The organism is Pseudomonas sp. A125 (genome assembly GCF_055409485.1).
The window spans coordinates 170,012-226,545 of record NZ_JBUZVP010000010.1 but is presented as its reverse complement, the minus strand read 5'-3'; the positions used below and the strand labels follow the sequence as shown (position 1 = coordinate 226,545).

The 56,534-nt window shown below is 54.8% G+C and carries 56 protein-coding genes and 2 pseudogenes; 46 read left to right on the top strand and 12 right to left on the bottom strand.

Features of this window, described 5'->3' with window-relative positions; all coding sequences use genetic code 11:
• Positions 1–312 precede the first annotated feature (312 nt).
• The 27 genes from rpmH to ACZRN6_RS16065 all read left to right on the top strand — a co-directional run bounded on the left by rpmH (position 313) and on the right by ACZRN6_RS16065 (position 29,585).
• Positions 313–447, top strand: coding sequence for a 50S ribosomal protein L34 (gene rpmH, locus ACZRN6_RS16195; RefSeq protein WP_003213577.1), 135 nt, complete (start codon positions 313–315; stop codon positions 445–447).
• 16 nt (positions 448–463) lie between these two features.
• On the top strand, positions 464–868 hold the full coding sequence (gene rnpA, locus ACZRN6_RS16190; RefSeq protein WP_053128141.1) for a ribonuclease P protein component: 405 nt from the start codon (positions 464–466) through the stop codon (positions 866–868).
• On the top strand, positions 861–1,106 hold the full coding sequence (yidD, locus tag ACZRN6_RS16185; RefSeq protein WP_003213574.1) for a membrane protein insertion efficiency factor YidD: 246 nt from the start codon (positions 861–863) through the stop codon (positions 1,104–1,106). The genes rnpA and yidD overlap by 8 nt, the downstream gene beginning before the upstream one ends.
• 2 nt (positions 1,107–1,108) lie before the next feature.
• A complete protein-coding gene (gene yidC, locus ACZRN6_RS16180; protein WP_322148567.1) occupies positions 1,109–2,791 on the top strand; it encodes a membrane protein insertase YidC in 1,683 nt (560 codons plus the stop codon).
• An 80-nt stretch (positions 2,792–2,871) separates the two neighbouring features.
• The gene (gene mnmE, locus ACZRN6_RS16175) at positions 2,872–4,242 is read left to right on the top strand and encodes a tRNA uridine-5-carboxymethylaminomethyl(34) synthesis GTPase MnmE (protein ID WP_322148566.1); all 1,371 of its coding nucleotides are present in this window, start codon (positions 2,872–2,874) and stop codon (positions 4,240–4,242) included.
• 553 nt (positions 4,243–4,795) lie between these two features.
• The gene (mnmG, locus tag ACZRN6_RS16170; RefSeq protein ID WP_464008379.1) at positions 4,796–6,688 is read left to right on the top strand and encodes a tRNA uridine-5-carboxymethylaminomethyl(34) synthesis enzyme MnmG; all 1,893 of its coding nucleotides are present in this window, start codon (positions 4,796–4,798) and stop codon (positions 6,686–6,688) included.
• Positions 6,685–7,329, top strand: coding sequence for a 16S rRNA (guanine(527)-N(7))-methyltransferase RsmG (gene rsmG, locus ACZRN6_RS16165; RefSeq protein WP_003213561.1), 645 nt, complete (start codon positions 6,685–6,687; stop codon positions 7,327–7,329). Before mnmG ends, rsmG begins: the two co-directional genes overlap by 4 nt.
• 18 nt (positions 7,330–7,347) lie before the next feature.
• On the top strand, positions 7,348–8,145 hold the full coding sequence (locus ACZRN6_RS16160; protein WP_071485337.1) for a ParA family protein: 798 nt from the start codon (positions 7,348–7,350) through the stop codon (positions 8,143–8,145).
• 9 nt (positions 8,146–8,154) lie between these two features.
• The gene (locus ACZRN6_RS16155; RefSeq protein WP_322148563.1) at positions 8,155–9,027 is read left to right on the top strand and encodes a ParB/RepB/Spo0J family partition protein; all 873 of its coding nucleotides are present in this window, start codon (positions 8,155–8,157) and stop codon (positions 9,025–9,027) included.
• A 148-nt stretch (positions 9,028–9,175) separates the two neighbouring features.
• On the top strand, positions 9,176–9,583 hold the full coding sequence (locus ACZRN6_RS16150) for a F0F1 ATP synthase subunit I (protein WP_322148561.1): 408 nt from the start codon (positions 9,176–9,178) through the stop codon (positions 9,581–9,583).
• A 16-nt stretch (positions 9,584–9,599) separates the two neighbouring features.
• Positions 9,600–10,469 carry a F0F1 ATP synthase subunit A gene (gene atpB, locus ACZRN6_RS16145; protein ID WP_322148560.1) on the top strand — a complete coding sequence of 290 codons (870 nt, stop codon included), beginning with the start codon at positions 9,600–9,602 and terminating at the stop codon, positions 10,467–10,469.
• A gap of 133 nt (positions 10,470–10,602) precedes the next feature.
• Positions 10,603–10,860 (top strand): F0F1 ATP synthase subunit C, encoded by a 258-nt coding sequence (atpE, locus tag ACZRN6_RS16140; RefSeq protein ID WP_002555987.1) that lies wholly within the window; start codon positions 10,603–10,605, stop codon positions 10,858–10,860.
• 56 nt (positions 10,861–10,916) lie between these two features.
• Positions 10,917–11,387, top strand: a complete 471-nt coding sequence (locus ACZRN6_RS16135) for a F0F1 ATP synthase subunit B (protein WP_008439543.1) — start codon at positions 10,917–10,919, stop codon at positions 11,385–11,387.
• A gap of 12 nt (positions 11,388–11,399) precedes the next feature.
• On the top strand, positions 11,400–11,936 hold the full coding sequence (locus ACZRN6_RS16130; RefSeq protein ID WP_003213551.1) for a F0F1 ATP synthase subunit delta: 537 nt from the start codon (positions 11,400–11,402) through the stop codon (positions 11,934–11,936).
• A 21-nt stretch (positions 11,937–11,957) separates the two neighbouring features.
• A complete protein-coding gene (gene atpA / locus ACZRN6_RS16125) occupies positions 11,958–13,502 on the top strand; it encodes a F0F1 ATP synthase subunit alpha (RefSeq protein ID WP_003213549.1) in 1,545 nt (514 codons plus the stop codon).
• Between the two features lie 50 nt (positions 13,503–13,552).
• Complete coding sequence (gene atpG, locus ACZRN6_RS16120; protein ID WP_076013260.1) at positions 13,553–14,413, top strand: F0F1 ATP synthase subunit gamma; 861 nt, start codon at positions 13,553–13,555, stop codon at positions 14,411–14,413.
• Positions 14,414–14,440: 27 nt separating this feature from the next.
• Positions 14,441–15,820 carry a F0F1 ATP synthase subunit beta gene (gene atpD, locus ACZRN6_RS16115; protein WP_076013259.1) on the top strand — a complete coding sequence of 460 codons (1,380 nt, stop codon included), beginning with the start codon at positions 14,441–14,443 and terminating at the stop codon, positions 15,818–15,820.
• 44 nt (positions 15,821–15,864) lie between these two features.
• On the top strand, positions 15,865–16,290 hold the full coding sequence (locus ACZRN6_RS16110) for a F0F1 ATP synthase subunit epsilon (protein ID WP_464008378.1): 426 nt from the start codon (positions 15,865–15,867) through the stop codon (positions 16,288–16,290).
• A 115-nt stretch (positions 16,291–16,405) separates the two neighbouring features.
• Entirely contained in the window at positions 16,406–17,773 is a 1,368-nt protein-coding gene (glmU, locus tag ACZRN6_RS16105; RefSeq protein WP_322148536.1) for a bifunctional UDP-N-acetylglucosamine diphosphorylase/glucosamine-1-phosphate N-acetyltransferase GlmU, read from the top strand.
• A 226-nt stretch (positions 17,774–17,999) separates the two neighbouring features.
• Positions 18,000–18,767 carry a DeoR/GlpR family DNA-binding transcription regulator gene (locus ACZRN6_RS16100; RefSeq protein ID WP_322148535.1) on the top strand — a complete coding sequence of 256 codons (768 nt, stop codon included), beginning with the start codon at positions 18,000–18,002 and terminating at the stop codon, positions 18,765–18,767.
• Positions 18,768–18,777: 10 nt separating this feature from the next.
• On the top strand, positions 18,778–20,610 hold the full coding sequence (gene glmS / locus ACZRN6_RS16095) for a glutamine--fructose-6-phosphate transaminase (isomerizing) (protein ID WP_464008377.1): 1,833 nt from the start codon (positions 18,778–18,780) through the stop codon (positions 20,608–20,610).
• Between the two features lie 283 nt (positions 20,611–20,893).
• On the top strand, positions 20,894–21,748 hold the full coding sequence (locus tag ACZRN6_RS16090) for a TnsA endonuclease N-terminal domain-containing protein (protein WP_045061250.1): 855 nt from the start codon (positions 20,894–20,896) through the stop codon (positions 21,746–21,748).
• A complete protein-coding gene (locus tag ACZRN6_RS16085; RefSeq protein WP_045061251.1) occupies positions 21,745–23,913 on the top strand; it encodes a Mu transposase C-terminal domain-containing protein in 2,169 nt (722 codons plus the stop codon). Before ACZRN6_RS16090 ends, ACZRN6_RS16085 begins: the two co-directional genes overlap by 4 nt.
• Entirely contained in the window at positions 23,910–25,370 is a 1,461-nt protein-coding gene (locus ACZRN6_RS16080) for an ATP-binding protein (protein WP_019816907.1), read from the top strand. The genes ACZRN6_RS16085 and ACZRN6_RS16080 overlap by 4 nt, the downstream gene beginning before the upstream one ends.
• Positions 25,371–25,387: 17 nt before the next feature.
• Positions 25,388–27,055: a TnsD family Tn7-like transposition protein gene (locus tag ACZRN6_RS16075; protein ID WP_082060923.1), complete on the top strand. Its 1,668-nt coding sequence runs from the start codon at positions 25,388–25,390 to the stop codon at positions 27,053–27,055.
• 378 nt (positions 27,056–27,433) lie between these two features.
• The gene (locus ACZRN6_RS16070; RefSeq protein ID WP_225568932.1) at positions 27,434–29,065 is read left to right on the top strand and encodes a TniQ family protein; all 1,632 of its coding nucleotides are present in this window, start codon (positions 27,434–27,436) and stop codon (positions 29,063–29,065) included.
• A 187-nt stretch (positions 29,066–29,252) separates the two neighbouring features.
• Entirely contained in the window at positions 29,253–29,585 is a 333-nt protein-coding gene (locus ACZRN6_RS16065; RefSeq protein ID WP_032872197.1) for a DUF2790 domain-containing protein, read from the top strand.
• Between the two features lie 303 nt (positions 29,586–29,888).
• Here ACZRN6_RS16065 and ACZRN6_RS16060 read toward each other — a convergent pair whose 3' ends face one another.
• The 6 genes and pseudogenes from ACZRN6_RS16060 to ACZRN6_RS16035 form a co-directional block, all read right to left on the bottom strand.
• Positions 29,889–30,356 (bottom strand): DUF411 domain-containing protein, encoded by a 468-nt coding sequence (locus tag ACZRN6_RS16060; RefSeq protein WP_032872163.1) that lies wholly within the window; start codon positions 30,354–30,356, stop codon positions 29,889–29,891.
• Positions 30,346–31,149: pseudogene (locus ACZRN6_RS16055) on the bottom strand (c-type cytochrome). The gene ACZRN6_RS16060 and the pseudogene ACZRN6_RS16055 overlap by 11 nt, the downstream one beginning before the upstream one ends.
• A 9-nt stretch (positions 31,150–31,158) precedes the next feature.
• A complete protein-coding gene (locus ACZRN6_RS16050; RefSeq protein ID WP_019816897.1) occupies positions 31,159–32,133 on the bottom strand; it encodes a copper resistance protein B in 975 nt (324 codons plus the stop codon).
• Positions 32,105–32,353, bottom strand: a complete 249-nt coding sequence (locus ACZRN6_RS16045; protein ID WP_131670796.1) for a hypothetical protein — start codon at positions 32,351–32,353, stop codon at positions 32,105–32,107. Before ACZRN6_RS16045 ends, ACZRN6_RS16050 begins: the two co-directional genes overlap by 29 nt.
• Before the next feature lie 12 nt (positions 32,354–32,365).
• Positions 32,366–34,342: a copper resistance system multicopper oxidase gene (locus tag ACZRN6_RS16040; RefSeq protein ID WP_019816896.1), complete on the bottom strand. Its 1,977-nt coding sequence runs from the start codon at positions 34,340–34,342 to the stop codon at positions 32,366–32,368.
• 177 nt (positions 34,343–34,519) lie between these two features.
• Positions 34,520–34,726, bottom strand: a complete 207-nt coding sequence (locus ACZRN6_RS16035) for a co-regulatory protein PtrA N-terminal domain-containing protein (RefSeq protein ID WP_019816895.1) — start codon at positions 34,724–34,726, stop codon at positions 34,520–34,522.
• Between the two features lie 383 nt (positions 34,727–35,109).
• Between ACZRN6_RS16035 and flgB the strand changes: the two genes are divergently transcribed.
• Positions 35,110–35,523 (top strand): flagellar basal body rod protein FlgB, encoded by a 414-nt coding sequence (gene flgB, locus ACZRN6_RS16030; RefSeq protein ID WP_019816894.1) that lies wholly within the window; start codon positions 35,110–35,112, stop codon positions 35,521–35,523.
• A 110-nt stretch (positions 35,524–35,633) separates the two neighbouring features.
• On the opposite strand, the gene ACZRN6_RS16025 is transcribed toward flgB, so the two are convergent.
• Positions 35,634–35,834 carry a heavy-metal-associated domain-containing protein gene (locus ACZRN6_RS16025; RefSeq protein WP_019816893.1) on the bottom strand — a complete coding sequence of 67 codons (201 nt, stop codon included), beginning with the start codon at positions 35,832–35,834 and terminating at the stop codon, positions 35,634–35,636.
• A 361-nt stretch (positions 35,835–36,195) separates the two neighbouring features.
• Here ACZRN6_RS16025 and ACZRN6_RS16020 point away from each other — a divergent pair, with 361 nt between their 5' ends.
• Genes ACZRN6_RS16020 through ACZRN6_RS16005 form a run of 4 tightly spaced genes read left to right on the top strand, consistent with a single transcriptional unit; the run spans position 36,196 to position 38,038 of the window.
• Positions 36,196–36,471, top strand: a complete 276-nt coding sequence (locus tag ACZRN6_RS16020; RefSeq protein ID WP_019816892.1) for a metal/formaldehyde-sensitive transcriptional repressor — start codon at positions 36,196–36,198, stop codon at positions 36,469–36,471.
• 20 nt (positions 36,472–36,491) lie between these two features.
• Positions 36,492–37,424, top strand: coding sequence for a CDF family Co(II)/Ni(II) efflux transporter DmeF (gene dmeF / locus ACZRN6_RS16015; RefSeq protein WP_019816891.1), 933 nt, complete (start codon positions 36,492–36,494; stop codon positions 37,422–37,424).
• A 39-nt stretch (positions 37,425–37,463) separates the two neighbouring features.
• Positions 37,464–37,835, top strand: coding sequence for a hypothetical protein (locus tag ACZRN6_RS16010; RefSeq protein ID WP_045061253.1), 372 nt, complete (start codon positions 37,464–37,466; stop codon positions 37,833–37,835).
• Between the two features lie 2 nt (positions 37,836–37,837).
• On the top strand, positions 37,838–38,038 hold the full coding sequence (locus ACZRN6_RS16005; protein WP_019816980.1) for a DUF1289 domain-containing protein: 201 nt from the start codon (positions 37,838–37,840) through the stop codon (positions 38,036–38,038).
• Between the two features lie 20 nt (positions 38,039–38,058).
• On the opposite strand, the gene ACZRN6_RS16000 is transcribed toward ACZRN6_RS16005, so the two are convergent.
• From ACZRN6_RS16000 to ACZRN6_RS15990, 3 genes are all read right to left on the bottom strand, one after another.
• The gene (locus tag ACZRN6_RS16000; RefSeq protein WP_024014913.1) at positions 38,059–40,416 is read right to left on the bottom strand and encodes a heavy metal translocating P-type ATPase; all 2,358 of its coding nucleotides are present in this window, start codon (positions 40,414–40,416) and stop codon (positions 38,059–38,061) included.
• A gap of 180 nt (positions 40,417–40,596) precedes the next feature.
• Complete coding sequence (locus tag ACZRN6_RS15995) at positions 40,597–41,130, bottom strand: cupredoxin domain-containing protein (protein ID WP_019816982.1); 534 nt, start codon at positions 41,128–41,130, stop codon at positions 40,597–40,599.
• 157 nt (positions 41,131–41,287) lie between these two features.
• On the bottom strand, positions 41,288–41,641 hold the full coding sequence (locus ACZRN6_RS15990) for a co-regulatory protein PtrA N-terminal domain-containing protein (RefSeq protein WP_024014911.1): 354 nt from the start codon (positions 41,639–41,641) through the stop codon (positions 41,288–41,290).
• A gap of 204 nt (positions 41,642–41,845) precedes the next feature.
• On the opposite strand from ACZRN6_RS15990, the gene ACZRN6_RS15985 reads away from it, so the two are divergent.
• The 5 genes and pseudogenes from ACZRN6_RS15985 to ACZRN6_RS15965 form a co-directional block, all read left to right on the top strand.
• The gene (locus ACZRN6_RS15985) at positions 41,846–42,532 is read left to right on the top strand and encodes a heavy metal response regulator transcription factor (protein ID WP_019816984.1); all 687 of its coding nucleotides are present in this window, start codon (positions 41,846–41,848) and stop codon (positions 42,530–42,532) included.
• Positions 42,532–43,920 (top strand): heavy metal sensor histidine kinase, encoded by a 1,389-nt coding sequence (locus ACZRN6_RS15980; protein WP_019816985.1) that lies wholly within the window; start codon positions 42,532–42,534, stop codon positions 43,918–43,920. The genes ACZRN6_RS15985 and ACZRN6_RS15980 overlap by 1 nt, the downstream gene beginning before the upstream one ends.
• Before the next feature lie 359 nt (positions 43,921–44,279).
• Positions 44,280–44,663, top strand: a complete 384-nt coding sequence (copC, locus tag ACZRN6_RS15975; protein WP_024014909.1) for a copper homeostasis periplasmic binding protein CopC — start codon at positions 44,280–44,282, stop codon at positions 44,661–44,663.
• Between the two features lie 3 nt (positions 44,664–44,666).
• A complete protein-coding gene (gene copD, locus ACZRN6_RS15970; RefSeq protein ID WP_019816987.1) occupies positions 44,667–45,605 on the top strand; it encodes a copper homeostasis membrane protein CopD in 939 nt (312 codons plus the stop codon).
• Positions 45,606–45,678: 73 nt separating this feature from the next.
• Positions 45,679–45,902, top strand: a pseudogene (locus ACZRN6_RS15965) (hypothetical protein); the annotation flags it as partial.
• Positions 45,903–46,192: 290 nt separating this feature from the next.
• On the opposite strand, the gene ACZRN6_RS15960 reads toward ACZRN6_RS15965, so the two are convergent.
• Positions 46,193–46,600: a MerR family transcriptional regulator gene (locus ACZRN6_RS15960; RefSeq protein WP_019816989.1), complete on the bottom strand. Its 408-nt coding sequence runs from the start codon at positions 46,598–46,600 to the stop codon at positions 46,193–46,195.
• Positions 46,601–47,513: 913 nt separating this feature from the next.
• On the opposite strand from ACZRN6_RS15960, the gene ACZRN6_RS15955 reads away from it, so the two are divergent.
• From ACZRN6_RS15955 to ACZRN6_RS15945, 3 genes are all read left to right on the top strand, one after another.
• Entirely contained in the window at positions 47,514–49,586 is a 2,073-nt protein-coding gene (locus tag ACZRN6_RS15955) for a heavy metal translocating P-type ATPase (RefSeq protein WP_232392676.1), read from the top strand.
• A gap of 130 nt (positions 49,587–49,716) precedes the next feature.
• The gene (lspA, locus tag ACZRN6_RS15950; protein ID WP_019816991.1) at positions 49,717–50,220 is read left to right on the top strand and encodes a signal peptidase II; all 504 of its coding nucleotides are present in this window, start codon (positions 49,717–49,719) and stop codon (positions 50,218–50,220) included.
• Between the two features lie 143 nt (positions 50,221–50,363).
• Positions 50,364–50,957 carry a helix-turn-helix transcriptional regulator gene (locus ACZRN6_RS15945; protein ID WP_225568928.1) on the top strand — a complete coding sequence of 198 codons (594 nt, stop codon included), beginning with the start codon at positions 50,364–50,366 and terminating at the stop codon, positions 50,955–50,957.
• A 56-nt stretch (positions 50,958–51,013) separates the two neighbouring features.
• Here the strand turns inward: ACZRN6_RS15945 and ACZRN6_RS15940 are convergent, their stop codons facing one another.
• Complete coding sequence (locus ACZRN6_RS15940; protein WP_032872266.1) at positions 51,014–51,907, bottom strand: cation efflux transmembrane domain-containing protein; 894 nt, start codon at positions 51,905–51,907, stop codon at positions 51,014–51,016.
• A gap of 158 nt (positions 51,908–52,065) precedes the next feature.
• On the opposite strand from ACZRN6_RS15940, the gene ACZRN6_RS15935 reads away from it, so the two are divergent.
• The 6 genes from ACZRN6_RS15935 (at position 52,066) to ACZRN6_RS15910 (ending at position 56,388) form a co-directional block, all read left to right on the top strand.
• The gene (locus ACZRN6_RS15935) at positions 52,066–52,938 is read left to right on the top strand and encodes a sterol desaturase family protein (protein WP_019816994.1); all 873 of its coding nucleotides are present in this window, start codon (positions 52,066–52,068) and stop codon (positions 52,936–52,938) included.
• A 152-nt stretch (positions 52,939–53,090) separates the two neighbouring features.
• Complete coding sequence (gene tnpA, locus ACZRN6_RS15930) at positions 53,091–53,408, top strand: IS66-like element accessory protein TnpA (protein WP_082069254.1); 318 nt, start codon at positions 53,091–53,093, stop codon at positions 53,406–53,408.
• Positions 53,405–53,740 (top strand): IS66 family insertion sequence element accessory protein TnpB, encoded by a 336-nt coding sequence (tnpB, locus tag ACZRN6_RS15925; protein WP_045062372.1) that lies wholly within the window; start codon positions 53,405–53,407, stop codon positions 53,738–53,740. Before tnpA ends, tnpB begins: the two co-directional genes overlap by 4 nt.
• Positions 53,741–53,802: 62 nt before the next feature.
• A complete protein-coding gene (tnpC, locus tag ACZRN6_RS15920; protein ID WP_115148494.1) occupies positions 53,803–55,350 on the top strand; it encodes an IS66 family transposase in 1,548 nt (515 codons plus the stop codon).
• Between the two features lie 104 nt (positions 55,351–55,454).
• A complete protein-coding gene (locus ACZRN6_RS15915) occupies positions 55,455–55,847 on the top strand; it encodes a DUF6957 family protein (RefSeq protein WP_404942396.1) in 393 nt (130 codons plus the stop codon).
• A 283-nt stretch (positions 55,848–56,130) separates the two neighbouring features.
• Positions 56,131–56,388, top strand: coding sequence for a BPSL0761 family protein (locus ACZRN6_RS15910; RefSeq protein ID WP_045060513.1), 258 nt, complete (start codon positions 56,131–56,133; stop codon positions 56,386–56,388).
• Positions 56,389–56,534 lie beyond the last annotated feature (146 nt).

Below are 56,534 nucleotides of genomic sequence, written 5' to 3'. Positions count from 1 at the left end.
GTTTCTCCCCCGTGTTGTCATTCTCTGTACACCACGTGGAATATGGCCTAAAGGTAGTTATCCACAGAAGATCGCCTGCCTAGCTTTTATAAGCTTTACAGAAAAGCTTTAAATAACTTCCTTCTTTATTTTTATATCTATGGCATTGCTCGTGAAAGCCGAATCGCCTGGATTCGGTCCAAATGCCTCAAGAGATCTAATTGAAGGAAAAGCTGGTTGGAAATTGACCTAGAGGCTTGCTTTCTCTAGAATCGCCGGTCTCTTAAAACGGGGGCCATTCCGGCCCGTTGTGGACGAACCAGGTAACACGCCATGAAACGTACTTTCCAACCAAGCACCATCAAACGCGCCCGTACTCACGGCTTCCGTGCTCGCATGGCCACCAAGAACGGCCGTGCTGTCCTGTCGCGTCGCCGCGCCAAAGGTCGTGCGCGTCTGGCAGTTTGATAATCCGGTACTGGTGGTGAGTCAGGACTTCAGTCGGGAAAAGCGTTTGCTAACCCCCCGGCATTTCAAGGCAGTCTTTGACTCCCCCACCGGCAAGGTTCCGGGGAAAAATCTCCTGCTCCTTGCGCGTAACAACGATCTGGATCACCCCCGTCTCGGGTTGGTGATCGGCAAGAAGAGCGTAAAGCTCTCCGTTGAGCGCAATCGCCTCAAGCGTCTGATGCGCGAATCGTTTCGCCTCCACCAGGACACTCTGGTTGGTTGGGATATTGTTATCGTCGCGCGCAAAGGCTTGGGGGACGTAGAAAACCCCGAATTGATTCAGCATTTCGGCAAGCTCTGGAAACGTTTGGCTCGTACCAACAAGCCAGCACCAGCTGTCAGCACCGAAACTGTAGGGGTAGACAGTACTGATGCGTAAACTGGCCCTCGTTCCGATCCAGTTTTACCGCTATGCCATTAGTCCCCTGATGGCAAACCACTGTCGTTTCTACCCCAGTTGTTCCTGCTACGCGCTGGAAGCCATAGAAAATCATGGCCTTCTGCGCGGTGGCTGGCTGACCTTTCGTCGTTTAGGTCGCTGTCATCCGTGGAATCCCGGTGGTTATGACCCGGTTCCACCTATCCCTACCTCCCGTTCTTCTTCGATGGCCGAGTAATCATGGATATTAAACGCACGATCCTGATCGTCGCCCTGGCAATCGTGTCCTACTCTATGGTTCTTAAGTGGAACCAGGATTATGGCCAAGCTGCCCTGCCGACTCAGAATGTTGCTACCAATCAGTCGGCGCCGGCTATTCCGGATACGCCACTGGGTAACAATGCTGCCGCCAGTGCCGATGTACCCAGCGCGAATGCCGATACCAGCACCCCGGTAGAAACCCCGGTCGTCACCAATAAAGACCTCATCCACGTAAAAACGGATGTACTGGACCTGGCTATCGATCCACAAGGTGGTGATATCGCCCAGCTGAAGCTGCCGCTGTATCCACGTCGCCAAGACCATCCTGACGTTCCGTTCCAGCTGTTCGATAACGGCGGCGAACGTGTATATCTGGCACAAAGTGGCCTGACCGGTACTGACGGTCCGGATGCGCGTGCTACCGGTCGTCCGGTTTATTCGACCGAGCAGAAGACTTATCAACTGGCTGACGGCCAGAACCAGTTGAACGTTGACCTGAAATTCAGTCACGACGGCGTCAACTACATCAAGCGTTTCAGCTTTACCCGCGGTTTGTACGATCTGAAAGTTACTTATCTGATCGACAACACCAGCGCCAAGGCCTGGACGGGCAACCTGTTTGCCCAGCTCAAGCGTGACAACAGCGCCGATCCTTCTTCCAGCACCGCTACCGGCACCGCGACTTACCTGGGCGCTGCCCTGTGGACAAGTAACGAGCCGTACAAAAAAGTGTCGATGAAAGATATCGACAAGGGCGCGCTGAAAGAAACCATCCAAGGTGGCTGGGTCGCCTGGCTGCAACACTACTTTGTGACCGCGTGGATCCCGAACAAGGGTGACGCCAACTTGGTTCAAACCCGCAAAGACAGCCAAGGCAACTACATCATTGGCTTTACTGGCCCGACGTTGACCGTCGCTCCAGGTGCCAAGGCTGAAGCCAGCGCTACGTTGTATGCCGGCCCTAAGAGCCAGGCGGTCCTCAAAGAGTTATCCCCAGGTCTGGAACTGACTGTGGATTACGGCATTTTGTGGTTCATTGCCCAGCCGATCTTCTGGCTGCTGCAACATATCCACAGCATCGTCGGTAACTGGGGCTTCTCGATCATCCTGCTGACCATGCTGATCAAGGGGATCTTCTTCCCACTGTCGGCTGCCAGCTACAAGTCGATGGCCCGTATGCGTGCCGTGGCCCCGAAACTGGCCGCGCTGAAAGAACAACATGGTGACGACCGGCAGAAAATGTCGCAGGCCATGATGGAGCTGTACAAGAAAGAGAAGATCAACCCGCTGGGTGGATGCTTGCCGATTCTGGTACAGATGCCGGTATTCCTGTCGCTGTACTGGGTTCTCCTGGAAAGCGTGGAAATGCGCCAGGCACCGTTCATGCTGTGGATAACTGACCTGTCGATCAAAGACCCGTTCTTTATCCTGCCGATCATCATGGGCGCGACCATGTTCATCCAGCAGCGCCTGAACCCGACTCCTCCGGACCCGATGCAGGCCAAGGTAATGAAAATGATGCCAATCATCTTCACCTTCTTCTTCCTGTGGTTCCCGGCTGGTCTGGTGCTGTACTGGGTGGTCAACAACTGCCTGTCGATCTCCCAACAGTGGTACATCACACGTAAAATCGAAGCGGCTACCAAAAAAGCCGAGGCGTAATTTACTCTGTGGATAACACCACTCAAGACGCCCCCTAGTGGGGCGTTTTGCTTTCCGTCACTTTTACCCGGGTACCCGCCATGAGCGCTCCTCGTGAAACCATCGCCGCTGTCGCCACCGCTCAAGGTCGTGGTGGTGTCGGCATCGTTCGTATTTCCGGGCCGCTCGCCGGTGTGGCAGCCCTGGCCATCAGTGGGCGGGAACTGAAGCCCCGGTATGCGCATTACGGGCCTTTTCTCGGCGCCGATGAAGAGGTACTGGACGAAGGTATTGCCCTTTATTTCCCGGGGCCCAACTCATTTACCGGGGAAGATGTCCTTGAGCTGCAAGGCCACGGCGGCCCGATCGTGCTGGATATGCTGCTGCAGCGTTGCCTGCAACTGGGTTGCCGGCTCGCCCGCCCGGGTGAATTCAGCGAACGTGCGTTCCTCAACGACAAGCTCGACCTGGCCCAGGCCGAGGCGATTGCCGACCTGATCGAAGCCAGCTCTGCACAAGCTGCGCGCAATGCGTTGCGCTCGTTGCAGGGGGCGTTTTCCCTGCGTGTGCATAACCTCACCGAGCAGTTGATCAGCTTGCGCATCTACGTGGAGGCCGCGATTGATTTCCCGGAGGAGGAAATCGACTTCCTTGCCGATGGCCATGTACTGGCGATGCTGGATAAAGTTCGCGATGAGTTATCCACAGTACTGCGCGAAGCCGGGCAAGGAGCCTTGCTGCGCGACGGTATGACCGTGGTGATTGCCGGCCGTCCCAACGCCGGCAAGTCGAGCCTGCTCAATGCCCTGGCCGGGCGAGAGGCCGCGATCGTCACCGAGATCGCCGGCACCACGCGGGATATCCTGCGCGAACATATCCACATCGATGGCATGCCACTGCACGTGGTGGACACGGCGGGGCTGCGTGACACTGATGACCAGGTGGAAAAGATCGGCGTAGAACGTGCGTTAAAGGCCATCACCGAAGCCGATCGCGTGCTGCTGGTGGTGGACGCCACCGCGCCAGAGGCCGCAGACCCCTTCGCATTGTGGCCGGAATTCCTCGAACAACGGCCAGACCCGGCCAAAGTCACGCTGATTCGAAACAAGGCCGACCTGACCGGCGAGGCGATTGCGCTGGACGTCAGCGAGGATGGCCATGTGACGATCAGCCTCAGCGCCAAGTCGGCGGGTGATGGTCTGGAGTTATTGCGCGATCACCTGAAGGCCTGCATGGGCTACGAGCAAACCTCGGAAAGCAGCTTCAGTGCTCGCCGCAGGCACCTGGAAGCGTTGCGACACGCTAGCGCAGCCCTCGAGCACGGCCGGGCGCAGTTGACCCTGGCAGGTGCTGGTGAGCTGCTGGCTGAAGATCTGCGCCAGGCTCAACAGTTATTGGGTGAGATTACCGGCGCTTTCAGCTCCGATGATCTGCTGGGAAGGATCTTTTCCAGCTTCTGCATCGGTAAATAACCTTTCGTTTGTCCCCCAGGCAGGCCATTCGCGCCTGCCTGTTCTGCCCGTTTCAGGGCACTCCTTTGTCTTTTCTGAATAACCCGAACTTCGCGACGGCGTTTTTGCGCCCGGGATTTACCTCAATTGACGCTTTTCTGTGGATTAAGCCCTGTGAATAACCGCCCCTGTGCCCGGTTGATAACAGGGCTTGAAACCTGAGTAAAAACCCCTCTGTGGATAACCACCTGTTTAATCCACAGGCTTAGACCACTTATCCAAGGGCCTTATTGGCAGATGACCACAGACTTTTGAATCTCTGTACACACCATAAATAAAGGCCTGTAGAGATCTATCCACAGAAACATGCCTTAGTATAAATAAACATAAAAACAAAGATTTAATAAATTTCTCTCTTTTAATTTCTATTGTTCGTGATTCATCCACAGCTGGTTAAATTTTGTGCAAAGGGTTCTTTAGGAAGGGCGAAGTCCCTATACTTGCCGACTCGTTCGAAAACCTGATCTCGAACGCTCATTCCTAATTACCTACAGAAGCAGGCACGAGGTGCGTGGTGGATTTCCCTTCCCGTTTTGAAGTGATCGTCATCGGCGGCGGTCATGCCGGTACCGAGGCAGCACTGGCGTCAGCACGCATGGGGGCAAAAACCCTGTTGCTGACGCATAACGTGGAAACCCTCGGCGCCATGAGCTGCAACCCCGCAATTGGCGGGATTGGCAAAAGCCACCTGGTCAAGGAAATCGATGCCCTGGGCGGCGCGATGGCCATGGCTACGGACAAAGGCGGTATTCAATTTCGCGTATTGAACAGCCGCAAAGGCCCGGCCGTACGAGCCACCCGTGCTCAAGCCGACCGGATCCTGTACAAGGCCGCTGTCCGCGAAACCCTGGAAAACCAGCCGAACCTGTGGATATTTCAACAGGCCGCCGACGACCTGATCGTTGAACAGGACCAGGTACGTGGTGTTGTCACACAAATGGGCCTGCGGTTCTTCGCAGAATCCGTGGTGTTGACTACCGGTACCTTCCTCGGCGGACTTATCCACATCGGTATGCAGAACTATTCCGGTGGCCGTGCCGGTGACCCGCCGTCAATCGCCCTGGCTCAACGCCTTCGCGAACTACCACTGCGTGTCGGTCGCCTGAAAACCGGCACGCCGCCGCGTATTGACGGGCGTTCGGTGGATTTCTCGGTGATGACCGAGCAAGCCGGCGATACACCGATCCCGGTGATGTCGTTCATGGGCTCCAAGGAACAGCATCCGAAGCAAGTCAGTTGCTGGATTACCCACACCAATGCGCGTACCCACGAAATCATCGCCGCGAACCTCGACCGTTCGCCGATGTATTCCGGGGTGATCGAAGGTATTGGCCCACGCTACTGCCCGTCGATCGAAGACAAGATCCACCGCTTTGCCGACAAGGAAAGCCACCAGGTCTTCATCGAGCCGGAAGGGTTGACCACCCACGAGCTGTACCCGAACGGGATTTCCACTTCCCTGCCGTTCGACGTGCAAATCCAGATCGTGCAGTCGATTCGCGGCATGGAAAACGCACACATCGTCCGCCCTGGTTACGCCATCGAGTACGACTACTTCGACCCGCGTGACTTGAAATACAGCCTTGAAACCAAGGTGATCGGCGGTTTGTTCTTTGCTGGCCAAATCAACGGCACTACCGGCTACGAAGAAGCCGGCGCCCAGGGTTTGCTGGCCGGAGCCAATGCGGCACTGCGTGCACAAGGCAAAGACAGCTGGTGCCCGCGTCGCGATGAGGCCTACATCGGCGTGTTGGTCGACGACCTGATTACCCTCGGTACCCAGGAACCGTACCGGATGTTTACCTCCCGGGCGGAATACCGACTGATCCTGCGGGAAGACAACGCCGACCTGCGCTTGACCGAAAAAGGTCGCGAGCTGGGCTTGGTCGACGATGCACGTTGGGCAGCCTTCTGCAAAAAACGCGAGAGCATCGAGCTGGAAGAGCAACGCCTGAAAAGTACCTGGGTTCGCCCGGGCACCGAGCAAGGTGATGCGATTTCCGAAAAATTCGGCACGCCGCTGACTCACGAATACAACTTGCTGAACCTGCTGTCCCGTCCTGAAATCGACTACGCTGGTCTGATCTCGGTAACCGGCGGCGGTGCAGAAGACCCACAGGTCGCCGAGCAGGTCGAAATCAAGACCAAATACGCCGGTTACATTGATCGCCAGCAGGACGAGATTGCTCGTCTGCGGGCCAGCGAAGACACCAAGCTGCCTGTGGATATCGATTACACAAATATTTCCGGTCTGTCGAAAGAGATTCAAGGCAAGCTGGGGATAACTCGACCAGAGACCCTGGGCCAGGCGTCCCGTATCCCGGGCGTCACGCCGGCAGCCATTTCGCTGTTGATGATTCATTTGAAAAAACGCGGCGCGGGCCGTCAGTTGGAGCAAAGCGCTTGAGTTCGTTGGTCACCTCGCAACACGCCGAAGAGTTATCCACAGGTGCTCGCCAGCTTGGCGTCAACCTGACCGAAGCCCAGCATGAGTTGTTGCTGGGTTATCTGGCCCTGTTGATCAAATGGAACAAGGCTTACAACCTCACTGCGGTACGTGACCCGGACGAAATGGTCTCGCGCCACCTGCTCGACAGCCTCAGCGTGATGCCGTTTATCGAAAACGGCCGCTGGCTCGACGTTGGCAGCGGTGGCGGCATGCCCGGTATCCCGCTGGCGATCCTGTTTCCCGAGTCGCAAGTAACCTGCCTGGACAGCAACGGCAAGAAAACCCGCTTCCTGACCCAGGTGAAACTAGAACTCAAGCTGGATAACCTGCAAGTTATCCACAGTCGTGTCGAAGCCTTCACGCCTGAACAGCCTTTCAACGGAATTGTTTCCCGGGCTTTCAGCAGTATGGAGAACTTCAGCAACTGGACCCGCCACCTTGGCGACCGCGATACCCGTTGGCTGGCAATGAAGGGCGTTCATCCAAGCGACGAGCTGTTAGCATTGCCGGCAGACTTCCACCTCGATAGCGAACACGCCTTGGCCGTACCCGGTTGCCAAGGCCAACGCCATCTGCTGATACTGCGCCGCACGGCATGATTGGGAACACAAGCAAGAATGGCTAAGGTATTCGCGATAGCGAACCAGAAAGGTGGCGTGGGCAAAACCACCACCTGCATCAACCTCGCAGCATCCCTGGTCGCTACCAAGCGTCGGGTGCTGTTGATCGATCTCGATCCACAGGGCAACGCCACCATGGGTAGCGGTGTGGATAAACACGGCCTGGAAAACTCGGTCTACGACTTGCTGATTGGCGAGTGCGACCTGGCGCAGGCCATGCATTACTCCGAGCACGGCGGTTATCAACTGCTGCCGGCCAACCGCGATTTGACCGCGGCAGAAGTGGTGCTGCTGGAAATGCAGATGAAAGAAAGCCGTCTGCGCAGCGCTCTGGCGCCGATCCGCGAGAACTACGACTACATTTTGATCGACTGCCCACCGTCGCTGTCGATGCTGACGTTGAACGCATTGGTTGCAGCCGACGGGGTGATTATCCCCATGCAGTGCGAGTACTTCGCGCTCGAAGGCTTGAGCGACCTTGTGGATAACATCAAGCGTATCGCCGAGTTGCTCAACCCGAACCTGCAAATCGAAGGCCTGCTGCGGACCATGTATGACCCGCGCCTGAGCCTGATGAACGATGTGTCGGCGCAGCTCAAGGAGCACTTCGGCGAGCAGTTGTACGACACCGTGATTCCGCGCAACATCCGCCTGGCCGAAGCGCCAAGCTATGGCATGCCCGCGCTGGCGTACGACAAGTCCTCGCGTGGTGCCATTGCCTATCTGGCGCTGGCCGGCGAGATGGTTCGCCGTCAACGCCGCAATTCACGCACCGCTGCAGCCCAGCCAACTTAAGGAATCCCCATGGCCGTCAAGAAACGAGGTCTCGGACGTGGACTGGATGCACTGCTGAGTGGTCCGACTGTCACGACCCTTGAAGAACAAGCGGTGCAGGCCGACGAGCGTGAGCTGCAGCACTTGCCGCTGGACCTGATCCAGCGCGGCAAATACCAGCCGCGCCGGGACATGGACCCGCAGGCGCTGGAAGAACTGGCGAATTCGATCAAGGCCCAGGGCGTGATGCAGCCGATCGTGGTGCGCCCGATTGGTGCCGGCCGCTTTGAAATCATCGCGGGCGAACGCCGCTGGCGCGCCAGCCAGCAGGCCGGCAAGGAAACCATCCCGGCGATGGTGCGCGATGTGCCGGATGAAACCGCCATCGCCATGGCGCTGATCGAGAACATCCAGCGCGAAGACCTCAACCCGATCGAGGAAGCGATCGCCCTGCAGCGTTTGCAGCAGGAATTCAAACTGACTCAGCAGGAAGTCGCGGATGCAGTGGGCAAGTCCCGCGTGACCGTATCCAACCTGCTGCGCCTGATTGCGCTGCCGGAAGTCATCAAAACCATGCTGTCCCATGGTGACCTGGAAATGGGTCATGCCCGTGCTTTGCTCGGTTTGCCGGAAAATCAACAGGTTGAGGGGGCGCGACACGTTGTCGCACGAGGCCTCACCGTTCGTCAGACCGAGGCCCTGGTTCGCCAGTGGCTCAGTGGCAAACCTGCACCGGTCGAAACCGTCAAACCTGATCCGGATATCGCACGCCTTGAGCAGCGCCTGGCCGAACGCCTAGGCTCTGCGGTGCAAATCCGGCATGGCAAGAAAGGCAAAGGGCAATTGGTCATCGGATATAACTCATTGGATGAGCTTCAGGGCGTCCTTGCCCACATCCGCTGAAACAATTGCTTGTGTAGCGCGCAGTCGGAAATCACTACCCGGCAGTTGAATAGGGGCAGAACCGCCCCTATACTCTGCGCGCATTTTGTCGGCACAAATTATGCCAAGTTATTGATTTCCGGCAGCCGACCATTGAGGAGCAAGAGTGATGGAAACCCGCACGCCAAACACGTTGCCGTTCCATCGCTTGGCAGTTTTCCCGGTTTTAATGGCTCAATTTGTCATTTTACTGATCGCCTCGTTGGCGCTTTGGTATTGGCATGGAGTCGTAGCCGGATATTCAGGACTCTGCGGAGGCCTGATAGCCTTGCTGCCCAATATGTATTTTGCTCACAGGGCCTTTCGGTTTTCCGGCGCCCGAGCAGCCCAGGCCATCGTCCGGTCTTTTTATGCCGGCGAGGCGGGGAAACTGATTTTGACGGCAGTGCTGTTTGCACTGACCTTTGCAGGTGTGAAGCCATTGGCGCCGCTGGCTGTATTCGGCGTGTTCGTGTTGACTCAACTGGTCAACTGGTTCGCTCCCCTGCTAATGAAAACAAGACTTTCGAAACCTTAGGGCGTTTGAGGCAACCATGGCAGAAACAACCGCTTCGGGCTATATCCAGCACCACTTGCAGAACCTGACCTTCGGTCAGCTTCCCAACGGCGGCTGGGGCTTTGCCCACTCCGCAGCAGAAGCCAAAGAAATGGGCTTCTGGGCATTCCACCTGGATACTCTGGGCTGGTCTGTCGCATTGGGTCTGATCTTCGTCCTGATTTTCCGCATGGCGGCAAAGAAGGCGACTTCCGGTCAGCCAGGTGCTTTGCAGAACTTCGTTGAAGTATTGGTCGAATTCGTCGATGGCAGCGTGAAAGACAGCTTCCATGGCCGTAGCGCGGTGATTGCACCGTTAGCGCTGACCATCTTCGTCTGGGTGTTCCTGATGAACGCCGTCGACCTGATTCCGGTCGACTGGATTCCTCAGTTGGCCATCCTGATCACCGGCGACCACCACATTCCATTCCGTGCTGTTTCGACCACGGACCCTAACGCCACCCTGGGCATGGCCCTGTCGGTGTTTGCGTTGATCATCTTCTACAGCATCAAGATCAAGGGTATCGGCGGCTTTATCGGCGAACTGACCCTGCACCCGTTCGGCAGCAAGAACATCTTCGTTCAAGCCCTGCTGATCCCGGTGAACTTCCTGCTGGAATTCGTGACCCTGATCGCCAAGCCGATTTCCCTGGCTTTGCGACTGTTCGGCAACATGTATGCCGGCGAGCTGGTGTTCATTCTGATCGCTGTGATGTTCGGCAGTGGTCTGCTCTGGCTTAGCGGCCTGGGCATTGTTCTGCAGTGGGCGTGGGCTGTGTTCCACATCCTGATCATCACCCTGCAGGCGTTTATCTTCATGATGCTGACCATCGTCTACCTGTCGATGGCGCACGAAGAGAACCATTAAGACCAGTCTCGACTAGTCTGATGTCCCTCCCGGTCAAACGGGAGGGTAGCCCTGAAGGGCTATGAAACGATTTGTTTTACCGTTTTAAAATCTAAAAAACCTAAACCATACGACGTAAAAGTCGGGAGGAAAGATGGAAACTGTAGTTGGTCTAACCGCTATCGCTGTTGCACTGTTGATCGGCCTGGGCGCCCTGGGTACTGCCATTGGTTTCGGCCTGCTGGGCGGCAAGTTCCTGGAAGGCGCAGCGCGTCAGCCAGAAATGGTTCCAATGCTGCAAGTTAAAATGTTCATCGTCGCCGGCCTGCTCGACGCCGTGACCATGATCGGTGTTGGTATCGCTCTGTTCTTCACCTTCGCGAACCCCTTCGTTGGTCAACTCGCCGGTTAATCACTCGGTTTTTCGAGTGATTGGTGTGTTGTGCAACGAACGAGCGAGGTATTGGCGTGAACATTAATGCAACCATTATTGGTCAGTCCTTAGCGTTCTTGATTTTTGTAGTTTTCTGCATGAAGTTCGTATGGCCTCCGGTCATCGCGGCTTTGCACGAACGTCAGAAGAAGATCGCAGACGGACTGGACGCTGCCGCACGAGCAGCTCGCGACCTGGAGTTGGCCCAAGATAAAGCGGGTCAACAACTGCGCGAAGCGAAAGCTCAGGCAGCTGAAATCATTGAGCAAGCCAAGAAACGCGGTAACCAGATCGTTGAAGAGGCTGTTGAAAAAGCCCGTATCGACGCTGACCGTGTGAAGGTTCAGGCTCAAGCCGAGATCGAGCAGGAACTGAACGGTGTCAAAGATGCGCTGCGTGCCCAATTGGGTGCTCTGGCCGTCGGCGGTGCTGAGAAGATCCTGGGTGCCACAATCGATCAAAACGCGCACGCGGAGCTGGTTAACAAACTGGCTGCTGAAATTTAAGCGAGGGCGATCATGGCAGAATTGACCACGTTGGCCCGACCTTACGCTAAGGCAGCCTTCGAGCACGCCCAGGCCCACCAGCAGCTGGCCTCTTGGTCAGCCATGCTCGGCCTGGCTGCAGCAGTGTCGCAAGACGACACGATGCAGCGCGTGCTCAAGGCCCCGCGACTGACGAGCGCAGACAAGGCCGCCACGTTTATTGACGTGTGCGGCGACAAGTTTGATGTAAAAGTGCAGAACTTCATCCACGTCGTTGCCGAAAACGACCGTCTCCCGCTTCTGCCGGAGATCGCCGCTCTGTTTGACCTGTACAAGGCCGAACAAGAGAAATCGGTAGATGTTGAAGTGACCAGTGCTTTTGCATTGAACCAAGAACAGCAAGACAAACTCGCCAAGGTTCTCAGTGCACGACTCGACCGGGAAGTGCGCCTGCAAGTTGCGGAGGATGCCACCCTGATTGGTGGTGTCATCATTCGCGCCGGCGACCTGGTTATCGATGGCTCGATTCGCGGCAAACTCGCGAATCTTGCCGAAGCATTGAAATCTTGAGTTTGAAGGGGCAGCAGAGCAATGCAGCAACTCAATCCTTCCGAAATAAGTGAAATTATCAAGGGCCGCATCGACAAGCTCGATGTGACCTCCCAAGCCCGTAACGAAGGCACTGTCGTCAGCGTATCTGACGGCATCGTGCGGATTCACGGTCTGGCCGACGTAATGTACGGCGAGATGATCGAGTTTCCGGGCGGCGTCTACGGTATGGCTCTCAACCTGGAGCAAGACTCTGTAGGTGCCGTTGTATTGGGCTCCTACCAGACTCTGGCCGAAGGCATGAGCGCCAAGTGCACAGGCCGCATCCTGGAGGTTCCGGTTGGTAAGGAACTGCTGGGTCGCGTTGTCGACGCACTGGGTAACCCAGTTGACGGCAAAGGTCCGCTGAACAACACCGAGACCGATGCGGTCGAGAAAGTTGCTCCAGGCGTGATCTGGCGTAAGTCGGTAGACCAGCCTGTACAGACTGGCTACAAGGCTGTCGATGCCATGATTCCTGTCGGCCGTGGCCAGCGTGAGCTGATCATCGGTGACCGTCAGATCGGTAAAACCGCTCTGGCGATCGACGCGATCATCAACCAGAAAGACAGCGGGATTTTCTGCGTCTACGTAGCAATCGGTCAGAAACAATCGACCATCGCCAACGTGGTTCGCAAGCTGGAAGAAAACGGCGCCCTGGCTAACACCATCGTCGTGGCCGCCAGTGCTTCGGAATCCGCTGCACTTCAGTTCCTGGCACCGTACTCCGGTTGCACCATGGGCGAATACTTCCGCGACCGCGGTGAAGACGCGCTGATCGTTTATGACGATCTGTCCAAGCAAGCAGTGGCTTACCGCCAGATTTCCCTGCTGCTGCGCCGTCCACCAGGCCGTGAAGCTTACCCAGGCGACGTGTTCTATCTCCACTCCCGTCTGCTGGAACGCGCATCCCGCGTTTCGGAAGAATACGTAGAGAAGTTCACCAACGGCGCAGTGACCGGCAAAACCGGTTCCCTGACCGCACTGCCGATCATCGAAACCCAGGCTGGCGACGTTTCCGCGTTCGTTCCGACCAACGTGATTTCCATCACTGACGGTCAGATCTTCCTGGAATCGGCCATGTTCAACTCCGGGATCCGTCCTGCAGTGAACGCCGGTGTTTCGGTATCCCGTGTGGGTGGTGCCGCTCAGACCAAGATCATCAAGAAGCTCTCCGGTGGTATCCGTACCGCTCTGGCTCAGTACCGTGAACTGGCGGCATTCGCCCAGTTCGCTTCTGACCTGGACGAAGCGACCCGTAAGCAACTTGAGCATGGTCAGCGCGTTACCGAGCTGATGAAGCAGAAGCAATACGCACCAATGTCGATCGCTGACATGGCGCTGTCGCTGTATGCCGCTGAGCGTGGGTTCCTGACCGACGTTGAAATCACCAAGGTCGGCAGCTTTGAACAAGCGCTGATTGCTTACTTCAACCGCGATCACGCCGAATTGATGGCGAAGATCAACGTGAAGGGTGACTTCAATGACGACATCGACGCTGGCATCAAAGCCGGTATCGAGAAGTTCAAGGCCACCCAAACCTGGTAAGCCGCAGCGGGGGCCGCGAGGCTCCCGCTTGCTAACCTGATAGGTGTTACATGGCAGGCGCAAAAGAGATTCGCAGTAAGATTGCGAGCATCAAAAGCACGCAAAAGATCACCAGCGCCATGGAAAAAGTGGCGGTCAGCAAAATGCGCAAGGCACAAATGCGCATGGCTGCTAGCCGTCCCTACGCGGAGCGTATCCGCCAGGTTATTGGTCATCTGGCCAACGCCAACCCGGAATATCGCCACCCGTTCATGCTCGACCGCGAAGTAAAGCGCGTCGGTTATGTCGTGGTGAGCAGTGACCGTGGTTTGTGCGGTGGTTTGAATACCAACCTGTTCAAGGCCCTGGTCAAGGACATGGCGGTAAACCGCGAAAACGGCGTCGAGATCGATCTGTGTGTGGTCGGTAGCAAGGGTGCGGCCTTTTTCCGCAACTTCGGCGGTAACGTCGTTGCAGCTATCAGCCACCTGGGTGAAGAACCGTCGATCAATGATTTGATCGGCAGCGTCAAAGTGATGCTGGATGCATACCTGGAAGGCCGGATTGACCGCCTCTCCGTGGTATCCAACAAGTTCATCAACACCATGACGCAACAGCCTACCGTGGAGCAGTTGATTCCATTGGTGGCCACCCCGGAACAAGAACTCAAGCACCACTGGGACTACCTCTACGAACCAGACGCCAAAGAGCTGCTTGACGGCTTGATGGTGCGCTACGTGGAGTCGCAGGTGTACCAGGCGGTGGTCGAGAACAACGCGGCTGAACAAGCTGCGCGGATGATCGCGATGAAGAACGCTACCGACAACGCCGGTGATTTGATCAGCGATTTGCAGCTGATCTACAACAAGGCGCGTCAGGCTGCGATCACCCAAGAGATCTCGGAAATCGTCGGCGGCGCTGCCGCGGTTTAACGGTTCAAATATTCAGAGGATCCAGCTATGAGTAGCGGACGTATCGTTCAAATCATCGGCGCCGTTATCGACGTGGAATTCCCACGCGACAGCGTACCGAGCATCTACAACGCTTTGAAAGTCAAAAGCGATGCCGGCACCACCCTGGAAGTTCAGCAGCAGCTGGGCGACGGCGTGGTTCGTACCATTGCAATGGGTTCCACCGAGGGCTTGAAGCGCGGTCTGGAAGTCACTGACTCTGGCGCAGCCATCTCCGTACCTGTCGGTAAAGCGACCCTGGGCCGGATCATGGACGTCCTCGGTAACCCGATCGACGAAGCCGGTCCAATTGAAACCGAAGAGCGCTGGGGCATTCACCGTCCTGCGCCTTCCTTCGCGGAACAAGCGGGCGGCAACGACCTGCTGGAAACCGGCATCAAGGTTATCGACCTGGTTTGCCCGTTCGCCAAGGGCGGTAAAGTCGGTCTGTTCGGTGGTGCCGGTGTAGGCAAAACCGTAAACATGATGGAACTGATCCGTAACATCGCCATCGAGCACAGCGGTTATTCCGTGTTCGCCGGTGTGGGTGAGCGTACTCGTGAGGGTAACGACTTCTACCACGAGATGAAGGATTCCAACGTTCTGGACAAAGTGGCACTGGTTTACGGTCAGATGAACGAGCCGCCGGGTAACCGTCTGCGCGTAGCACTGACCGGCCTGACCATGGCCGAGAAGTTCCGTGACGAAGGTAACGACGTTTTGCTGTTCGTCGACAACATCTATCGTTACACCCTGGCCGGTACTGAAGTATCCGCACTGCTGGGCCGTATGCCTTCGGCAGTAGGTTACCAGCCGACCCTGGCCGAAGAGATGGGTACTCTGCAAGAGCGTATCACTTCGACCAAAAACGGTTCGATCACCTCGATCCAAGCGGTATACGTACCTGCGGATGACTTGACTGACCCGTCGCCAGCGACCACGTTCGCCCACTTGGACGCCACCGTCGTACTGTCCCGTGACATCGCCTCCCTGGGTATCTACCCAGCGGTCGATCCACTGGACTCGACTTCGCGCCAGCTGGACCCGAACGTTATCGGCCAGGAACACTACGACACCGCTCGCGGCGTCCAGTACGTTCTGCAGCGTTACAAAGAACTGAAGGACATCATTGCGATCCTGGGTATGGACGAGCTGTCGGAAACCGACAAGCAGTTGGTATCCCGCGCTCGTAAGATCCAGCGCTTCTTGTCGCAGCCGTTCTTCGTGGCTGAAGTCTTCACCGGTGCCTCGGGTAAATACGTTTCCCTGAAAGACACCATTGCTGGCTTCAAAGGCATCCTCAACGGTGACTACGACCACCTGCCAGAACAAGCGTTCTACATGGTCGGCGGCATCGAAGAAGCGATCGAGAAAGCCAAGAAACTGTAATTCCGGCGCCCGGTAACGGGCGCTAATCAGGTTGAGGCAAGCAGATGGCTATGACATTCCATTGCGATATCGTCAGCGCGGAAGGAGAAATCTTCTCCGGTCAGATCGAGAGTGTGGTTGCACACGGCGAACTGGGCGACCTGGGTATTAACTTTGGCCACGCGCCATTGATTACATCCTTGAAGCCTGGTCCGATCACTCTGACCAAGCTGGGCGGGGAACGGGAGGTGTTTTACATCTCCGGTGGTTTCCTCGAGGTTCAGCCGAACATGGTCAAGGTACTTGCCGACACCGTGCAACGTGCCGCCGACCTGGATGAAGCCGCAGCTCAGGACGCCGTCAAGGCTGCCGAGAAGGCCCTGAACGAAAAAGGCGCAGATTTCGACTACGGTTCTGCTGCTGCACGTCTGGCCGAGGCCGCAGCCCAGCTGCGCACCGTCCAGCAGATCCGCAAGAAGTTTGGCGGTTAAGCCGTCAAGCCTCATGTGTGATTGATTAAAAAGGGTAGCCTCGGCTACCCTTTTTCTTTTTTTGCAAAACACTTCTTTGGTCTTAAGTCTGACCGCCCAGGATTGGTAGCCATTCATGTCTCTCGAAATCGTAATTCTTGCCGCAGGCCAGGGCACTCGCATGCGTTCAGCCCTGCCCAAGGTGCTGCACCCGGTTGCCGGCAACTCCATGCTTGGCCATGTTATCCACAGCGCCCGGCAACTTGATCCACAGCGCATCCATGTGGTGATCGGCCACGGTGCCGATGTGGTGCGTGAGCGGCTGGCGGCAGATGACTTGAATTTCGTATTGCAGGACAAGCAATTGGGCACCGGCCATGCCACCGCGCAAGCCGTACCGTTTATCACGGCCGACACGGTACTGATCCTCTACGGTGACGTGCCGCTGATCGAAGTGGAAACCTTGCAGCGCCTGCTCAAACACGTAGTGCCAGGCCAGATGGGCCTGCTCACCGTCGAGCTGGACGACCCGACCGGCTACGGCCGTATCGTGCGCAACGCTGACGGCAAGGTCGCCGCCATCGTCGAGCATAAAGACGCCAGCGAAGCCCAACGCGCCATTACCGAGGGCAACACCGGCATCCTCGCGGTCCCGGCCGATCGACTGGCTGACTGGATGAGCCGCCTGTCCAACAACAATGCCCAGGGCGAGTACTACCTGACCGACGTCATCGAGATGGCCGTCAGTGATGGCCTGGTGGTTGCCACCGAGCAGCCCCACGACCCAATGGAAGTGCAGGGCGCCAACGACCGCAAACAACTGGCGGAACTGGAGCGCCACTACCAATTGCGTGAAGGCCGCCGCCTGATGGCACTGGGCGTGACCTTGCGCGATCCGGCACGGTTCGATGTGCGGGGTGATGTGACCGTGGGCCGCGACGTGCTGATCGATATCAATGTGATCCTCGAAGGCCGCGTGGTCATTGAAGACAACGTGGTGATCGGCCCGAACTGCGTGATCAAGGACAGCACTTTGCGCGAAGGGGTAGTGATCAAGGCCAACAGCCATATCGATGGCGCGGTGATGGGCGAGGGCAGTGATGCTGGCCCATTCGCGCGTTTGCGCCCGGGCAGCGTGCTGGGAGCCAGGGCCCATGTGGGTAACTTTGTAGAACTGAAAAACGCACAGATGGGCGATGACGCCAAGGCCGGGCATCTGGCCTACCTCGGTGATGCAGTGATTGGTGCGCGCAGCAATATCGGCGCTGGCGCTATTACCTGTAACTACGATGGCGCCAACAAGTACCAGACGACCATTGGCGAAGACGTCTTTATCGGCTCCAACAATTCGTTGATTGCCCCCGTAAACATTGGTGATGGTTCAAACACAGCGGCAGGCTCCACCATCAACCAGGATGTGGATAAGTCCCAACTAGCAGTGGCCCGCGCCCGCCAGCGCAACATCGACGGCTGGAAGCGCCCGGTAAAAATCAAGAAGACCTGAGTTATCCACAGCCCTGCCAGCATCACGTTCCTCTGTGGGAGCTGGCTTGCCTGCGATGAGGCCCTTTCAGTCGATACTCTAATTGACTGAAACACCGCCATCGCAGGCAAGCCAGCTCCCACACGGGTTCAACGGCGCTCAAAAGATTCATCCTCCTGCTTGACGAACTTTCGCTAATAGGTTTTGATTGCCTTCGTTATCTTTCGAAACGAAACTTACCATCACCATGTCGAAACGAAATACACCCCAACGTCGCCACAACATCCTTGCCATGCTCACCGAGCAAGGTGAGGTCAGCGTGGACGAACTGGCCAAGCGTTTCGAAACCTCGGAAGTGACCATCCGCAAGGATCTGGCCGCCCTCGAAAGTAACGGCCTGTTGCTGCGTCGCTACGGTGGCGCCATTACCATGCCCCAGGAACTCGTCGGCGACCCGGCCCAGCCCATTTCGGCCTACAAGCGCGCCATCGCCCGTGCGGCCGTAAGGCGCTTGCGGGAGCACGCTCGCATCATCATCGACAGCGGCAGCACCACCGCCGCCATGATCCCCGAGCTGGGCCACCAGCCCGGCCTGGTGGTGATGACCAACTCCCTGCACGTGGCCAGCGCCCTGAGTGACCTGGAACACGAGCCGGTGCTGTTGATGACCGGCGGCACCTGGGACCCGCATTCGGACTCCTTCCAGGGCCAGGTCGCCGAGCAAGTACTGCGCTCCTACGATTTTGACCAGCTCTTCATCGGTGCCGATGGCATTGACCTGGAGCGCGGCACCACTACCTTCAACGAACTGCTGGGTTTGAGCCGCGTCATGGCCGAGGTCGCCCGTGAAGTGGTGGTGATGGTCGAGTCCGACAAGATTGGCCGCAAGATCCCCAACCTGGAACTGCCCTGGAGCAGCGTCCATACCCTTATTACCGATGATCGCCTGCCGCCTGAGGCCCGCGACCAGATTCAAGCCCGCGGCATCACGCTGATTTGCGCGGCAGTCATCTAGGAGAAAAACCATGTGTGGAATTGTTGGCGCAGTCGCTGAACGAAACGTCACCGCCATTTTGCTCGAAGGCCTCAAACGCCTGGAATACCGCGGCTATGACAGCGCCGGTGTGGCGCTTTTTACCAACGCTGGCAAGCTGGAGCGCATGCGTCGCCCAGGCAAGGTCAGCGAACTGGAACAAGCACTGGCCGGTGAGCCGCTGGTGGGCCGTCTGGGCATCGCCCACACCCGCTGGGCCACTCACGGTGCACCGTGTGAACGCAACGCTCACCCGCATTTCTCCGGTGACCTGGCTGTTGTGCACAATGGCATCATCGAAAACCACGAAGTGCTGCGCGAGCAACTCAAAGGCCTGGGGTATGTCTTCACCTCGGACACCGACACCGAAGTCATCGCCCACCTGCTGAACCACAAGCTCAAGGACCTCGGCGACCTGACCATCGCCCTCAAGGCGACCGTCAAGGAACTGCACGGCGCCTATGGTCTGGCCGTGATCAGCGCCAGCCAGCCCGACCGCCTGGTCGCCGCCCGCAGTGGCAGCCCACTGGTGATCGGCCTGGGCCTGGGCGAGAACTTCCTCGCCTCCGACCAACTGGCCCTGCGCCAGGTCACCGACCGCTTCATGTACCTGGAAGAAGGCGATATTGCCGAAATCCGCCGTGAAAGCGTGTCCATCTGGGACGTCAACGGCCAGCCCGTTGAGCGTGAAGCCGTGCAGTACCGCGACGGTGCCGAAGCCGCTGACAAGGGCGAGTACCGCCACTTCATGCTCAAGGAAATCCACGAGCAACCGGCCGTGGTGCAACGCACCCTGGAAGGCCGCCTGAGCCAGAACCAGGTCTTGGTGCAAGCCTTCGGCCCGCAAGCCGCCGAGCTGTTCGCCAAAGTGCGCAACGTGCAAATCGTCGCCTGCGGCACCAGCTACCACGCCGGCATGGTTGCCCGTTACTGGCTGGAAGAACTGGCCGGCATCCCGTGCCAGGTCGAAGTCGCCAGCGAGTTCCGCTACCGCAAGGTGGTGGTGCAGCCTGATACCCTGTTTGTGACCATCTCCCAGTCCGGCGAAACCGCCGACACCCTGGCGGCCCTGCGCAATGCCAAGGAACTGGGCTTCCTCGGCAGCCTGGCGATCTGCAACGTCGGCATCAGCTCCCTGGTGCGCGAGTCAGACCTGACCCTGCTGACCCAGGCCGGTCGCGAAATCGGCGTGGCGTCTACCAAAGCCTTCACTACCCAGCTGGTGGGCCTGCTGCTGCTGACCCTGTCCCTGGGCCAGGTGCGCGGCACGTTGGGCGAAGGTGTCGAGGCGCACCTGGTCGAAGAACTGCGCCGCCTGCCGGCCCGTCTGGGTGAAGCACTGGCCATGGACAGCACCGTGGAAAAAGTCGCCGAACTGTTTGCCGACAAACACCACACCCTGTTCCTCGGCCGTGGCGCGCAATACCCGGTGGCGATGGAAGGATCGCTCAAGCTCAAGGAAATCTCCTACATCCACGCCGAAGCCTACCCGGCCGGTGAGCTCAAGCACGGCCCGTTGGCGCTGGTGGATGACGACATGCCAGTGGTGACCGTAGCGCCGAACAACGAACTGCTGGAGAAGCTCAAGTCCAACCTGCAGGAAGTGCGCGCGCGCGGCGGCCAACTGATCGTGTTCGCGGATGAGAAGGCTGGCATGACCAATGGCGAGGGCACCCACGTCATTAACATGCCGCACATCCACGACACCCTGTCGCCGATCCTCTACACCATCCCGCTGCAACTGCTGTCGTACTACGTCGCCGTGCTGAAGGGCACCGACGTTGACCAGCCGCGTAACCTGGCGAAGTCGGTGACGGTGGAGTAAGCCTCACCAGTACCACCAAAACCCCCTGGTTTTTAACAATAAAGATTGACACAAAACAATAAAGTTTGACACTGGCGAACATAGATTGACACAAGGCTCAAACCCCCGTATCTACGGGGGTTTTCCTTTCCAGGCTTTCCCTTTGGTCTGGAATCATCGCTTCAACTTTCAGCGGGTGTAGTCTAGAAAACGTTTTGTATACGGCCGCTTTGCCGGTCGTGTCCTTCTACGACTTTTTCTCGGCGCGAGGTGAAGCGGTCCGCATCGACTGAGGAGGCGTGGGTTGCGAGGTCGTAAGTTTGCATCACAGCAGGACATTGAACGGCACATTGCAAATGGATTTGGCGAAGGCGCCGGGGCAAGCTACGTGCCTTGGCTGCGGGTACAAGATGTCCCGTCGATAGGTCGTTCGCACAAGATTCAAGGCGTGAAGATCGAGAGGATTCATCACCTCCTGTCAGATCTCGAGCGTTCGTACTTCCTTGTGTGTGAATTTTCTGAAGACGTCGTGGATATACGGGAGCAATACCCTTTACTACCCACAGAGCGTGCGCAAGCGATAGCGTCGGCGATCGATGTACGCTATCCAAGATACCCTAGAACAACACTGCCTTATGTGATGACAACAGACTTCCTGTTAACTGTTAAGGACCCGAGCGGAAACTTCAAATCGGTAGCTAGGACGGTGAAGTATCGTTCCGATTTAATTGGCAATGGAAGTAAAAGAACGCTTGAAAAACTTGAAATTGAAAAGCGTTTTTGGGAAAGCCAAGGTGTTGATTGGAAAATCGTAACAGACGAGTTTTTTACACGAGATTTGATTAAAAATCTTGGACTAATCAGGAGGTACTCGAAGCTCTCTCGTGATTTAATGAAAGCGCCGTTGCATTCGAGTTTTATCGAGTGCCTTGTAAACAGCCGGGAATATTCGTGGACCTTGGCCACCTGTCTAAGAAAAATAGCATCACTTCTGTCCATTTCCTATATAGACGCTCAAGCAATTTTCTTTCATCTGGTTTGGAACAAGATACTGAAAATCGATTTGGTTAACACTCCTCTCCACCTTACTGGTCTAGTTCCTGGCTTCGAAGTTTCACCGGGCCCTGTCCAAGTATCGTTGAAGGAGAAATTATCATGACTGTTCTCGTTAATGACGTTTTCGAGCCTGTAACCGATCTGTCGGTCATTGCTACGATAGCCAGGCTCCTTTACCAGGATGAAACGCATGACTTAGCAGTTTTGATGGATCTAGCTGACCCACCCCGGCAGCCGTACGCGGTTGGTCTGGATGAGCTGCGTCGCTCGATAGCGTCTGGTCACACCAAACCAGCAGCCATCACCACGCCCGAGTTTATGCTTGTGCTTGAGGAACAGTTGGATGAGAGAGCCAAGCAAGGCCGGGACGAAAAGTGGGCCGTCATCGCCCCTCTATTAGATCCTGAATACCCGGGACAAATATTTGTACGAGGTGAGTTAGGCCGGCTTGTTAGCAGACGGGCGTCAGAGCTCGGAATCCAGCGGAAAACGATCTATCGGCTTCTTTACCGATATTGGTTTTATGGTCAAGTTCGCAACTCATTGCTTAATAATTATACGGCGGTAGGTGTTGCCGATAGAAAATATGATCCGAGCAGGCCACCAGGGCGAAAGCCTAAATTTCAAGGCGTTCTTACTTCGCCTTCCAAGATGCTCAGTGCAGTTGATAAACGATGCATCCGTGTTGGATATGCTCTTTATGTAAGAGATAAGAAATCATCTATTTCGAGCGCATATGACGAAATGTTGAGACGATTCTACTCTGTTCGAGACATCTCTAAAAACAGTGAAGAAGAGCTTCGTTTGTTGCCTGGTTCAGAACTCCCCAGCTTGAGGCAGTTCCAATATTGGGGACAGATTTTTTTCGACGAGATTGAAACCGAGCGTGGCCGTAAAGGGTTGAGGAGGTGGTTAAAGGATTGCCGTCCGCTTTCAGGTACCGTTCGAGATTGGCTGCGTGGACCCTGTCATCAGTTCGAAATCGACGCAACGATTGCCGATATTTATTTGGTCAACAGCTACTCTAGACGGATGCTCATTGGTCGGCCCGTTGTTTATATCGTAGTGGATAGTTTCTCCGGAATAATTGCTGGTCTCTATGTAGGATTGGAGGGCCCTAGTTGGAATGGGGCGAGACAAGCGCTGTTCAACGCGTTTACCTCCAAAGTCGAGTTCTGCGCTCAGAACGGCGTTGACATCAATGCAGATGATTGGAATTGTCACCACCTGCCCCACCAGATTTACGCCGACCGGGGAGAGATGCTGTCACTCGCAGCAGAGGGGTTATCCTCAGGGTTGGGAATTGAGATGGGCACTGCCCCACCTTATCGGCCTGATTGGAAGCCTATGGTAGAAAGTCGGTTTGGCATTTTGAATGATTTGACGGGTATCAGGTGGCTACCTGGCGGGGTAGCTGCGCGGGACAAAGAGCGCGGCGAGCGAGATTACCGGCTCGATGCCACGCTGAACCTCAAAGAGTTCACCCAAATCCTCATCAATTGCGTGCTCCACTATAACCGTCACCATCGACAGCCTGACCGACTGACTCAAGCGATGATGAATGACGGCGTAGAACCTACGCCTAACGGTATATGGAATTGGGCCTGCGACAACGACCTGATCGAATCCAACAAACGTCCCGACGAGCTGGTTTATCTCCACCTTTTACCGCGTGAGCGCGCGACCGTTCAAAAGGGCGGAGTGATGTTTCGCGGCATGCACTACGTGTGTGATATGGCCATAGAGAAAGATTGGTTTGCCAAGGCTCGCAAAGGGGGCGTTTGGTCAATAGAGTGTTGGTTCGATCCGAACTCTGCGGCACACATTTGGATTCAAGGAGAGGCCAAGCAGTTTATCCGTTGTGATCTTCGACGATCGGATGCCGGTTACGCGAATTATCGCTCGGACGAGATTTTTGATCTGCTCGAAGCCTATCGCCAAAAACCGCCTACTCGCCGTCGAGCTGAGCTGGAAAGCCGTGTGCAGCTTAGCGATCAGGTCCACCAGATCATCAGTCACGCGCTCGCAGAACGAAAACAGGAACCTGCTCCGCCTACTAAGGCAGAGGCCACTGGAAACATCCGCGAGAACCGCGCAGAAGAACGTCTCCGCGAGCGTGAAAATGCGGTTGTTCCTGAAGGCGTCAGGGTGGAGCCAGCTTCACTTCAATCTGAAACGACACAGAAAGCGCATGATTCATATGCCGGTGAGCGCACCGCTCAGGTTATCGATTTGCTCAAAAGAATTCGGCCAGGACAGGCAAAATGAAAGGTGCACAGACGTTTGCCAATTACGTCAGACAGGACATTAGTGAGTATGCGGGTAACCCGCTTATCGAAGCTTTGCCTCCGATATTGTCGGAGGCGGCGGCTGTTGAACTGATTTCGAACTTTCCTCAGCCGGTGGATCCGAAAGAGCTGACGCTCGAAGGAGCCACTCGAATTCACTGTATCGACAGGCTGAGAACCGTCGTACAGCCGTTCTTGCTACATCTGGAACTGGAGGCCCTGTTCTCACTGCTCATCCGTCGAGGGTATGTCGGGCGTAACCCGATGTCGCCCGCTACCGTCCGGCATTTGCATTCTTTATCGGGAGCTCAGCGTTACCACGATGCGTTCAAGTCCACTGCAGAAACGTTTACGGTCGTCGGCCTGAGCGGCATTGGCAAGTCAACGGCACTCCACGCCATCTTGAGCCTTTATCCACAGACAATCCGTCATGAGCGCTATGAGGGAAAGCAGTTTGTTCATACCCAAATCACATGGCTGAAGCTTGACTGCCCTCGGGATGGATCGCTGGCTGGATTTTGCCAGCAGTTTTTTTATGCGGTTGGAGACGCTCTAGGAGACAAGGACTACCACAAGCGCTACCGGCATCGAAACATCAATGATGCGCTGCAACAGATGGAGCAGGTGGCCAGCACGTTTTTCATCGGCGCCTTGTTGATCGACGAGCTGCAAAACCTCCACCTGGCGAAAACCGGTGGTAAGGAGAGCATGCTGAATTTTTTCCTGCACTTGGTAAACAACATCGGTATCCCGGTGGTTTTCAGTGGCACGAACTCGACGATTAGCCTGTTCTCAGAAGCCATGCGGACTGCCCGCCGAGTTTGTGGTGCTGGTACGCTCGAATTCAAACGATTCGAAAAGGATGATGAGGAGTGGCGGTTGTTGGTCGAAAATCTCTGGAGCTATCAGTGGTGCAAACAGACGGCTGAGCTGACCGACGAGATTTTTGACACGCTGTATGAGCACACTCAAGGCGTCACGGATTTCCTGGTCAAGCTGCTGGTATTGAGTCAGCGTTATGCGGTCCAGAGTGGCTCGGAGTGTTTGACTGCCGAGATCCTGGTGAAGGTAAGCAACTCAAAAATGCAGATTCTAAAGCCAGCCCTTTCAGCTCTGCGTAGCCGTGATCCGAAGCGGATGCGACAGTTTGACGATTTGCTGCCGATTGAGGATCAGCTGAGCGAAATGATGGTTTTCGATGGATTGGCACGAGAGGATCGCCTCACCTTGCTTCGAAGCGTTGTATCCCGTGAGAAGCCGGTAGACCCATCTCCGACCATTTTTGCGAAAGATCACCCATCGCCGATTGCTACTGCTGTGGAAAACTCAGAGGCTAAAGCGCTTAGCGAACATGACGCTCCCCTCGACGCTCTGCGCGCTGCGGGCTGGCTCAACGAGGACCTGTTTGAGTTCTCACCGATGTATCACAAAGCGTGAGTCGGAGGGGGGGTGAAGTGCAACTTAAACTCCATTTCTTCCCCGCCGCGTTTCCCGACGAGACGCTGCACAGCGTGATTTCTCGTTATGCCCGTCTTTGCGGTGTTCGTAATTGCCAAGCAGCATTTGCCGGACTGAAATCGGCGGCAGCTTTTTCGCAAAATGTGGCATTCCCGAGTCATTTAGGGGATTTTGTCGATGCGCTACCCAGCGGTACTGAGCTATCGGTAGCCGAGGTCCTCATGCGCCACACATTATTACCCTACTATGCGCCGTTTTTGAGGATGAGCCAGGTCGAACACGCTCGGACGCTGATGACCGCTGATGGGAAAGGCTTGATGTTGAAGCTGGGCGTCAACGCGAGCCGTATTGGATTCGCCTCCCGAGTGCGGTTATGCCCAGAATGTATCGCACAAGATCAGGCTCAACGGGGAGTCGCTTACTGGCACAGGGTCCACATGCTTCCAGGCGTGCTGGTATGTCCGCATCACGGTACGTCACTCAGGATCCTTGATCCTCGCTGGTCCAGCCGCAGCTCTCGACAACTCAATCTGCCCAATGATGAGAATGTGCAAGCACACACAGTACTTCTCGACACCCCGTTGCGGTGCATGCCACCGCTTCACGAAATAGCGTTGCGCTCACTTCAGGTCCTCGAGTCTGACGTCACTGCTTTGTCGGCGGAGGCGGTGCGCTTCACGCTTTTACACAGGGCAACGCAGCTCAACCTTGCTTCTGATAACCATCGCTTGCACCTGCACATGCTGGCGCAGCACATGGCCGATTTTTTTGCTGCACTCCCGCGAGAATGGGAGTTTTCTATACTCGGAGATGTTCGTGCAGGTACACCCGCCTCATGGGTCACGAAGCTGCTTCGTACGCCTATAACCTCTCACCATCCGCTCAAATACATTTTATTGGCCGGTGCTCTGGGCGTTGAAATGGTGAGCTTGCTTCATGGTCAATGCCCAGTGAAAGAGGCGGTGGCATGTGATCCGAAAGCTCACATTCGGCTTCACGCGCGCCTTTCTCCGGTGATGCCTGGTGAAGGCCTGGACTGTTCGTCAGCCGCTGTGTGGCAACATGCTCTTGAAGGAGCTGATGCCAAAAAGATCGCTGCCGTTCTAGGCGTTTCATCAGCGTATGTCTATCGTCACATCAGAAATGTACCCGGCGGGCAAGATGCTTGGAGGGAGGCACGATTTCACACTGAGCTATGCGCAAGACGCGCGGCTTTCGAGGCTGATTATCGATTTTACAAAGCACATGCATGCAGGGGGTATGCGTGGCTGTATCGCCACGATAAGCAGTGGCTTTCGGAGTCAACTGCAAACCCAAGCCCCCATCGTACGCCTCGTCTAAATAGCACCGAAATGTTCGCTGCCCTCGATGCGAGACTGGCCGGCGAAGTCCGTCAGTGTGCCGACGCGCTTTATGCTCTTGCGGGTAAGCCTGTCCGCATTTCGCGTACCAGGATAGGTCGGGAGCTTCATGTTCTTTCTCGCTTCGAAAAGCAGCTTTGCAAGCTTCCTCTGTGTGCAGCAATGCTCGAAAAAGTATGTGAACCAATCGAAGGCTTTCACGATAGGCGTCTGCGATGGGCTAGACGCCAATTGCTCTCAGAGGGCAAGGCTGTATCACGTTCTTCGCTCTACAGGGTCGCGAGCATTCGACCCATGCTGTAATCCAGCTGGGCATTCCCCCTCCATCTAAAAAGTTCTAAATCAATTCACCATAAACCCATTATTTTTCTGTTAATGAAAAAATTCCCCTCCAGAATAGGTCCGGCATACGCTGGATCATCACGATCAGCATGTAAACGTACTAACCCGCGATCAACGGAAATAGTTTTGCAACCGGCATGGGCTGACCTACGCGGGTTTATCGATACGTGTTTTGTATTCGAGGAATACGGGCGCGGCAGGATTTAGATGAATTCACTACGATTCAAAGTTGAGCGGCTTGTCATTTCAAATCCAGACCGGATGCAGAATTTTAGGGGTTGCATATATACTGCCCCCGGATGCACATTCTCTTCGAGCCCTACCTTTAATCGGTAAATGATGTCTGATCTATTATTTTTCCCCGTTTCGATGCCGGATGAAATGCTTTACTCTCGTGTCACCCGATATCACTATCTGTCAGGTAACAGAACCGCGACGGAAACCTATCGCGATTTGTTCGCATCGAAACCCTTTTGCATCGGTGGCATCGTACCCAAGCAGATCGAGAGGCTCGCGCACAGGCTGCCGGGGCAATCGGAGAGCAATCTCGCAGAGTTGATCAGAAGCAATACTACTTTTCCTGCTTACCGACCGTTTCTTGGGGTTAAGCAGGGGCCAGAGAACGACGTAGGGCCACTGGGTTATGACGGGGTGGTACGGGTGCCCCGCAGAGAAGAGTCCACCCATGGCAAGGCTAAGCTTTGTCCTACCTGCGTTCAGGAAGATTTGATTGAGCGGGGTTCTGCCTACTGGCATCGATCTCACCAGATACCCGGTGTTGCCGTCTGTTGGCGTCATGGCGACGCATTGATCCATGCCTGCCCCGAGTGCTCTCGCCCGTTCTACCGTAAATTGAAGCTGCTTCCCAATCTGACTGAGCCATGCGCATGCGGCTGGAGCCCGTTAAACAGCGCAGCAATACACAAGGGGTCAAAGATGGAACAGAAAGTCGCTCTGTTCGCACACGATATCCTGCAACGCAATATCCCTCCGATAGGCAGTACGGTATTAAGTTCGTGCTACGTCCGCCAATGCAAGAAACGCGGATTCATTTTCGGAAAAAATGCGGGTATCGCAAAACTATTCGACAGCATCCAAAGCGCTTACGGCGATGAGCTTTTGGCGCAGATTGATCCAGCCTACAACACCGGAAAGCATGAGCAATGGATCCGGCTCAAATCAGATAAAGGTCAGCTAAATATGCCGCTCGCGCGGCATTTGATCATTGCTCTTCATTTGTTTTCCAGTGCAGATGGCTTTGAAGAGGCTCTGAAGAATGAGTCTATTCTGCTGAGTGCCGCTGTTTCTCCGCGAGCGCCCAAAGTCGAAGAATCGCGTCTTAGTCAAAAAACTAGATATCGCCAAAAAATCGAGTTGCTTTTAGCGCTACGTACCGATGCCAATATCGAGTACCTCTGGAAGAAGGCGTACAAACCTACGCAATGGATTCTAGAAAATGATAACGCATGGTTAATGGCAAAACTCCATGCCCCTAAAAAAGCTACAGTTAAGGTCGAAAAGTCCGTCGACTCAAGAGACGACGCCTATGCAGCCCTTATCGAAGCGGGCGTAGATGAGCTGTATAAAGTTACGAAAGATCCGAAGAGAGTGAACATTCGGAATTTGCAATCGCTGCTCCCAGGTTCGTTACCTCATGAGCTGGATCTACGCAAGCAGAGGTTCCCTCTTACTTATCAACAGATCAAGATTCATCAGGAGTCAGTATGGCATTTTCGTCTAAGAACTTTGGTGTGGACTGTCTCTGAACTCATCAGGATGAAGCTCCCCGTGAATTACTCGACGGTAAGATTGACCTCAGCGGTATCAAGCAAGGTTTTCCTGGTTTTTTGCAGTTTCTTCGAGTGGGATCTGGAAAGCCTGGCAAGAACCGGGGTCGACGCGGAGGCCCTGCTCAGGTCTACCGGCGTATCGAGGAATTGGGAGGGACCACCGGTTCAAATAAGCTTTTGAGGGCATCTTTGTTCCGTCAGCGTCTGCCAACCTTTGGTGTTAACAAAAATCCCATCTGGCTTGAAAGCGTAAATGCGGGGTAGCGTCCACCTTTCACATTAGTAACCTTCGCGGCAGCTTTCTGAAAGCTTTCACTTGTTACTCTTTAACTCAGTAAATTGAGCTTTAGGAGAAAATCATGAAAGCAATGACAGCAGTGAAAGCGTTTTGCGCCGCTTCGATTTTGACCTTATCTTCATTAGCCATGGCTGAAGGTGGCGGTGACCGCGTGTATGGTCGAATGATGCAAGAGAACCAACAAGCAATGGAGCAATATGCCTCAAGGAACGGCAAGACTCCTCCTGAAGTTGTTCATTATGAATATGGTATGAACCTCGATATCCACAAGGTCGTCAGTGTCACGCAAGCCAATAAAACCTGTGGGGTTGCCCCTTCGCGCATGACCTATGAAGACTCTACGGGCAAGCTTAACACCGTGGAATATAAGGTCATGGCCGACAACTGCCCCCATGGAAGCTAGACAATGAAATTATTTAAGAACTGCATAATTCTCCTTTGTCCGAAACTAGCTTACTGCTCGCTGACGTAGAAGTAATTTTCAGGAAAGCCTGAAGTTATCCATTTTATGAAATCATTCCGTCAGTCGAAGGGTTTCTAACGTGCAGTAAACAATTGCTCGACCACCTGATACATCCCGCCTCCTTGTTTTTCCTTTGGTTTGGGAGGTGGTTTAGGCGCCCTAGTGGCGCCTTTTTTACGTTCGAAATGAGCTATGTCCTCTGCACGGCCATGACCTTCACCATGCAGGAGTGAGATTAGAAGATCAGTTTTCGGGGTATTCAGCAACGACGTGGTCTGTGCCTGCCTTTGACAAGCCGATTACGTTATACGCGTCATGTTTCCCGTCCACTTCCATTCCTGGGGAGCCGGCCGGCATGCCTGGAACGGCAATCCCGAGCAGGTCATCACGTTTGCTCATCGCAATGATTTGCTCGGCGGGCACGTGACCTTCAACAAACTTTCCGTTGATGGTTGCTGTGTGACAGGACGAGAGCTCAGGAGAAATCCCGAGACCGCGCTTGATCGCGCTCATGTTGGTTTCCACGTGATCAACGACGGTAAAGCCGCTGGCTTCAAGGTGCTGGACCCATTTCTTGCAGCATCCGCAATTAGCGTCGCGATGTACATCGATCGTCAATGGCTCTGCTGCGTGACTGGCTGAACTGATGAACAGAGCCACGAGAGCAGCGAGACGAAGTGCCCGTCTGCGACGAAGAGAATTATTTCGCATGGGTATGTTCCTTCCCATCAGTATGTGTATGTGATTTGGGCTGTACGGTTGGAGTCGGGGCCGCGTCATCTGAAGCTTCCCTACCCTTATGATCGGCGTGGTCCGCAGGCTCCTTTGCAGACGGCGCTGCGGAGGGGCCATGGGCATGTGCCGTGTTTTTCTCGTCATCATTAGCGCGGACTTCCGCCCTTTGGTTGGCAGCACCTGCGCCACTTTGCCCCTGGGTCGTTCCATGTTGACCCTCATGGTTGTGCATCACGCTTTCGCCACCACCGTGTTGATGGCCACCGCTACTCGTGATCAGGGCTTTGTATTGCTCTGTATCAAGTGACGGAAGCTGCTGGAGAAATGCGACCATCCCCTATATGTACGGATCGGCCATGCTTTTGCCCCACGCGGGCATGCCGGTGGATTTGATGCCGTGCTTGATGATCCAAAAAGCTGCGGCTGGGTGCCCATCGACGCCCAGTTTTGAAAGGTTCGGAGGTGCGGGGTAAAGGCTGTTACTCAGTTCGGTGCCTGTAAGGCCCGGAGCCAAATGGCAACCGACACACATCGAGTTGTAGTTGCCAGCACCTTCACGGATGAGGGCTTCTTGGCTCAGGTCGGGGACCTGAATGTCGCGCGAGCGCACTTCGATCGAGCGATCCCGAGCAATAGAAAGTAGCGCGTAGACAGGGGCAGAGTGGGGATCATCCGCCCCGACATTGATCACGCCGAAATATACCACGCCGGCAGCCGCTGCTACGGTGGCCAGACCAGCAGCTATCAGTGCCTTCAGTGTAATCTTCATGCCCGGTTCTCAGAACCACATCCGGATACCGGCGACAAAGCGTGCCTCGCTGGCATCTTCACCTTCCTCACGTGCAAAGTCTGCCGTATTGCCATAGGAACGGCTCCAACTCACCCCGATATAAGGGGCAAATTGGCGGACAATCTCATAACGCAATCGGAGCCCCACTTCGGTGTTGGCTAATCCGGACCCGATGCCGCGCTGAGGGTCATTCTTCCCATAAAAATTGACCTCGGCCGTCGGCTGCAAGATCAATCGATTCGTCAGCAGAATGTCGTAATCGCCTTCCAGTCGAGCAGCCGATTGACCGTTCTCACCGATGTAGGCAGTCGCTTCGGCCTCGAAGTTGTAGAGGGCCATGCCCTGAATGCCGAGTGCGGCCCAGGTTTGAGGAGACCCTGGTTTGAAATCCTGTCGTACACCGGTGACGACGTCCCACCACGGTCCGATGGAGTGCCCCCAGAGCGCGGATAATTCAGCACTTTCCGTCACGCCATTGGTACGTTCGCCTTCCGAGCGCAACCACAGTCGATCAATGTCACCGCCGATCCATCCTTTCGCATCCCAAGCCAACGCACTACCGTTGTCAGCATCCTGGTATTCAAACTTATCCAGCAGCATGAAAGAGTTGATTGTTTTGTCGTGGACACCATGACCAGCGACATCTGGAAAGGCGGCTGCACGGTCAGCATCGGTAAGTACGGGGACAGGGGTTCGACTGGTTGTCGTCGTCCCTTCATCCATACTTTCCATGCCGGTCATTTGACCGTCGTCCATTTTCATCTTGCTGTGGTCCATAGCCCCCATGTTGCTATGGTCCATCGCTCCCATGGAGCCATGGTTCATCTTCGAGTGATCCATCTCTTCAGCGGCGTGAGCCACGGCAAAGAAGACAGGACTCGTAGAAACTGCCAATACCATCAACGTTGGGCGTAAAAAATTCTTGGTCATGATCTCAATCCGCCTTCTTGTTTTCATGGTCATGATCCATCGACTCATGGCGCATCTTGGTATGAGGTATCGTCGCGTGATTCGGCGTTGCCTCGTTTGACGTGGTCGCAGTCTTGTTCGGCGCATCCGCAGAAGTAGCAGGTGAAGGATCACCACGTTCTTCGACTGCCAATGCTACGCAGGAGAATCCACCCATCAGGCCAAAAGCAAAGAGGCAACCGATCAGCGATTTACGATTTAGGTGTGTGCTCACAGATCGTCTCCTTTACTCATCAACCCGTACTTCACGGAACATGCCCATTTCCATATGGAAAAGCAGGTGGCAGTGATAGGCCCAGCGACCTAAAGCATCGGCGGTTACTCGATAGCTGCGCTTGGTACCCGGTGGCATGTCGATTGTGTGCTTACGTACCATGAACTTGCCGTTTTCATCTTCAAGGTCGCTCCACATTCCATGAAGGTGGATGGGGTGCGTCATCATGGTGTCGTTTACCAAGGTGATGCGAAGACGCTCCCCGTACTTGAGACGAAGGGGCTCAGCATCAGAAAATTTGATGCCGTTGAAGGACCAGGAAAACTTTTCCATGTGACCGGTCAGATGCAGCTCAATGGTGCGATTGGGCTCTCGGCCATCAGGGTCCTGGAAAGTGCTCTTCAGATCTGAGTAAGTGAGCACCCGTCGACCGTTGTTCCGCAAACCGATACCTGGATCGTTCAGTTTTGGCGTTGGGTTCATGGCCTGCATGTCAACCAACGGGTTGTTGGTTTCGGACGCTGGGTGAGATTGCATCTCGCCTCCCATACCGCCCATCCCTGCCATCTGGCTGTGGTCCATGCCGGCCATGTCGGACATGTCGCCTTTGTCCATCCCCGCCATCTTGCTGTGGTCCATGCCGGCCATGTTGGACATGTCACCTTTGTCCATACCTGCCATCTTGCTATGGTCCATGCCGGCCATGTTGGTCATGTCACCACTGCCCATGCCGGTCATCCCGGTCATGTCACCTTGGTCCATTCCCTGCATCTTGCTGTGATCCATGCCAGCCATACCTGACATGTCACCCTGTTTCATATCGCCGCCGCCCATGCCAGCCATGCTGCCATGGTCCATGCCAGCCATACCGCCCATGCCCATGTCATCCATGGTCAACAGCGGACGCGGATCGATCGCCGGTACCGGTGCTTTCAGTCCTTCACGAACTGCCAAGGTCCCCCGCGCATAGCCGGTTCTATCCATGGACTGGGCAAAGATTGTGTAAGCCTCCTCGGTGGCAGGCTCAACAATCACATCATAGGTTTCTGCCACGGCGATTCGGAATTCATCGACACTGACTGGTTGGACATATTGGCCGTCGGCCGCCACCACGGTCATTTTCAAACCAGGAATGCGAACATCGAAATAGCTCATCGCTGAGCCATTGATAAAGCGCAGGCGTAGCTTCTCGCCAGGCTTAAAAATACCGGTCCAGTTGCCGTTCGGCGCTTGGCCATTCATGAGGTAGGTGTAAGTATCCTCGCTGACGTCTGCCAGATCAGTTGGGTTCATTTTCATTTCGGCCCACATTTTCCGGTCGGCGACGGCAGCAGACCAACCTTGCTTGCTGACGTCGTCGATGAAGTCGCCCACGGTACGTTTGTGGTGGTTGTAGTAGTCCGATTGTTTCTTGAGTTTGGCCATGACGCGCCCAGGATCCTCATCGGTCCAGTCAGTCAGCATCACCACATAGTCGCGATTGTATTGAAACGGCTCAGGCTCTTTCGAATCGATGACTATTGGCCCGTAAACACCTGCCTGCTCTTGCAACCCAGAATGGCTGTGGTACCAGTACGTGCCGTTTTGATGCACCTTGAACTTGTATTCGTACATGCCGTCGGGCGCGATGCCGTGGAAGCTCAAACCCGGTACGCCATCCATGTTGGCAGGCAAAATAATGCCGTGCCAGTGGATGGAGGTGTCTTGATCCAGACGGTTCTTCACGCGCAGAGTGACCGTCTCCCCTTCGCGCCAACGCAGCAAAGGCCCCGGCAACGAGCCATTGATGGTCATGGCTGTGCGCGGCGAGCCAGTGATGTTTACCGGCGTTTCACCAATAAACAGATCAAATTCGTTGCCGGTGAGGACGCTCGGCAGGCCGGGACTGGTCACTGCCCATACAGGAGTGCGCCACAGACCAAGGCCACCAAGGATGCCGCCGGCGGCCAGGCCTTTAACGAATGTCCGTCTAGAGGTTTTGGAATGCATGCCGTTTATTTCCAATCAGTCAAAAGGGAGCCGTTCAAATCAACCCGTGAGTTGGCAAGATGAGCTTCGCGTACCGAAAAAAAGACGAATTTTTCATTGCAAGCGAGCTCAGAAATTGCCACATCTAAACCACCTTCGTGATTACATTTCTGTCAGCTTGGCCGCGTGCCTGATCGTTCAGCAGTTTTTATGGTCCATCGCTTTGGCTTTGCTTTCAGCGACAGGCGGTTGAGCGCTCTGCGTTTGAGCTACCTGGTACGATTCCATCGAATTCGTCCTGGCCACTTCCATACGTGCGAAAGTCCGGTCACCACCGCCTTCAGCCATGGCCAGAGTGGAAACAGTCAGCGCTGCGACGACGAACAAGGTTTTGATGGTGTTCATATGGGCTACCTCAGATGTGTGAAAATATCCCCTCTGAATCACATCATGGATTGGACTCTTTGGGGGTGAGCAAAAGACTCAGTTGGACTATAAGAGACACCCCCTGTCAGGAAGCTTAGGCCAATATTACAGTTGTGTCAGTTTGGAATATTTTTCTTGAAGTACACGCTATTTAATACGTATGGTCTCCATCTTTTCGCATTGCGCGACTTTTATTGAATATAAGATTGAAGTGTAATCATTGCTTTGGGTTCCATTAATTCTCACGGAGGCGATGTTCTAGGTCTCTGCATTAAAATTAATAGGAGACTTGAATGCTCTGCTGCAACAGCTGGGTGTTCAATGATCAAAGAAGATAGTAATGCCACCGAGGGTGATTAATTGTGAGTATTAATTTTGAGAAAGCATTAGGCTCCGCAGAAAGAGCGTTAGTTTATCGTGGCCAAAGAGCTGAGATCTTAAGTAACAATATCGCGAACGCTGACACTCCGAACTTCAAAGCCCAAGACTTGGATTTTTCTACTGTGCTCGCCAGCCAAACCAAAGAACCTGCTACCACTGCGTTTTCTTTGAAAACAACAAACGCAAAGCATTTTCTTAAGAAAGAATCGGCGGTGGCTATATACGGGCGCGACTTGCTTTACAGCACGCCGGCTCAGCCTGCCTTGGACCAAAATACTGTCGATCAGCAGGTCGAGGTCGCGAAATACACGGAAAACGCGATACGTTTCGATGCCGCTTTTACTCGGCTAAATGGAGCATTCAAGGGTTTGCTCAAAGCTCTGCGCGGTGACTAGCAGCATAGGCGCATGCGAGCCAACTTTGGCCGATACAGCGGCTCAGGTACTTTCGGATTCAAAGGTATTCACCATCAGACGACGCTCTACTCAGGAGCAGGCGTCTCCATTCAATGGCTGATCTTGGAAGGAAAACCAACAGCCTCCACAGCTTTACGGAGCTGTTCAGCGTTTTCGCTACTTTCAACACTCACCTTACCGGTTGATCGATCGACGGAGACCGTAGCGTTGTCGTCCAGTGCCTGGATCGCTCTGGTGATTTTGCCGACGCAGCTGCCGCAACCAATGCCTGATACATCTAAGACGACCATGTGAATTACCCTCGTGCTGAGCGGTGTCTTTTCCCCGCAGCGACAGCATCGACGTTGACACCATGGCAAGGTCAACGATTATCTAATCAAAGCCGTGAGCGCAGATTTCGAGAAGTTTTACGGGACTTGACCACTCGGCTGCTAATTAGCTCGCTACCATTTGAACGGTTTCCAGGAGTGCGCCCTATTGTTCTCGTCGGTAAAGGTCGGCTAACGGCAACATTGCGGCTCTCTCGCTTGATCCAACGATTTTGTATGCCTCTCGTTTCGTCAACGGCTTTGATCTGTCCTCCCGCGAACCTTGCATAGGTATAGGGGGGAGGCCTATCATGCGACCCTATATAGGTAGGGGGGGTATAGCGTGGGTCATATCGCATCACACAAAGACGATCTTCTTAAACGTGTAAAACGTATTGCCGGGCAAATTCAAGCTGTTGAACGAGCATTGGAATCGGACTTCGACTGCGCCAAGACACTACATCTTGTTGCGGCCACTCGGGGTGCCATCAACGGGCTGATGGAGGAGATCATCGAGGATCACGCACGAGCACATGTCGCGAACCCCGCGCTCAGCGAAGAAGAGCGTAACAAGGGCGTCGAAGAGCTTCTTGAAGCTATCCGCCGGTACTCCAAGTGAATGCATCCAGGTAAACACGTATGAGCAGGACCGACATCGATTACACACACGACCACGTGTTTCTAGGCTCAGCGCACGATGAGAATGCCAAGCGTACGCTTTGGGTTGTAGCACTCACGGTGGTAATGATGATCGGGGAGATCACCGCCGGCTATATCACGGGTTCGATGGCGTTACTGGCCGATGGCTTCCACATGGCAACCCATGCCGGCGCATTGGGCATCGCGGCGGCCGCTTACGGATACGCAAAACGCCACGCTACCAGCCAGCGCTACAGTTTCGGTACAGGAAAGGTTGGAGACTTGGGCGGGTTCGCCTCGGCGCTGATTCTTGGCATGATTTCGTTGGGCATTGGCGTTGAATCGTTCATGCGTTTGTTGCAGCCAACACCGGTTCAGTTTGGCACCGCGACCCTCATCGCCGTTGTCGGTTTGCTCGTCAACATTGTCAGTGCCCTGCTGCTGGGTCATGGGCATGGGCATGGGCATGGACATGGACATGGGCACGACCACGATCACCCTCATGCCCACAACGGAAACGACAACAACTTGAGGTCCGCCTATGTCCACGTCGTTGCAGACGCGCTGACGTCGATTCTGGCCATCGCTGCCTTGCTTGCCGGTCGATATCTGGGTTGGGTGTGGCTCGACCCGGTCATGGGTATCGTCGGCGCTATCGTTATCGCGCGTTGGGCCTGGACCTTGATGGGGGTAACTGCGGGCGTGTTGCTCGATCAGACCGACGCGCACGTTGCCGAGGAAATCCGCGAACTCGTTGAGAAACCTGGTGGCGCTACCATTACAGACTTGCACGTTTGGAGGGTGGGACCTCAAGCGTGCGCGGCGATCGTCAGCGTTCTAGGTGAAGCCACTGTGAACGCCGAGAGCATTCGTGAGCGTCTCAAAACAGTTCACGAAGTCAGCCACCTGACCGTCGAGTTCCGGCAGACATGACTCAGCGCCTGTCCAGCACAACCTCTATAGGACACACCGATGCCGCCCGGTAAACGTGAACTGGCTCGGATCGAGCGCCAGTTGATCGTCACGCTCACCGACGCGTGCGAAACAGCAAAGGACGAGATAAAGGGGTTTATTTGGCTCACTCACACCGCTGACCTAAGTGCGTTGGCTGAAACCCTGAAGGTCATCTGGGTGTTCGAAACCCTGGCTGACAGGAAGCGGGCCGAGATTGACGCGAAGGCCCGCATCTTTGAGTTGACGGCGATCGCCTTGAAAGAGGCCAATCTTGACCTGCCTGTTTCAGACCGCAATGTCCGCTTTGACTCGGAGCAAGAGTGCCAACGCACGCACATAGGCGACTGGAAACGTCGCGTGGCTCAACTACATAAAGCTAAGGGGGACTGACCATGGCAAAAGAAATCGAGAATCCTTGTATCTCGGTTTGCCAACTCAGTGGTGATCTGTGTGTGAGCTGCGGGCGGAATAAGGAAGACATCAGAAAGTGGAAGCGCATGAAGCGGCCCGAAAAAATGGCCGCTGTGCAAAGGGCGAATGCGCGCTTAAAGGGATTGAAGAAAGCACATGGATCGCCATTCCCCCCGAGTTAAAACCGCTGCAATTTTGAAGGTCAGTCAACTCGGGTATTCCTCAGCCTCAATGCATTGAAAACTACCGACGCGGAACTGACGCTCATGGCTATGGCAGCGATCATTGGCGACAGGAGGTGCCCCGTCAATGGATAGAGCAAACCAGCGGCAAGAGGTATACCCATTGAGTTGTAGAGAAAAGCAAAGCCCAAATTCTGGCGCATGTTTTTAACTGTGGCGACCGAAAGAGCTCGTGCTCGTAAGATCCCCATCAGGTCACCTTTGACCAGCGTGAGTTGCGCGCTATTCATCGCCACGTCAGTCCCCGTTCCCATGGCTATCCCCACATCTGCTCGCGCCAGGGCCGGAGCATCGTTGATACCGTCACCTGCCATGGCCACTTTTCGCCCGTGTTGCTGTAGGTCTGCCACCAGACGTTCCTTGTCTTGGGGTTTGACTTCACCGTGGACCTCTTCAATCCCCATCTCCCTGGCGACAGCCCGAGCGGTAGTAAGCCCGTCCCCAGTAGCCATGATGATTTTCACGTTGTGAGCCTTAAGCTTGGTGACGGCCTCTTTTGAGGTTGGCTTGATCGGATCTGATACGGCCAACAAACCTGCCAATGCGCCGTCGACGGCGAGGTAGATAATACTGATGCCGTCAAGTCGCAACACCTCAGCGCGCTCTTGTAGGGAGTTGGTGCTCACGCCTGCGGCTTCCATCAACGCTGTGTTCCCCAGCTGGAGCTTCTTGCCATCGACAACGCCACTGACGCCGATACCCGAATCCGACTCAAAGGATTCGGGCTTGGTGAGCTTTATGTTCTCGGCTCGGGCGTGATCGACGATCGCATGTGCTAAAGGATGCTCACTGCCCTGATCAAGGCTGGCAGCCAGGTGAAGGACGTCGTCGGGATTGAAGGTGGGAGTGGCCTCCACGCTGTGAAACACGGGCCGTCCCTCTGTCAGGGTGCCTGTCTTGTCGACAATCAGCGTGTCGATTCTGCAAAGGCTTTCAATTGCACTGGCATCTCTGAACAAAACACCCATGCTGGCTGCTTTACCTGTCGACACCATGATCGACATAGGCGTAGCAAGTCCCAACGCACAGGGACAAGCGATGATCAGCACGGCGACAGCGTTGATTAGACCAAACACCCAACTGGGCTCAGGGCCGAAAAGCCCCCAACCGATAAATGTCATTATCGCAATCGCGATAACACCCATCACGAAGTAGCCGGCAATCGAGTCGGCCATTCGTTGCATCGGCGCCTTGGAACGCTGAGCTCTCGCGACCATCTGTACGATCTGGGACAGCATGGTTTCGGCACCGACCTTCTGGGCCTCCATCACCAGGCTCCCATGCGTATTCAGCGTGGCGCCGATCAGGCTATCTCCAGCTTTCTTCATTACCGGGACTGGCTCGCCAGTGAGCATCGACTCATCCACCGCACTTTCACCCTCAAGTACCGAACCATCAACTGGCACCTTTTCACCCGGTCTGACCCGTAAGTGGTCTCCCAGGTGCACATGTGTGAGAGGAATGTCTTCCTCCTGGCCATCGGCATTGATCCGGCGTGCAGTTTTGGGCGAAAGGCCGAGAAGAGACTTAATGGCGGCGGAAGTTTGTGATCGGGCTTTGAGCTCAAGGATCTGGCCAAGCAACGTGAGCGAGATGATGACCGCTGCCGCTTCGAAGTAAACGCCGATACGTCCATCTTGCATGAAATTGGAGGGAAAACTTTGGGGGAAGAGCGTTGCTATGACGCTGTACAGATAAGCTGCGGCGGTGCCCAACCCAATCAGAGTCCACATGTTGGGACTGCGATTTTTAACCGAGGCCAGTCCCCTTACAAAAAAAGGCCATCCTGCCCATAAGGTCACGGGTGTCGCCAGAGCGAACTCGATCCAGTTTTGAGCCGAACCATGAAGAAGTTGTAACGAGTGACCCGCCATCGCGAGCACGGTTACGACCACGGTTAAGGGCAGCGACCACCAGAAGCGGCGATTGAAATCCCGGAGTTCAGGATTTTCTTCTTCATCAAGCGCCGGCATGACAGGCTCTAGTGCCATGCCACATTTAGGACAGTTACCGGGGCCGGTCTGCCGTATTTCAGGATGCATCGGGCACGTAAATTCAGTGCCCGTTTGTACCGCAGACTCCGGCGTTGTGCTGCCTGACTCGTTGCGCACCACGTGGCCACTGTAGCGCTCAGGGTCCGCTCGAAACTTCTCCTGACATTTCAGGCTACAGAACCGATACGTCTGTCCTTGGTAAGTCTCAGCAAATTTACTCGACGAAGTGACTGCCATTCCACACACCGGGTCATGTAGATCAGCATCATCCCGGGAAGCAGCATGGGTGTGATTATGGTCGTGATGGCCAGAGGTGGTAGGCATGTCTATTCCCCTTGTAAGGTGCTACTAGAAATGAGCATATTCAGTACAACGCTGATTTGCGGCTCCACAGTGGTGCGGTGATGTTTCCGCACGGACCCCGGCTGAGAAGCGTTGCTATGTTACTTGCGACTTAGCGTAGCCAACTCTTGCGTCGGGCCGGCAGAAACAGCCGACTCCGGTTTATTTCAGATCAAATTCGCCGACCATTCCCGATTGGTAATGCCCCGGCACGTTGCAGGCAAACTGAAGCCCTGCACTGTCGTTGAAGGTCCAGATCAGCTCTTGGGTTGAGCCAGGCTCAATCAGGACACTGTTAGGGTCGTCATGCTCCATTGCGACCATCTTCATTCCGCCCATGCCGTGGCTCATGCCGCTCATCTTCCCGGTACCGGTAGGGCTTAATGTTCCGTTCTTGAACATGCTTGCCATTTCTTTCTGGTGTGCTGCATGAGCAGCGGCTTTGCCGATGTTGAACTCATGCAGCAGCGAACCCTCGTTGCGAAGGACAAAGCGGATTGTTTCACCAGGTTTTACGTCGATGCTTTTAGGCTTGAAAAAAATGTCGCCCATCTCGACCTCTACAGTGCGGGTAACGTCAGAGGCCACACCAGGCTGGCCTATGTCGTCTTGTCCATGCCCAGCATTAGCCATAGCCGTAGCAGCGAAAAAAAGGGTCATTGCTGCGATGAACGGGGTAGCGAGCGTAGTTTTCATGGTGACCTCAGGAATACGTGGGAACATTGGCTATGCTAATGATGCTCAGCTGCCAGCTAACTGACTTGGGCATTACTTCTTTGTCAGTTTTCTAAATAGATACGGCGTCCAATTGACGCCGCAACAAGATGCTGACAAGTACTTATCCTGGGGGCGTTTATTGATGGTTTTCTGAAAGCATCAATTTGTGCTCGCGCTGCATCTGGCGCAAAACGTCGTCAACAATTTTGTCGTGCTTCTCCATCCAGGCTAGATGCTGTTGGGGTGACATTGAGGCATCTGGGTGATCGTTGTGGAGCTGGCTCATGATGTCGCCAAGCATCTTCATGTGTTCTGCCATGTGGACGTGACGCTCTCCTTCAGGGGCTTGTTCAGCTTTCATCAACGTGGCCTCGGCCTTGTCGCGCAAACCTTCCATACGCTCAATCACACGATCTCCGCCGCTTTCAGCCCACACAGAAGCCGAGACCAGTATCGAGCTTACAAAAAACAGCATTTTCAGGTGGTTCATCGGGGTAGCTCCTCATGAGGGAATCCGACTTCCATACGATTCATCGCTCAGAGGTCGGTCGAGCACCAATGAAGTGCTCATGTCTGAACCCTAGCCAGCACTCGCTGACATCTACCTGAAGCCAAGATTACTTTTCTGTCAGTTGCTGGTTGGCTGCCAGTTTTCGTTGCAGACTCCGCTTAACCTTTATCTGAGAACGACCTCATGAGACTTCTTGTCGCTGAAGACGAACCAAAAATAGGTATCTATTTGCAGCAAGGGCTCAACGAGGCCGGGTTCAATGTCGACCGTTTCACGAATGGAAAAGAGGCGCTTCAGCACGCTTTGAGCGAAGCCTATGATCTGCTGATTCTCGACGTCATGATGCCGGGTTTGGATGGCTGGGAAGTCCTGCAGAAGGTGCGCGCTTCCGGGAAAGACGTCCCGGTGCTTTTTCTCACCGCCAGAGACCGCGTTGAAGACCGAGTGAAGGGACTTGAACTCGGTGCGGATGACTATCTGATCAAACCCTTCGCGTTTTCTGAATTGCTTGCTCGAGTCAGAACGCTGCTGCGTCGCGGTAGCAGCGCACCTTCGCAAACCTTTATGAAACTGGCTGACCTTGAAGTGGACCTGCTCAAGCGTCGAGCCATCCGAGGAGGCAAACGCATAGACCTTACGGCCAAAGAGTTCGCGTTGCTTGAGCTTCTGCTGCGTCGTCGAGGGGAGGTGCTGCCAAAGTCTCTTATCGCCTCCCAGGTTTGGGATATGAACTTCGACAGCGATACCAACGTTATCGAGGTTGCAGTGAGACGGCTCAGGGCCAAGATAGACGACGATTTTGAGGTCAAGTTGATTCATACCTCAAGAGGAATGGGTTACATGCTCGATGCACCAGATTCGGAGTCGTGATGAACCGGATGTCCCTGACGACTCGTATGAGTCTGATGTTTATGCTCGCGGTAACGGCCGTGCTCACGGTCGCCGGACTCAGTTTCAATAACCTCAGCCGGCATCATTTCAAGATGCTGGATCAGCAGGCATTGTACGAAAAACTCCACTCGACCCAGCGGATCTTGTCCGGGCTGAGCAACATCGATCAATTCAGCGAGGCTAAACCGGAGTTAGAAGCGCTGCTGGGCGCACACCGTGATTTGACTGCGCTTATCATCGATGGCGACGGCAAGGTGCTGTTTGCGGATCCCGGCCCGGTCGACGTTCCGAAGGCGTTTCGAACAACCACAAACACAACCGTCTGGGAATGGCGGGAGCAAGAGCAGATGTTCCGTGGTGTGACTGCGCAATCCGTAGTGACGGGACAAGAAAGGCCATTAACTGTCATGTTGATTTTTGACGTTACGCAGCATATGTCCTTTTTCGAGACGCTCGAACGATGGTTTTGGATAGGGTTGGTGATCAGCGCATTGGTCAGTGCTGCACTCGGCTGGATGGTAGCTAGCAGTGGCATGCGGCCTATCCGCCAGGTCACATGGGTTGCTGCCTCCATGTCAGCAAAATCACTCAAGGAGCGTATTCCCCTGGCACCCGTTCCGAAAGAGCTTCAACAGATGGTGTTGTCGTTCAACGCCATGTTATCCAGGCTCGACGATGCATTTGTCCGGTTATCCAACTTTTCGGCAGACATTGCCCACGAACTACGGACCCCCGTGAGCAACTTGATGACCCACACTGAAGTGGTGCTTTCGAGAAAAAGAAACATCGAGGACTACGAAGACAATTTGTACTCCAATCTTGATGACTTGAAGCGCATGAGCCGGATGATTGATGACATGCTTTTTCTGGCGAAATCTGACAATGGTCTAATTACGCACGAGAGCAAGCCAATAGACCTGGTGGCTGTCGTGGAAAAATTGCTTGAGTACTACCGCCTGTTGGCTGATGAACGAGGGATCGAGCTCAAGGTTTCAGGACGGGGGAGCGTGCGAGGTGATGTTCTTATGCTCCACCGAGCGATTTCCAATCTGCTCTCAAATGCGCTGCGCTACACCTATGAAGGGACGTCAATCAGTGTCGATATTCAGCACAAGGATGCGTCGGTAACGGTTGTCGTGGAAAACTATGGTGAGCCCATTGCCCCCGAACACCTTGAAAAGCTGTTTGATCGTTTTTATCGCGTGGACCCAGCGCGGCGAGAAGGAAGTCCGAGCAACGCAGGGCTAGGTCTGTCAATTACCCGATCAATTGTCGAAGCGCACAATGGCAAGATCTGGTGTACGTCAGGCGACGGGAAAACGGCTTTTCATCTTGAGTTTCCGGCCGTCGATTCCACGGTTAGCTGAGCGACAAAACATTGGGACCAACGACGTCTTGGCGTTCTGCGTTTGCTACGCCTCTGCGGATTTTTCAAAGTGATTGAGCTCCCCTGTCCTGCGGTACGCCGTGTCTTTTCCAGGTCTTGCTACGCTCAACGATTAGATGCCAAACATCGGATCAAGCTGACTGAAATGTAATCGAACAGTTTGTGATCGTGTGGCATCGTGTTCTCGCACTGTGACGTTAGGGCTAGCGAGTTTCTCCTGTTCAACCTGGCGAAGAGGACGGGGGCTCCAAGTTAATCAACAGTGGTTTTTAAAGAAATTAAAAACTAGTTCCTCCCAAAAAACCTCGAATCAACAGCGCTTGCTGTGAGGAGTCTTGCATGTCATTCCTTAAAACTACGTCCGTGGCTGTTGCAATCACTGCTGGTTTGCTTCTGAGTGCAGTGGCCCAGGCACATCCAAAACTACTTTCTTCCACTCCGGCAGAAGGCTCGGATGCGGCGGCTCCGTCGAAAATCGAACTGCATTTTTCTGAGAATCTCACCACTCAGTTCTCCGGTGCAAAGCTGATCATGACCGACATGCCAGGCATGCCTAACTCACCCATGGGTGTAAAGGCCGCCGTCGCTGCTGGTGGTGATCCGAAAACCATGGTGATTACGCCGGCTGCACCGCTGACCACCGGCACCTACAAAGTTGAATGGCGTGCAGTGTCTTCGGACACCCACCCGATCACCGGCAACTTTTCATTCAAAGTGAAATAATCCATGAGCGACTCATTAAATATCGTGGTTCGCTTTGCTCTCTATTTTGACCTGATGTTGTTATTTGGACTGGCCATATTTGGCTTGTACAGCCTCAGGGGAAAGGAAAGGGTATCGGGCACGGTCTTGAACTTTGAGTCGCTTCTCTACGGTACTTCTGTTGCAGGTGTAGTTCTGTCCCTTGCTGCGATGTTGTTGCTTGCAAAAGCAATGAGCGGTGTATCGGAGCTTATGGAGCTACATCACCACATTTTTGAAATGGTCATCATGGGCACCGACGTTGGGCTGACCTGGATGGTTCGGATAGCCGCCTTGGTGGGGGCAATTCTGGGCGTCGCGTTGAATAAACGATATCCGACACCCAGCCTCTGGATCGTCACCGTCTGTGGAGCAATCGCGTTGGCCACGCTAGCCTGGACGGGGCATGGTGCCATGGACGAAGGCAGCCGCCGCTACTGGCATTTTCTCAGCGACATTTTCCATTTATTAGCGGCAGGTGGCTGGTTGGGTGCTCTAGCGGCCTTCGCTCTACTGCTACGGTTGAAATCGCTGAAGGGTGAGGAGGAAGCACGTATTCTTGCCCGCGTGCTGACTGGCTTTGAGTCGGCCGGCGGTGTGATTGTTGCGATCATAAGCGTTACGGGAGTAGTAAATTACCTTTTCATCGTCGGTCCCAACCTTGATGAGGTCATGCTCAGTACCTATGGCCAGTTGCTGTTTTTGAAGATCCTGCTCTTTGCCGGGATGATCGTTTTAGCGACGCTGAACCGCTTTCACTTAAGCCCGCTATTGGAGCGCTCGGTTCGCAATGGTCAATACTCTGTAGCGGTCAATGCCTTGCGCCGCAGCATGAAATTCGAATTCCTGATGGCAATCCTCATCATCTGTCTTGTCGCATGGTTAGGCACGCTAAGTCCTGAAATGGAAATGAGCGCGCAATAGAGGTTTCTGGCAGCTAACCCAGAAGCCTGGAGCGTGATTGTTAGCACCATTTCTACTGGCTACACTTCAGCCCATGACACGCTGTCTACGGCTTTGCCTGATTTTCCTGATTAGCCTGGCGCTTCCCCTCAGCGGGATGGCGGGTGTTCAAGCGCCGGAGAGCCATGTCCAATGAAACCCTTGGATGGCGGATGACAACATGGGCCAACGCTGCCGCCGTGACATGAAGTCCCCCGAACTCGGTGAACCCCGTAAGCCGAGCAAGGGTGCAAAACAGGCGGTAAGCTGCACATTTCAAAGCGGCAATGAATTTACCCTGTCGCACGGTTAAGCACTTTGCGTCAGAAATTTAATAAGCACGGAGGTGTCGGTGGTTCAATAATGATAACTGAGCACGGTTAACTTAGAGCTATTACCATCGATTTTCCCACATGTCGCCGCATGCGGTTTTAATGGGATGGCAAATTTGCGAACCACAGGACAATCCTAAGGCACGCATCCTGAAATAAACCAAGATAGCGGACTTTATTGCACAATGACGATTCTCACCTCGTACAATCTCTACGCACATGGAGTCTTTTGCCGCGTTAACTACGATTCGACAATGATTCAATGATGCGACATTGCTCTATAACACCACCGTGGCAGCAAACACTCAGTCGTGTCAGTTCGGCTTCTAAACCTCGTAAGTCCTGAATACGGATTCGAACTTGTTGGAGTTGCCCTTGCACTTTCGCATCCACAGCGGCGCAGGAAGCGTCGCGTCGGTCAGCCAGGCCGAGTAGATCGCGAATGTCATCGACGCTGAACCCAAGCGCGCGGCTGCGACGGATAAACAGCAGCCGGTTGCGCTCTTCATCTGTGTAAAAGCGATAACCCGACGGTGATCTTCCAGCAGAAGGCAGCAGCCCTGACTGCTCGTAATAGCGGATGGTTACGGCTTTGGTATCGGTCAGCTTCGCCAAGGCACCGATCGTGTACGTGGGCGCATTCATTTCTCTTGACCCTATAGTTGCTGGAATCCTCATTCTACTCGCGTCAGGCAACAAGCAAATCCTTGCTCACCGTTCTACCGATCGCCAGGCCTCTGATCGATGAAAACCCTCCCCGCCGATCTCTTCAACTCGAGTTTGGACGCTTTGCTCTGCACATGGCTGCTTACCTTCGTAGCAGAGCTTCTGTGCTGCTCGTCGGCCGCCGCATAGGGCAAGTGCCCTGTGTGCTTTGCTGTGAGGACGGGATGCCGCCTGATATTAGCGTCACGAAATAGGACGCCGTTGATGCCAACACCGTAGGCGCGAGGGGAAGCAGCATTTCCTATCTACTACCGGCCACTTACTCACTGTGATCACGTTGAACATGAATGGTCGCTGGTGGATGCCTTAAGGCATCGAAGAATCTCTTGACCTTATAGTGGCTATAAGGTGTTCACTCTCGCCATGAAAAGCGGAGAGCGTTCTCATGAAAAACTGTTGCGGTGACGAGCAAGCACCAAAAAAGCCAGCGGGCGTGGACGTTTTTGACCCTGTCGCATCCGGGAGCTGCTGTGCGACTTCCGCAACATCGGGTGAAGACGAAACCGATCGAGATCGAACTACCAGTTGCTGTTCTTCTAAGACCTCGGACGTGAATCCTGCGCTTTCAACAACCAAAAGTGCGGATGGCTGCTCTGCTGGAGGCAACGGCGGAAAGACAAGCTGCTCCACTTCATCTCCGACATCTTCTCAATATCCACCTACCGAACCGAACGAGCCCACCACCTCGGTTGTTACCGATGCATGTTGCTCTGCATCTGGAACGGATGGCCCAAGCGCGTGCGCATCCAAAGTGTCATCAGCCGTTGTCAACGACACGGCTCGCTTGAGTCGTTTCCGGATTGGGCAAATGTGCTGTCCTACCGAGCAGGCGATGATTGAGGGCAAGCTTGCAAAGATGCCTGGAATTCAGAAATTGGAATTCAACATGATGAACCGTACTCTAGGTGTCTGGCACGAATTGCCACATACCCTGGGAATCGAAGCGGCCGTGTCATCGCTTGGTATGCAGGCGGAACCGTTGAATGGCGCGGTCGACGTACCAGGCGCGGATAAGCAGCAAAGCCAGTTTGAAGCTGAATCACTGCGCAAAAGCACCTGGTGGCCGTTAGCGCTGTCTGGTATTGCTGCGGTAGGCGCGGAAATTTTGCATTTCACCCAGGCAGCCCCCGAATGGGTGATTGCTGCTGTAGCTTTAATCTCGGTAGCACTCTGCGGGCCCGCGACTTACAAGAAAGGTTGGATCTCTCTCAAAAATTTCAATCTCAACATAAACGCGTTGATGAGCATTGCGGTGACGGGAGCGGTCCTGATTGGGCAGTGGCCAGAAGCGGCGATGGTCATGTTTTTATTTACTGTTGCCGAATTGGTTGAGGCCAAGTCGTTGGATCGTGCACGCAATGCGATCAAAGGACTGATGGACTTGACCCCAAATCATGCAACGGTGCGCCAGGCAGACGGCAGTTGGCTGGACGTAGATGTCAAAACCGTCCAGATCAGCTCCTTGGTTCGAGTTCGCCCCGGCGAGCGCATTGGTCTGGATGGCAACGTGATCTCCGGCAACTCTACCGTAAACCAAGCCCCTATCACCGGGGAAAGCTTGCCCATCGAGAAAGCTGTCGGTGACCCTGTTTATGCCGGCTCGATCAATGAGTCCGGTTCCTTCGAGTACCGCGTGACGGCTGAGGCCAGCAATACGACACTGGCCCGGATTATTCATGCTGTGGAGGAAGCCCAAGGTTCACGCGCCCCGATCCAGCGGGTCGTCGATAAGTTCGCCAAGGTTTATACGCCATCGGTGTTTTTCTTCGCCCTTGCCGTTGCGATATTCCCGCCCCTGTTTATGGCCGGATTATGGGCTGACTGGATTTATCGGGCGCTGGTGCTTCTGGTAGTCGCTTGCCCTTGCGCACTGGTGATTTCGACCCCGGTGACCATTGTAAGCGGCCTCGCGGCAGCGGCGCGAAAAGGCATTTTAATCAAGGGCGGGGCGTACCTGGAAAGCGGTCGCAAGATCACCCATCTGGCCTTGGATAAAACTGGGACCATTACCCATGGCAAGCCCGTACAGACCGATTTCCTGCCTCTAGCTGATGGATTATCTAGAGATTATCGCATTGCCGCCGCGAGCCTTGCCCAACGTTCGGATCATCCGGTTTCGCGGGCTATTGCCAAACAAACGGCCCAGCAATCGCTGCGGTTGCTGGAAGTGGATAACTTCGAAGCGCTGCTGGGCCGAGGGGTCCGCGGCGAGATCGAGGGTAAGCGCTACCAGTTGGGTAACCATCGTTTGTTGGAGGAGTTGGGGTTCTGCTCACCTAATACCGAAGCCGCCCTGGGCCACCTTGAGCGGCAAGGGAAAACTGTAGTCATTCTGTCCGATGACAAACGGGCGCTGGCGTTGTTTGCAGTCGCCGATACGGTAAAAGCCACCAGCCGAGCCGCAATCGAGGAGCTTCACGCGTTAGGTGTGAAGACTGTGATGTTGACAGGGGACAACCCACATACCGCGCTGGCAATTGCCGCGCAGGTAAACATTGACGAGGCCAAGGGCAATCTCCTACCGATCGATAAGCTCAAAGCCATCGAAGCCTTGATCGATCATAAAGGCACCGTCGGCATGGTCGGTGACGGAATAAACGATGCCCCTGCGCTTGCTCGGGCTGATGTGGGCTTCGCGATGGGGGCAGCTGGCACCGATACGGCGATCGAGACTGCTGACGTAGCAATCATGGATGATGATTTGCGCAAGATTCCTGCCTTCATTCGTCTCTCCCGCCAGACCGGAGCAGTACTTACGCAAAACATTGCGCTCGCGCTGGGCGTTAAAGCCATCTTCCTAGCCGTTACGCTCACTGGTCACGCTACGATGTGGATGGCGGTATTCGCGGATATGGGGGTAAGCCTGTTGGTAGTACTGAATGGCCTGCGCTTGCTGCGCAAATGATACGGACACGATGCCTGCTTTGCTGTTCCAAGACCTGGATCCCAGTGGGTGATACCGCACGAGCAAGAGTCAGTGCTTTTCAAAAAATACCAGTTTCAGATGTACTGGAACGGTTACTACGGAATAGCCAATGAACGGTTTCCCAATGACAGCTCGTGTACAGCCGCCTACTTTGTGGTGGGGAATTGCAGCGGTCCTGGCGTTGATCGATCAAAGTCTAAAGCTTGGCGTCGAGCACCTTTATGAGCTGGGCTCATCGGTCGCCGTAGGCTCATTTTTCAACATAGTGCATGCACGCAATACCGGCGCCGCGTTCAGCTTCTTGGCTGACGCTGGAGGCTGGCAGCGTTACCTTTTCGTTGTTGTTGCGCTAGCCGTAGCATTGACGCTCGTCGCGATCCTTCAACGGGAACGTCACTGGAGCGAAGCCTTGGGCTATTGTCTCGTTTTGGGTGGGGCTGTTGGCAATCTTATCGACCGTTCTTTGCGAGGCTTTGTCGTGGACTATCTGGATTTTCACTATCAAGGCTGGCACTGGCCCGCGTTTAATCTCGCAGATATATGTATTGTCAGCGGCGCATCGTTTTTATTGGTCATAAGCGTGATTAGCCCCGCGTCGCCAAGCAAACGTTGACGATGGAGCGCCACCTTCCAGTACGTGTCCTAAGGTGGTCTGGTCGCGCATGGCTAACGCCTGGGTTAGCGGTTTTTGCTGGGCATGCTGGTCATCAAGATTGGCATCAGCATCAGGCTCACCAAATAGCTATAGGTATCGACGTGCCTGTAACAGTGGAATGCCTGCCGCGTCAGCACACCGAGTTTGCAGTGTTTATTCCAGCCGGTGTTCGGCATCGAATCAGCGGAGCCCTCATCGTTTCAATCTACTTGGACGTCTTGGCAGAAGAGGGCCAGGTTTTGCCGAAGACCATGACGCCGATTCCGATCAATATCGCCCCGGCTGACGCCGCACTAATTGCTGACTCCTTGAAGGCAGGCGCGGGAGACACTCGGTCCGCAGTGCGAAAAGCCCTACAGATAACCGATGCACCTCCAGTCGCCGATCCTCGCCTGGCAATAGTCAGCACGGCCATTTACCAGGGCATGGTACGACGTGAAGAGTTGGCAGCACTGGTACACCTGTCCCCAACTCGATTCTCGCATTGGTTCGTGGAACAAACCGGTTTGCCGCTGCGTAGCTATGCTAAATGGCTACGACTGACCCAAGCTGTTCGACATCTGGCATCCGGAGAACCTATAACCACCGCTGCGCACGCGTCAGGCTTCTCCGACTCAGCCCACTTTTCCAGAACCTTTCGCTCGCTGTTGGGTATAGATCCCTCATCGGCGCTCGCCGAAGTGAGCTTGCATTAAGCGACTAGGTTAGAGGCTTGCGGCCTTAGCTACAGGCCGCTCGCCGATTGGAATAGTTAAGCTTTTAGAGCCAGGATTCGACGTGCGCCGTTCAAAACGATCAGGCCAACGACCGTACCAATCACCAAGTCTGGGTACGGAGACCCTGTCCAAGCGACCAATGCTCCTGCAGCGATTACGCCAACGTTCGCAATCACATCGTTGGCTGAGAAAATCCAACTCGCTTTCATGTGTGCTCCTCCTTCGCGGTGGCTGTAGATCAGCCACAGGCAAGTGACGTTTGCCACCAGCGCGACGGCGCCTATCCCCATCATCAGCATCGATTCAGGTTCACTGCCATAGAGAAAGCGTCGAGCAACTTCCAAAAGCACACCCAAAGCTAGAATGATCTGAAACATACCTGCCAGGTGTGCTGCACGTACTTGCATTCCCGCGCTGCGGCCGACCGCAAAGAGGGCCAGCCCGTAAACGGCCGCATCAGCAAACATGTCCAGCGAGTCGGCAATCAGCCCCGTCGATTGGGCAATCAGGCCAGCACTCATTTCGGCGAGAAACATTGCACCATTGATGCCGAGCAATATTTTTAATGTGCTGGCTTCCTTTGAAGCGTTTTGCTCTTCATTGGCACTGTTGGCTGATACGGACTCTGGGCTGATGGGCTGCGTATCTAATAGCCTTGCCCCCAAGCCAAGTGACTCCAACTTGGTAGCGATCTGCTCTACGGCCCCTTCGTGAAAAACACTCACCTGTCTACCGGATAGGTCAAAAGAAAGTGAAGCTATTTCCTGCAAGCCATTCAGCGCGAGTCTGATCATCCGTTCTTCGGAAGGACAGTCCATTTTTGGTACTGAAAATTTGCTGATCCATGTCCCTTCATTTAATGGCTTAGCTGCTGCTTCTGGGCCTGCTGAAGCCGGGCCACAGCCACAGGATTTGTCACACGAACTCATGGGGCCGCTCCTCTAAATACACTTGATCCTGTCGATTACAAACCTTCTAGCCGCTATAAGGTCAAGCGAGGATATTCATCATTCGATTGTAGCTCTTTCGTTCAATCCAAACGCCAGCCTGTGACTTATCGTCTTCGCTTCCTAAAAGGAGGTGAGCGATGATCATTATTTTCCGATACGTCATACGTTGGATGAGCTATCCGCTCATATTTGGTGGCACCGCTGCGTTCATGGTTTGGGCGCTTTACACCGGGATTCCGCCATGGCCCACAACACTCCTGATCGCTATTGTGAGCTTGTTCACGATCGCCGCGCTGGAGCAATTCCAACCCTTTCGTCAATCCTGGCTCGAAGATCATCAAGACACCTCGACCGATTTATTGCATATGCTGGTCAACCTTTCTGTCATTCAGTTCACTGCTGAAGTCCTCGCCAAGCTTGGCGATGCGGTGCCGGCATCAGTTCGCCTTTTTCCCAGCGAGAGTCCCCTCTGGTTACAGCTGGTTCTGGTCGCAACCGTCCTCGATTTAAGCCTGTATGTCATGCATCGCATCAGCCATCGGGTGCATTGGCTGTGGCGTATGCACATGATTCATCACAGCGCTGATCGCCTTTATTGGATGAATGGGGAGCGCAGACATCCGCTGCATGCGGCGCTAATGGCCGGACCGGGGCTGGTGGTTCTGCTCGCCTCAGGTGCGCCGTCGGCCGTTATCGCGACTTGGTTCAGCATCTTGACCGTTCATTTAGCCTTCCAGCATTCGAACCTGGACTACTCGTTGGGCTGGTTACGCAACGTGATTGGAGTCGCCGAGACACATCGCTGGCACCATAAGCGAGAGTTCGAAGATGCCCAGGTCAACTTCGGAGAGTTTTTACTTATTTGGGATCACCTATTTGGAACCTTCTATGACGCAGCAAACAAGCTCGGTGATGCGCAGGTAGGGCTAAAAGAGCGAGACTTTCCAACAGGCTATCGTGCGCAGCTAATCGCGCCGTTTAGGCGCAAGCCTCAGAACCATATGATCTGAAGTTGCGTACCACGAAACGCCTATTCGCGCATTTACTGCCATGTGTTGTAGGGTAAGCGTCCAGCCAACACACCTTCCGAACTCCAGCATTAAGGGCGATGGTGTCCGCGTATTTTTAAGCGGACGCGATCGCCCTTAACGTCAGGATTTCCATGCGCCAACGAAGCTCTTACCCGAAACCCTTCAAGGCCCAGGTTGTTCAGGAATGCCTGCAACCGGGCGCAACCCTATCCAGCGTTGCCATCAGCCACGGCATCAACGCCAACGTTATCCGCAAGTGGCTACCGCTTTATCGAGATCAGTCGCCAGCGGCGTTGCCAGCTTTCATTCCATTGAGAGCTACGCCCAAACGGCAAACGGAAGCGTTGGCAGTTATTGAGCTGCCATTTGGCGAGCAATCGATCTCAGTGAAATGGCCAACGTCCGATCCTGAAGGCTGCGCCCGCTTTGTCCGTGGGCTCACTCAATGATTCGCATCGATGCCATCTGGCTCGCCACCGACCCCATGGACATGCGTGCCGGCACTGAAACTGCGCTGGCCAGGGTGATCGCGGTGTTCGGTGCGGCGAAGCCGCACTGCGCTTATCTGTTCGCCAACCGCCGCGCCACTCGTATGAAAGTGCTGGTGCATGATGGGATTGGCGTCTGGCTGGCTGCTCGCCGGTTGAACCAAGGCAAGTTTCACTGGCCCGGCATTCGTAATGGCTACGAGATAGAGCTGGATGCTGAGCAACTTCAAGCGTTGGTGCTCGGCCTACCTTGGCAGCGTGTTGGGGTTGGCGGTGCAATCACACTGCTTTAAAAAGCTGTAATTAGCGCCTTGGCCTACTGCCGCAAGCGACCTGCTTTGGTAAAATCCAGGGCATGACTTCCTCGCCCAATCTCGATCAGATGACCCCCGACCAACTGCGCGCCTTCGCGGCGCAGTTGCTGTCGCAGGTTGATTCTCTCGGGCTGCAAGTCGACAGGATGGGCAAGAAGAACGACCGCGACCAAACCATCATCGAGCAACTCACCCACGAAATCGCTTGGTTCAAACGTAACAAGTTTGCCAAGCGCAGTGAGCAATTGAGCCCTGCTCAAGGCAGCCTGCTCGATGATCTGCTCGACACCGATATCGCGGCCATTGACGCCGAGCTGAAGGCGTTGAATCCGCCGGCTGCGTCGGCCGAGCCACGCAAGCAGCCCAAGCGTGTTCCTTTGCCTGCGCAGTTTCCGCGTACCGTGATTTATCACGAACCCGACAACACCCAATGCCCCTGCGGCTGCCAGCTCCAGCGGATCAGCGAGGACGTCAGCGAGAAGCTGGATTACACGCCGGGCGTGTTCACCGTGGAGCAGCATGTGCGCGGGAAATGGGTCTGCCGCGAGTGTGAAACGCTGACTCAGGCACCGGTTCCGGCCCAGGTAATCGACAAGGGTATACCGACCGCAGGGCTGCTGGCTCACGTGATGGTGGCCAAATTCGCCGACCATTTGCCGCTGTATCGCCAAGAGAAAATCTTTGGCCGCGCTGGCCTGGCTATCGCCCGCTCGACACTGGCGCAATGGGTCGGCCAGACCGGCGTGCAGCTCCAGCCGTTGGTCGATGTGCTACGCGAAACGGTACTTGCCGAAGGCGTGATCCACGCCGACGAAACGCCAGTGCAAATGCTCGCGCCGGGCCAGAAGAAGACCCACCGTGCTTACGTCTGGGCCTACTGCACTACGCCGTTTTCGGCGGTCAGGGCAGTCGTTTACGACTTCAGCCCGAGCCGTGCGGGCGAGCATGCACGTAACTTCCTTGGCCAGTGGGATGGCAAGCTGGTGTGCGACGATTTCGCCGGCTACAAGGCAAGCTTCCAGCAAGGCATCACCGAAATTGGCTGCATGGCCCATGCGCGCCGCAAGTTCTTCGATCTGCACGCGACGAACAAAAGCCAACTGGCCGAACAGGCGCTGCACTCAATTGGCAGCTTGTACGAAATCGAACGGCAAGCGCGGGAAATGACCGACGAAGATCGCTGGCGAATACGTCAGGAAAAAGCGGCACCCATTATCGACGCACTACATACCTGGATGATGGCCCAGCGCGATCTTGTGCCCGAAGGATCGGCTATTGCCAAAGCTCTGGATTACAGCCTCAGGCGCTGGACGGCACTGGCTCGATATCTCGAGGACGGCGCTGTGCCCATCGATAATAACGCGGTCGAAAATCAGATAAGGCCATGGGCACTTGGACGCTCGAACTGGTTGTTCGCCGGGTCACTACGCAGCGGTAAGCGGGCAGCCGCGATCATGAGCTTGATCCAGTCAGCACGCATGAATGGGCATGATCCGTATGCCTATCTCAAAGATGTACTGACGCGGCTGCCGACGCAGCGTGCCAGTGAGATTGATCAACTGCTGCCGCATCGGTGGATGCCCGCCTGAGTCACGCAAGGTGACTTCGGCGGACGCTTACGTTTTACGGGCAGCTATGCTGACTGGTGTGATTGATAGTTCGACTCGATTTTTGAAGTGGGTCGGAGGGACGAATGAATCTTGAGGGCCTAGCCGAACTGCTTTCCGGTGGCGAAAAACTACCTGGATGTGAGCTAGCTCATTCAGACGCCTTGGCACTGGTCGGATTTTACTTCCCTGGACGCGCCTATTGTCTAGTCGCTGACTGGACAGTGGTTGATATAGCGGTCTCCCCCCGTCAGTTAAACGCCGTTGCTAGAAGAGGAGTCACTCCTACTTTGGTCAACGCTTTATGTGTTATCCACGATAGCAAAGGACGTTTCCCTCGCGGTCACTGGGTAAGAACTTCATTGGGGGTTTCGTTCACCCATGATTGCCTGTTCGAGACAAAAAACACCGTTTATGTGTTGATGGGACCCGGTCGAAGGGTACGAACAGACCTGGACGTCGCGCAGAGCCTGTACTGAAAGTCACTGGTGCGCAATGTGGCAGTCATCGACGTTCAGCGTTTTAGGTTTCGTCCGCCTCAGCCATCCCTATATTTTTCCGGTGCTTACCAAGACTTAGTGTTGGCCACGTATCAGCAATCGCCCCCTAGAACTTGGCTTGATAGGGGGTAGCCTGTCTACTTCAGAGGAGCCGAGCGGCGTGCTTGCTATAATTCAAACGAATGGTTCACACCCCCAGAATCCTCGGCGATGGCGGTTGGTTTTCTAAGGTTAAGCGCAAATTCTAGCGGAGTGGCAACACATGACTATGCCCTGCGAGCGTACCCGGAGTATCGTCCAAACAGGCGAGTTCTTGCGTGAGCTGTCCAGAGATCAGACTCTCCCAGAATCTGTTCGTCAGCAGGCAAAACGCCTCCTGCGGCATTACCCAGAACCATGGGTGATCTTTGGGATCGGCTCCTTCGAAGAGCTGCTTCAAACAAAGGGTCCGAGCGATCCAACGCGAGAGTTCGCGATAGTGGTCCACACTCCCCAGTTGAGCTCCAGCACTGACGGATAAGGCTGGAAAAACTTCCTCAGACTGAGTCTATGATAGAGACCATGGTCTGTGGCAATCCGCGATGGTGCTGTCCGCGCTTCAACGCTCCGACCCTCGTGTTGATGAACGGCATAGATTCTTATGCTGTATGCATGTACAGTTAATGG

Excerpts from the sequence above, each read along its gene's own strand:
- glmU (WP_322148536.1), top strand. The coding sequence starts at position 16,406 with ATGTCTCTCGAAATCGTAATTCTTGCCGCAGGCCAGGGCACTCGCATG.
- ACZRN6_RS16005 (WP_019816980.1), top strand. The coding sequence starts at position 37,838 with ATGGCAAAAGAAATCGAGAATCCTTGTATCTCGGTTTGCCAACTCAGT.
- ACZRN6_RS16000 (WP_024014913.1), bottom strand. The coding sequence starts at position 40,416 with ATGCCTACCACCTCTGGCCATCACGACCATAATCACACCCATGCTGCT.
- ACZRN6_RS16150 (WP_322148561.1), top strand. The coding sequence starts at position 9,176 with ATGGAAACCCGCACGCCAAACACGTTGCCGTTCCATCGCTTGGCAGTT.
- atpA (WP_003213549.1), top strand. The coding sequence starts at position 11,958 with ATGCAGCAACTCAATCCTTCCGAAATAAGTGAAATTATCAAGGGCCGC.
- glmS (WP_464008377.1), top strand. The coding sequence starts at position 18,778 with ATGTGTGGAATTGTTGGCGCAGTCGCTGAACGAAACGTCACCGCCATT.
- lspA (WP_019816991.1), top strand. The coding sequence starts at position 49,717 with ATGAACGGTTTCCCAATGACAGCTCGTGTACAGCCGCCTACTTTGTGG.
- ACZRN6_RS15940 (WP_032872266.1), bottom strand. The coding sequence starts at position 51,907 with ATGAGTTCGTGTGACAAATCCTGTGGCTGTGGCCCGGCTTCAGCAGGC.
- ACZRN6_RS15980 (WP_019816985.1), top strand. The coding sequence starts at position 42,532 with ATGAACCGGATGTCCCTGACGACTCGTATGAGTCTGATGTTTATGCTC.
- ACZRN6_RS16110 (WP_464008378.1), top strand. The coding sequence starts at position 15,865 with ATGGCTATGACATTCCATTGCGATATCGTCAGCGCGGAAGGAGAAATC.
- ACZRN6_RS16160 (WP_071485337.1), top strand. The coding sequence starts at position 7,348 with ATGGCTAAGGTATTCGCGATAGCGAACCAGAAAGGTGGCGTGGGCAAA.
- ACZRN6_RS15935 (WP_019816994.1), top strand. The coding sequence starts at position 52,066 with ATGATCATTATTTTCCGATACGTCATACGTTGGATGAGCTATCCGCTC.
- ACZRN6_RS16035 (WP_019816895.1), bottom strand. The coding sequence starts at position 34,726 with ATGAACACCATCAAAACCTTGTTCGTCGTCGCAGCGCTGACTGTTTCC.
- ACZRN6_RS15990 (WP_024014911.1), bottom strand. The coding sequence starts at position 41,641 with ATGAACCACCTGAAAATGCTGTTTTTTGTAAGCTCGATACTGGTCTCG.
- ACZRN6_RS15955 (WP_232392676.1), top strand. The coding sequence starts at position 47,514 with ATGATTGAGGGCAAGCTTGCAAAGATGCCTGGAATTCAGAAATTGGAA.
- dmeF (WP_019816891.1), top strand. The coding sequence starts at position 36,492 with ATGAGCAGGACCGACATCGATTACACACACGACCACGTGTTTCTAGGC.
- mnmE (WP_322148566.1), top strand. The coding sequence starts at position 2,872 with ATGAGCGCTCCTCGTGAAACCATCGCCGCTGTCGCCACCGCTCAAGGT.
- ACZRN6_RS15960 (WP_019816989.1), bottom strand. The coding sequence starts at position 46,600 with ATGAATGCGCCCACGTACACGATCGGTGCCTTGGCGAAGCTGACCGAT.
- copD (WP_019816987.1), top strand. The coding sequence starts at position 44,667 with ATGAGCGACTCATTAAATATCGTGGTTCGCTTTGCTCTCTATTTTGAC.
- ACZRN6_RS16040 (WP_019816896.1), bottom strand. The coding sequence starts at position 34,342 with ATGCATTCCAAAACCTCTAGACGGACATTCGTTAAAGGCCTGGCCGCC.
- ACZRN6_RS16065 (WP_032872197.1), top strand. The coding sequence starts at position 29,253 with ATGACAGCAGTGAAAGCGTTTTGCGCCGCTTCGATTTTGACCTTATCT.
- ACZRN6_RS16050 (WP_019816897.1), bottom strand. The coding sequence starts at position 32,133 with ATGACCATGAAAACAAGAAGGCGGATTGAGATCATGACCAAGAATTTT.
- ACZRN6_RS15915 (WP_404942396.1), top strand. The coding sequence starts at position 55,455 with ATGAATCTTGAGGGCCTAGCCGAACTGCTTTCCGGTGGCGAAAAACTA.
- atpE (WP_002555987.1), top strand. The coding sequence starts at position 10,603 with ATGGAAACTGTAGTTGGTCTAACCGCTATCGCTGTTGCACTGTTGATC.
- ACZRN6_RS15995 (WP_019816982.1), bottom strand. The coding sequence starts at position 41,130 with ATGAAAACTACGCTCGCTACCCCGTTCATCGCAGCAATGACCCTTTTT.
- ACZRN6_RS16080 (WP_019816907.1), top strand. The coding sequence starts at position 23,910 with ATGAAAGGTGCACAGACGTTTGCCAATTACGTCAGACAGGACATTAGT.
- ACZRN6_RS15985 (WP_019816984.1), top strand. The coding sequence starts at position 41,846 with ATGAGACTTCTTGTCGCTGAAGACGAACCAAAAATAGGTATCTATTTG.
- rpmH (WP_003213577.1), top strand. The coding sequence starts at position 313 with ATGAAACGTACTTTCCAACCAAGCACCATCAAACGCGCCCGTACTCAC.
- yidC (WP_322148567.1), top strand. The coding sequence starts at position 1,109 with ATGGATATTAAACGCACGATCCTGATCGTCGCCCTGGCAATCGTGTCC.
- tnpC (WP_115148494.1), top strand. The coding sequence starts at position 53,803 with ATGACTTCCTCGCCCAATCTCGATCAGATGACCCCCGACCAACTGCGC.
- ACZRN6_RS16010 (WP_045061253.1), top strand. The coding sequence starts at position 37,464 with ATGCCGCCCGGTAAACGTGAACTGGCTCGGATCGAGCGCCAGTTGATC.
- tnpB (WP_045062372.1), top strand. The coding sequence starts at position 53,405 with ATGATTCGCATCGATGCCATCTGGCTCGCCACCGACCCCATGGACATG.
- ACZRN6_RS16100 (WP_322148535.1), top strand. The coding sequence starts at position 18,000 with ATGTCGAAACGAAATACACCCCAACGTCGCCACAACATCCTTGCCATG.
- copC (WP_024014909.1), top strand. The coding sequence starts at position 44,280 with ATGTCATTCCTTAAAACTACGTCCGTGGCTGTTGCAATCACTGCTGGT.
- ACZRN6_RS16060 (WP_032872163.1), bottom strand. The coding sequence starts at position 30,356 with ATGCGAAATAATTCTCTTCGTCGCAGACGGGCACTTCGTCTCGCTGCT.
- ACZRN6_RS16130 (WP_003213551.1), top strand. The coding sequence starts at position 11,400 with ATGGCAGAATTGACCACGTTGGCCCGACCTTACGCTAAGGCAGCCTTC.
- atpG (WP_076013260.1), top strand. The coding sequence starts at position 13,553 with ATGGCAGGCGCAAAAGAGATTCGCAGTAAGATTGCGAGCATCAAAAGC.
- ACZRN6_RS16085 (WP_045061251.1), top strand. The coding sequence starts at position 21,745 with ATGACTGTTCTCGTTAATGACGTTTTCGAGCCTGTAACCGATCTGTCG.
- ACZRN6_RS16155 (WP_322148563.1), top strand. The coding sequence starts at position 8,155 with ATGGCCGTCAAGAAACGAGGTCTCGGACGTGGACTGGATGCACTGCTG.
- yidD (WP_003213574.1), top strand. The coding sequence starts at position 861 with ATGCGTAAACTGGCCCTCGTTCCGATCCAGTTTTACCGCTATGCCATT.
- atpD (WP_076013259.1), top strand. The coding sequence starts at position 14,441 with ATGAGTAGCGGACGTATCGTTCAAATCATCGGCGCCGTTATCGACGTG.
- ACZRN6_RS15910 (WP_045060513.1), top strand. The coding sequence starts at position 56,131 with ATGACTATGCCCTGCGAGCGTACCCGGAGTATCGTCCAAACAGGCGAG.
- ACZRN6_RS16070 (WP_225568932.1), top strand. The coding sequence starts at position 27,434 with ATGTCTGATCTATTATTTTTCCCCGTTTCGATGCCGGATGAAATGCTT.
- atpB (WP_322148560.1), top strand. The coding sequence starts at position 9,600 with ATGGCAGAAACAACCGCTTCGGGCTATATCCAGCACCACTTGCAGAAC.
- ACZRN6_RS16025 (WP_019816893.1), bottom strand. The coding sequence starts at position 35,834 with ATGGTCGTCTTAGATGTATCAGGCATTGGTTGCGGCAGCTGCGTCGGC.
- tnpA (WP_082069254.1), top strand. The coding sequence starts at position 53,091 with ATGCGCCAACGAAGCTCTTACCCGAAACCCTTCAAGGCCCAGGTTGTT.